Genomic DNA, 57,671 nt, shown 5'->3' with positions numbered 1-57,671 from the left:
TTTCTCACTGATGACTAGTGCGTGCTCCGCCACTGAAATGGCATGCGCTTGCCCGGAACGTCCGAGATACTTCTGTGCGATTGGATGTGTATAAATCTGCTCCAATGTTACTTTTCTCATTTTATTATCTCCTTTCTCTGAAAAAGTATATTGTTCAAGATATTAACACGTTAAGCAAAAGACTGCAAGTGAAAAAAATCACGGATTTCATGTATATGGAGTAACCGTTTCTACTCAAACTAAAACATCCTGTCTTCCTGCGCCTTGAGCAAAAGGGGTCTGCGTTGCATTCAATGTATGCTATGCTAAAAATATTGTTACTATAAACTGCTACATATAAAAACATAAAGAAGGAAGAGACAGCATGAAGGAATATGTAAGCCTGTTACGTCAGGGAAGTAAATCAGCCGCATTGGCTGCGGTGGTCAATCTGGTCATTGCACTTGTCAAAGGGGGAGCTTTCTTGTTGACAGGGAATGTGGCGATGTTTGCAGAAACGATGCATAGTTTTGGGGATGCCGCTAACCAGATGTTCGTCTATGTTGGCTCAGCACTAAGTAAAAAAGCCCCAACGGATCGGTTTCCAGGGGGATTCGGGCGGGCTGTCAACCTTGTGCTGCTCGGCGCAGTCTTAATCGTAGGTATCCTCGCTTATGAAACCATCCGGGAGGGTATTACCCATCTGGCACATCCATCAGAATCAGGGGGGGTATGGATCAGTATTACGGTGCTTGCACTCGGCTGTATTCTTGAGGGATTCGTACTGCTCAAAGCGATGCGTGAGATTGCCCATGAGAGTGATTCAGGTGCAAAAGGGCTCTCGGTCATTCCGATGAGCTTCGTGCATGTAAAACGGGCAAAACCAGCTACAAAACTAGTTTTCATGGAAGACTTAGTTGCTACTAGCGGCGGCTTGGTTGCCATTATTGCGATCTTGATTGCGGCTTATACACCGTTTTACCAGGCAGAAGGTATTGCTTCAATTATAATTGGTGCCATGATGTTTTTAGTGGTGGGACGTGTATTCCTTGATAATGCAGCTGGTGTCATTGGGGAAGCCGATGAAGAGATGGCAGATAAGATCGGGAACATTTTATTTGCAGATAAGGATGTACGAGATGTCCAGGAAATGACTGTTGTAAAAGAAGGGGAATCCTTCCATGTGGAAGCTACACTGGAAATTGACCCGACTATTACTGTGGCGGATGCTGATGATATCAGGGATCGGCTGGAAGCTCAAATCTTGGAGCATAGAGGCGTCACAGATGTCACCATCGAATTTGATGAGGACGATAAAACTCAAGCATGGAAAAGCAAAGAATAAGGAAGCCGCATATGCGGCTTCCTTATTTTATTAGGATGACATGTAATCCCCGCCGTTTACGTGGATGAATTGTCCGGTAATGTAGGCAGCTTCATCCGAAGCGAGCAGAACATAGCTGCCGATGAGATCGACAGGCTGGCCAGGTCTGCCGAGCGGTGTCTGGGTACCGAAATTTCCTATTGTCTCTTGCGGCATGGTAGCCGGAATGAGCGGAGTCCAAATCGGCCCAGGTGCAACTCCATTCACTCGTATCCCTTTGCTAGCCAAGCCTTTTGCCAATGATCGAGTGAAGGCAACGATTGCTCCTTTTGTGGACGTATAATCGATCAATGTAGGGTTGCCGATATACGGAGTGATGGAAGATGTATTGATGATACAGTTCCCTTTTCCAAGATGCGGCAGAGCAGCACGAGTCAGATAAAAGTAGCTAAAGAAATTGGTCCGAAAAGTCCTTTCAAGCTGCTCTGGCGTGATATCCGTCAAATCGTTCTGTACTTCCTGGCGTGCAGCATTGTTGACCAAGATATCAAGCTTATTAAAATCCTGTATAACTTGTTCAATAAGATTTTCGCAAAAGGCAGCGTCGCTGATATCACCAGGATACAGTGTACATTTGACACCTTCCTGCTCAATCCGCTTCTTCGCGTATTCTGCATCCTCCTGTTCATCCAGATAGGATATAGCTACATCAGCGCCTTCTTTCGCATAAGCGATAGCTACAGCACGTCCGATACCACTGTCCCCTCCTGTAATAAGAATAACCTTGCCCTGCAGCTTCCCGCTGCCCTTCCAATGATCGAATTCTTCTATCGGGAGCGGATCCATCTCATTCTGGATGCCGGGCTGCTTGGATTGCTTTCTTCCAGGATTGCCATCTTTCATAAAATCATATAAATCCATGTTCTTTGCCTCCTTTTATTCTATAAAGGAAGTTATTGACAAAAACAGCATGTTCTAAAACGCTGGGCATGCGAATAAGTTCCTTTGGATGGGTTTTTTTCGGCAGGGATTTAGGCTAAAATAGACGAAAGAAGAATTGGAAAGGAGATGGTTGCGATGCGAGCTTATGAAAATTACATTGCAGAGCTTTTCACATTTAACGATCCATTCTTTCGTTCAACAGACCTTGATTTTGATATAGATGTCCAGCGTATGGAAAAGACGATGGAGGACATGGAAGCATATTTAAACAGCAAACCCGCGGAGAACTGATGCCGTGGGTTTTATTTTTCGTCTTTTATGATGCGATTGGTTTATACTATAAGAAGAGAGCATGATACATAAATAGATTACGTTCCGGCATGAGAGGGAAAAGAAAAGTATCATTATTATCGAGGAGGCAAAATTATGTCTAATCAATCCAGAATTATTTCAGAGCTGCAAGTAAAACCAACAATAGACGCTAAACAGGAGATTCGCAGCCGAATCGACTTCCTGAAAGATTATTTGCTTAAAACTGGTGCTAAAGGATTTGTTCTTGGTATTAGCGGCGGACAGGATTCTACATTGGCAGGACGCCTTGCACAATTGGCAATCGAAGAGTTAAAGAAGGAAGGCAAGGATGTGACCTTTGCTGCTGTTCGTCTGCCGCATGGCGAGCAAGCGGATGAGGAAGATGCTCAGCTGGCACTGGATTTCATTAATCCGATTGAATCTTATGTTTACAATATTAAATCTCCAGTTTCAGATGCGGCGAAAGCGTATGAAGATGCTACTGGCGACAAACTTGCTGATTACCACAAGGGTAACATCAAGGCGCGTATGCGCATGATTGCCCAATATGCAATTGGGGGTCAAGAAGGATTACTGGTCATCGGTACAGATCATGCTGCTGAAGCTATTACCGGTTTCTACACGAAGTATGGTGATGGCGGAGCAGACATTCTTCCGTTGAGCGGCCTTAACAAGCGTCAGGGTAAACAGCTTCTCATCGAACTGGGGGCACCAGAACGTCTGTATGAGAAAGCACCGACAGCTGACTTGCTTGATGAGAATCCTGGACAAGCCGACGAAACAGAACTCGGACTCTCATATGAGGATATCGATGATTATCTCGAAGGGAAAATTATCGAAGAGAAAACAGCTAAACTTTTGGAGGATCGTTACTTCAAAACAACGCATAAACGGCAGATGCCAGCCTCCATCCACGATGACTGGTGGAAGGAATTATAATAAAAATAACGAGACTCCAGCTGGGGTCTCGTTTATTTTTGTAATGGCTATACTTGAAAAAGGGAAATAGATGCGTAAGAATGGTACTAGCTTTAAGGAGGTATACAAACGATGTTCAAGGAATTTAAAGAGTTTGCGTTGCGCGGGAACGTCGTGGATTTGGCTGTAGCCGTGGTGATTGGATCCGCATTCAGTGCCATCACAACGTCTCTCGTTAACGATATCATCATGCCGATCATCGGTATTATAACAGGAGGGCATGACTTTAGCGGGCTGCAGTTCACATTTGGAAGTGCTGTTGTGAAGTATGGAGCATTCATTCAAACTGTCATTAATTTCTTTTTGATAGCAGCAGCACTATTCATGGTCGTCAAAGTCATGAACAGATTGAAGCGCAAGCAGCCGCAGACAGAAGAGGTTGTCCAGCAACTGACCGTGGAACAGGAGCTGCTCACAGAAATACGCGATTTATTAAAAAAGGAAGAAAAAATGAAGGATCAGACGTGAGTCTGGTTCTTTTTTGATTAATTTATAAGCAGTCCGGGAATGAAAAAAACAGAAGCCTTGTAATCTGCTATAATTTGGATTACGAGGAGTTGAGACAGCATGCACGTTTTACGCACACTCCATCCTTACAGCTGGACAATTATCATCGGTACGGTGTTCGGCAGGATGGCTACTAGTATGAGTATTCCTTTTTTAGCAATCTATCTGACGCAGGAAAAAGGGGCATCAGCAGGATTTACCGGCCTGATTATCGCGATCAGTTCCTTGGTAGGCATTCTGTCCAGCTTCTACGGCGGATACTTTTCTGATCGATTCGGCAGAAAGAAAATTATCAGTATCAGTATATTTGGCTGGTGCGGAGTATTTGTTGGGTTCGCCCTGGCGGATGCTATCTGGGTATTCTTTGTTATGAATGCACTGAATGGATTATGCCGTTCTTTGTTCGAACCAACGTCCAAAGCTCTTTTGTCAGATGTGACCGAACAGAAGAACCGTTTACTTGTTTTCAATATGCGCTATACCGCAATCAACATAGGTGTCGTATTCGGACCTCTTTTAGGTCTGTACCTTGGTTCCGCTTCTTCTACAGCTCCATTTCTGATTGCAGCTTTGGTTTATTTCGCCTACGGACTTGTGCTTATTTTTCAGTTTTTACGTGTCAAAGTGGAAGAAACAGCTGCAGCAGGAGCAAATAGAATTAGTGTCCGTGAAGCTTTTAATGTGACACGAAAGGATACACTATTTATGTTCCTGTTGATCGGAGTCACCATTAGTGTGTTTGGGTATTCACATTTCAGTGCTACCTTACCTCAGTTTTTTGCAGCTACGCCTAGTATTGAGGATGGGGCAAAGTTATTCAGTATGATGCTCACGTTGAATGCTTTGACGGTTCTAATTGTACAATATCCAATCGTTGCTATTGCGAAAAAGTATTCACTCGTATTGTCTTTGATGCTCGGAAATGTACTGATTGCCCTCAGTTTGTTAAGTATGGCCTTTTTGCATGAGATCATCTGGATTGCGGCTGCGGTCATTCTGTTCACGATTGGAGAAGTGCTGTTATTTTCTATGTCGGATATGTTCATTGATGAAATTGCCAATCCTGATATGAAGGGGACGTATTTCGGGGCAATGGGCTTTACGGGCTTTGGAAGTGTAGCAGGGCCGCTGATTGGAGGAATGCTGCTGGATCATTTTGGTGCTGTTCATCCGATTCCGATATTCACTATCATAGCCTTCCTTGTCATTATTGGTGCCCCATTCTTATTCCAGGTTTGGGTAATGCTAAAAAGGAAGGAGCAAAACCTGAAACCTGTATTAAAGAAGGAGCATGTTAGATGACAAGTTATCCGCTGCTACCGCAGTCATTTTACCAGCAGCCTACACTAGAGCTGGCTCAAAGCTTATTGGGATGCCTGCTTGTACACGAAACATCGGAAGGAATCACCTCCGGCTATATCGTAGAGACTGAAGCGTACCGCGGAGCACTCGATCGTGCTGCGCATAGCTTCAATAACCGGCGAACAAAACGGACGGAAATCATGTTCCAAACTCCCGGTCATATTTATACGTATACAATGCATCGTCAAGTGCTGCTAAATGTAGTAAGTGCAGATGCTGAGATACCTGAGGCTGTCCTCATACGTGCGCTTGAACCGAAGGATGGAATACCGCTTATGGAAACACGCAGACCTGATCGGAAGCCGAGGGAGCTGACCAATGGCCCTGGAAAGCTATGTCAGGCAATGGGTATAATTCAGTCACATTATGGCGGTCATTTCACGAAATCACCATTGTATATAGCACCAGGTTATACACCAGAGCAAGTGGAAATAGGGCCGAGAATCGGAATTCCGAATGCACAGGAAGCCAAGGATTTTCCGTGGCGTTTCTGGGTGCATGGGAACAGGTATGTTTCCAGGTGAGTCCCTTTTTAAAAAGGCTATAATCATGTAAAATGAATACATCATGTCCGGCACTAGCCGGCAATGTAAAAAAGGAGAGATAGGCAGTGGGTAAAGTACTAGTCTTCGGACATAAAAACCCGGATACAGATGCGGTTACATCCGCAATTGCATACGCGCATTTGAAAAATAAACTAGGTGTGGAAGCAGAAGCAGTCCGCCTGGGAGAATTAAATGAAGAAACGGCATTCGCTTTGAAAACTTTCGGTTTGGAAGCACCTCGTGTAATTGAGGCGATTGATGGAGATGCTGAGCAAGTCATCTTAGTCGATCACAACGAAAAACAGCAAAGTGTTTCAGATATCGATACAGTTTCTGTAATTGAAGTTGTCGATCACCATCGTATTGCCAATTTCGAAACAGCTGATCCGCTTTATTACCGTGCGGAGCCAGTTGGTTGTACAGCAACCATCATCAAGAAAATTTACAAAGAGCATGATGTTGAGATTCCAAAAGAAATCGCAGGTGCTATGCTGAGTGCAATCATCTCTGATTCTCTATTGTTCAAATCTCCTACATGTACAGAACAGGACATTAAGGCAGCGAAAGAACTTGCAGAAATCGCTGATGTCGATGTGGATACATACGGCTTGGATATGCTGAAAGCTGGAGCGGATGTTAGCAAGAAAACTCCTGAGGAATTGATCACACTTGATGCGAAAGAATTCCAGATGGGTAATGCAACAGTAGAAATCGCACAAGTCAACGTTGTAGATGAACAGGATGTTCTTGTACGTCAGGCTGAAGTGGAAGCAGCGATGAAGCAGAAGATTACAGATAAAGGTTTGAAGCTCTATCTCTTCGCTATCACGAATATCCTGACAAATGACTCCACTGCTATCGCAATCGGAGCAGATACAGAAGCTGTCGAAAAAGCGTTCCAAGTGAAGCTTACCAATAATACAGCTACCCTAAAAGGTGTTGTATCTCGTAAGAAACAAATTGTACCAGTTCTGACAGAAGTCATGAATGGCTAATGTCTTTTGAGCAGTCACAATATGTGACTGCTCATTTTATTTGCTGTAAGCATGGCCATAATGCTAAAGTGAATATACACGCCCCTATAGGAAACAACCCCGTAATAGCTTCTTCCATTTAAGAACTCTGTTTTTTCTGTACTAGCAAGGATACTTTTCTTATCAATAAGGGAATAGGAATGCAAACTGCTTACTTACTTTTCAGAATAAAAGGGAGGTTTTTCAGGATGAAATATACAGCTATACCAGGAATCGAGCGCCCGCTATCACAATTAATCCTGGGAACAACAAAATTCTTCGAAGACAAAAAAGATGATGTATTCGCTGTTCTGGATGCCTTCTTACAGGCAGGCGGCAATACGATTGATACAGGTCCGAAATATGCAAAATACCAAGCCGAGAAACTTATTGGTCAGTGGATGCAGGAGCGTGGTAACCGTGAGGATGTGGTTCTTATCTCCAAAGGCGGTCATTACCACATTGATAAGGATGGCACGCATCATCCGGAAATGAAGCGGGTGGACCCTGCTGAAATTACAAAAGATCTGCAGGATAGCTTGGAAAACCTGCAGACAGATTTCATCGATATCTATCTCATACATCGGGATGATCGAAGTGTACCTGTTCAGCTGCTGATGGATATGCTGAACGAGCATCAGCAGGCCGGAAAAATCGGCGTATATGGCGTATCCAATTGGCAGTCTGATCGCATTGAGGAGGCAAATGCCTATGCAGATGCCAAAGGGTATGACCGGCTGTTCGTGAATAGTCCGAACCTGAGCCTTGCGCAGTTGAACGAGGTGCGCTGGGCGGAGACAGTAGCTTTGAATAATGACTATCTCGCCTGGCATCGCCGCACAGGTATGCCGGTCATTTCCTGGGCCTCTCAGGCAGGCGGTTTCTTTACCGGTACTTATGATAGGAATCGTGTGACAGATGAAGAAATTGCTCGTGTTTATTACAATGATGATAACTGGGAACGCTTTGACCGTGCAACAGAAATTGCCAGCAGAAAAGGTGTGACGGCAAATCAGATTGCTGTTGCGTATGTACTGCATCAAGAGTTTCCGACATGTGCCATTGTCGGATGTAAAAATGTACAGCGATTAGAAGAAGCGCTGCCTGCAATTGATATTGATCTGACAGAAGAAGAAGTGAAGTGGCTGAATCTAGAGCTTGCGGATGCCGCAGTAAAGTAGGTTATTTCTCTCTTACGATTTTTTGATTTATCGTATACAATAGAACATAATGCAAAGTATACGAAACGTAAGGAGAGGAGTTACAGCGTGCGGACAATGAGCAGACAGCATATACCCGTGCGGGCGAAGAATATCGTCCTGATCGGATTCATGGGTGTCGGGAAAACGACCATCGGCAAGATGGTTGCCGATAAACTTTACAGGGATTTCATCGACGTCGATATCGAAATTGAAAGCCGTTATAACAAGACGATACCAGAAATATTCGCGCAGCATGGTGAAGGGTATTTTCGGGAGATTGAACGGAATACGGTTATTGATATCTGTGACAATAAACAATGTAATATCGTTTCTCTCGGCGGTGGTGCTTTTAAACAAGAAGCCATCCGGGAAAAATGTCTCGACAGCTGTCTAGTGCTCTTCCTTGATTTAAGCTGGGACCGCTGGAAGGAACGTATGGATCTGCTGATCGAAAACCGCCCTGTACTGCATAATAAGTCGGTCGAGGAGGTTCAAGAGATCTTCGACGAACGACAGGCGATTTATGCAGAACATAATGCGCGGGTCACAACCGATAATCTGAATCCTGAGGAAGTTGCGGATTATATCGTTGAAATATTGAAGTTGGGCTGGGAACTCCATCAGCCGCTATCCTGATTAAACATTTGATCAAAGGGCTATTGCAATTAACTAGTTGTAATAGCTCTTTTTAACCGGAAAAATTGTCCTAATTGTCAAACAATTACTGGTTCTATCTGCTTATTTTCGCTATAAAGGGTTTCCTGTAGGGGAAAGCAGGGTACAGAAACGTACGATTTCAAAGGAGGATGAACGTCTTGCATCACAAAGATACAATCCATGTTGTTTCCAGTGCGGATGATAACTATGCCCACCACCTTGGTGTGATGCTGGCATCCCTGCTTACAAATGTCGATAAGAACAGACGAGTCATGCTATACGTAATCGACGGAGGCATTACAAAGCCAAATAAAAGAATGCTCATGAAGACGACGATGCAATTCGGTGTCCCGATCCGTTTTCTATCCATAGATACAGAATCCTATAAGAATGCAACAGAAAGCAGATATATTAATAAAACAGCTTACTATCGTATCTCCATTCCGGAAGTCATAACAGATCCGAGTGTGGAACGAGTCATCTATATCGACTGCGATACACTTGTGCTGACGGATATCGCCCAGCTGAACGATATCGAGTTGGATGGGAACCTGATGGCGGCAGTAGAGGATGCTGGTCAGCTTCAGCGTTTGGAGAAGATGAATATTACCACTGAAGGCAAGTACTTTAATTCCGGTATGATGGTTATTGACATGGAAGGCTGGCGCAAACAAAACATCTCGAACAGAGTACTGCAATTCATTGATGAAAATAATGATCCGGAGTTCCTTTACTTACATGATCAGGATGCTTTGAATGCAATCCTTTGGGATAAGTGGAAGCCGATTCATCCGAAATGGAATGCGCAGTCCTTCATCATTCTAAAGACGAAAACGCCTAGAGAATTAGCAGAGCGGAAACGTTATAAGGAAGCATGCCAATCACCTGCCATCGTTCATTTCACTGGTGCGAATAAACCATGGAACTCAGATGTTGGGCATCCATTTGCTCCGCTGTATTTTGAATTCCTGCAGCAGACACCGTGGAAAGTACTTCCTGAAAAAAAGGAACAGGAAGTGTACGCAGACTAAGACACAGTTATTATGGCTGTGTCTTTTTTATTTGCTATAATACAGGAAACAGTGAAAAGGACGGATTCGAGATGGGGCAAGAAAAAAAGAAGTTAATGGGGAGTACGCGCAGAAAGTGGTTATTGAATAAGCTGCAGGCAGCAGACGGCCCACTTAAGGGGAGTGAACTGGCAGAGGAGGCAAATGTCAGCAGGCAAGTAATCGTAGGTGATGTTACGCTGCTGAAGGCTGAGCAGCACCCGATCATCGCTACTAGTGAGGGATATGTACTGCAGCAGCATCCTGTCTATTCAGTGGAAAGGATCGTAGCTTGTCAGCATGCACCTGAACGGACAGAGGAAGAGCTGAAATTACTTGTAGACTTGGGTGTGACAGTGAAGGATGTCCGGGTGGAGCATCCGGTTTATGGACAGATAACAGCTTCTATCATGGTATCCAGCCGAAGGGAAGTAAAAAAATTCATCGAAAGGATAGGAAACAGCAAAGCAGGTTATTTATCCGAATTGACGGATGGTATCCATCTTCATACATTGGCAGCCAATGATGAATCGATAATGGAGGAAGCAATCGAGTTGTTGAGCCATTATGGCTTCTTAGTACCAGAGTGGGATTGATCATACGGTCAATCCCACTTTTCTTTCGCTGATAGCCCAGAGTTGCTTGGCTAGTTCGGCATCATCTGCCTGTCCCTTCACGTTCTGGATTTGCCGTTTATAGAAGTACCCTCCCGATACATGCTGCACTTCAGAGCTTTCCGCTAGATACAGAGCAGTATCTGCCCCGTCAGCAGGTGATTGGAAAAATGGGCGGAGTAACTGATGAATCTTTTTGCCGAATCCGGTCTGTCTGTCCACGCCCAGACTCGTACTCACCGCTCCAGGATGTACTGCATTCACCGTGGCATTGGAATGATGCAGTCGCAGAGAAAGCTCTTTGGTGAATAAGAGATTAGCGAGCTTGCTGTGACCGTAATTCTGCCAAGGTGTAAAGGATTCAGATCCGCCTAGATCATCCAGATTTATTTTTCCTATTTTGTAAGCACCGGAAGATACAACGACTACACGCCCTTGAGGTGCCGCTTTGATCTGTTCTAACAGCAAATTGGTCAAGAGGAAGTGTCCAAGATGATTCACACCCATCATCATCTCCAAACCATCAGCAGTGAATTGTTTTTTTGTTGTCACGACGCCGGCATTGTTGATGAGTACGTCAATAGCGGGATGTTGTGCTTTCAATGCTTCTGCACAAGCGTGAATACTAGAGAATGATGCCAAGTCGCATTCGTATAAATGTATGTTCTCCGAGCCGCTCTGCTGTTTAGCTTCCTTCAGTGCTTGCGTGCCGCGTTCTTCAGAACGACAAAGCATACATACTTCGTATCCTCTTCTGGCTAACGATACAGCTGTGGCAAAGCCCATACCGGAATTAGCGCCGGTGATTACGACTGTTTTCTGCATATTGTTCACCACTCTCCTAATTATTCTGGACGTTTCAGTGTGAATAACTCTCCAAGCTTACTGTAATCATTACCTGCCAAGCGGCTGATTGGCTGGATGGCTTCTGCATCCAGATAGCCGGTGCTGTCATCATAGACTTCCGGTGACAGATGATACCCAACCACCTTTGCGAGCAATAGGTCTGCTGTAACAGCCCCTTCATCATCTTTTATCTCGATATGATCATACAGGGTGCATTCCATTCTGATGGAAGCTTCAGCAATTCCGGGAACCGAGACATATGTGCTTGGTGCGAGTGTCAAGCTGGTGTGATCAAGCTCACTTTCTTCAGAAGGCAACGTTACTGCGGTTTTGTTCATTTCCTCTACGATTGACTCTGTGCTGATGTGGACAACAAGCTCGCCTGAGCGGATAGCATGACGGGCTGTATCCTTTTGGTTGCCTCCTGCGCGCTGGATTGAAATGCTGATTAGAGGTGGCGTTGCACTTACAATTGAAAAATAGCTGAATGGAGCAGCGTTGACTACTTCTGATTCTGCTGACTTGGTCGTGACGAAAGCTACTGGCCTTGGGATGATGCTCCCTGTGAGTATTTTGTAATGTGTTTTTGCTGAAAGATCAGTTGCATTGAATGTGAACAAGTTTATTACTCCTCTCTGTCAGGCTATCATAGGAACCTTACATGAACTTAACAGTTCTATTACCGTTTAAAGATATTCTTAAGCACAGATGTAAAGGAGTGCTTCGATTTTTCGGTTATTTCTGTTGCTTTCTCTTTCTCTTTCCCTTCGGGTAGGAAGATGTCCGGTTTATCGATCGCATAATCGACATGTAGGACGAGTGCAATATCCACATCGGCACCTTGATTCGTAACAGATGTGTATGGAATGCGGTAAGATGAAGCAAGTGTCTTGTAAGGCTTGAAGAAACGCATCGTAACTTCTCCGGAAAATCGCAAGCATGCATCAGGGTAGCTTTTCATAGCCTCCTCCAGCTGTTTTAATCCTTTTTGCTGGACGACTTCTCCTTCAGTCAATGCGAGTATCGTTCTTTCCCGCAATGTTCCCAGGTACTCCTTCCTTTCAGTTGCCTTCGTTTCTTTTATTCCATATATTCCTTCGTTTAAATAATCATCTATATCTTTTTTCAATGGTCTTCATCTCCGATTCGGTATTTCCAATTCATGGAGTTAGCTTTACAATAAAAGTAAAACAGGGGGCGAATACATAATGGCTACACTGCAATTCGAAAATCTCAGTAAAACTTCTCACAATACGATGCTCCTGCCTCCAATCGATATTGAACTGAAAGCTGGTGAATGCTATGTCATTCGCTGCAATAAAGTGATTGGAAGTCAGCTGCTTAACATAATCATGAAACAAGAAAATCCATCTACCGGTAGTGTACTACTATTTGGTGAAAATATCGAAAACCTACATTCTGTGAATGATCGTATTGGCTTCTTTTATCTAGATGATGCAACGTATACAAGGATGAAGGTAAATGAGTATTTGACCTTCTTTCAGAAGCTTTACGGCAGCAAGGTTGAAGTGGAAGAGGTAATTCAGCAAATCGGCCTGCGAGAGTGTCAAAGTACAAAAATCAGCAAACTGACTTATTCACAGGAGCGACGGGTGCAAATTGGCAGACTAATAGTGCAAGATCAGCCTATATTCATAATGGAAGAGCCGGAACAGAATGTTGATCTTGAAACCAGCTTGATCATTCACCGCATCATTGGTGAGTTGAAGGAGAGGGGTAAAACTATCCTTCTTACTACTATAGACTTGGAAAATGCATTAGCGCTCACCAATTATGTCTATTCTTTGTCGGATAAAGGCTGTAAAAGGATTGCTGTTGAAGAGGAGAATGAAGAAATGGCAGCTGCCGAAGAAACTATTCAGCCGGTCAAGCTGGAGAAGATCCCAGCAAAAATCGATGATAAAATCATTCTTTTCAATCCTTTTGATATTAACTTTATCGAGAGTAGTGAAGGAGTGGCGCAGCTTCATCTACATGATGGGGTCTACCCATGTACATATACGCTCCAGGAATTGGAGGAGCGGCTGAGGGCTTTTGGCTTCTTTCGCTGTCATCGCTCCTATCTTGTAAATTTGCAGCAGGTGAAGGAAGTGGTAACTTGGACACGAAACAGCTTCAGTTTAATTCTCGATGATCATTCACGCAGTTCGGTTCCGTTGTCTAAAAATCGTTTTGAAGAATTAAAAGGTATGCTCGGTCTGTAGCCTGCTCCATTCAGCCTGGAATATTGCAGTATTCAGCCTATTATTTGCTCCATTCAGTGTTTTAGAATTCCGTTAAGCCTGATTTTACAGCGTTTCGCTTAAAAAATTAGTAAGCTTTGATTATCAACCGTTACGAACGGAAAGGAGCATCACAACATGGACTACGCATTACAAGTGAAGGATTTATCCAAGGTATTCGGACAGCAGCGGGCATTACAGCAAGTCTCATTTAATGTAAAAAAAGGAGAGGTTTTCGGCTTCCTGGGACCGAGCGGATCTGGAAAGACAACCACAGTCAAAATTCTCACAGGTCAGCTTCTTCAGACGGCAGGAGAAGTGAATATACTAGGTAAACCGGCATCTAAAATGAAAGATGCTGACTTAGGCAGAATAGGTATTCTGACAGACAATAGTGGGTTATATGATCGGATGACTGTTCAGCAGAATCTGGATTTCTATGCGAAGTTATATAAAGCTGCTGCAGGAAGAGTGGAAGAAGTTTTGCAGCTGGTAGGCTTGGCAGAAGATAAGAAAAAACCAGTGAAAAAACTGTCAAAAGGAATGAAGCAGCGTGTGCTTCTTGCTCGGGCTGTCCTGCACAAACCAGAAGTGCTTTTCCTCGATGAACCGACTTCTGCTTTGGATCCCGGAAATGTTCAAAAGATGCATGATCTTCTGCGGGATTTAAACCGCGAAGGAACGACGATTTTCCTGACCACGCACAATATGGAGGAAGCCGCACAGCTTTGTGATCGCGTTGCGTTCCTGCATGAAGGACAAATACGAGAAATGGATGCGCCGAACCAATTGCAGCGCAAATATGCGAAAAATACCATTCATCTAGAACTGAAAAATGGTCAAAACGAAACTATCGAGAATAATCCGACTGGAGCAGAACGACTGTATCAATACATGCAGGCAGAGGAAGTCCTTGCTGTGCATTCCGATCAGCCGACACTAGGAGATATATTTATTGAAGTGACAGGGAGGAAATTAGCATGAATGCTGCACGAATATCCGCAATGCTTGTGAAAGAATACCATGATGCAAAATCGAATGTTCAGGTTTTATCTGTTGTAATTGTACCTATATTCTTGGCAATTCTTTATAGTCGAATGGATGGTGAACTGGACTTTGCGGCGTCCTTTGTCTTCATTATGGCGGTTACATTTGTCACAATGTATGTGCAGGCGTTGCTGCTGGCAGAAGAAAAGGAAAAAAACACGCTGCAGGTCTTATTGCTTTCACCTGCTAGTTCTGCTGATATAATGGTCGGTAAAAGCATCATTTCTGTTATCTTAACGGTTATTGTACTAGTTGTATCCATGCTGATTATTGACGTTAATGTGGAAAATCCTATCATGCTCTCTGTCATCCTGCTAGTCGCGCTTATTCTTTTTGTTGCTTTGGGTACTTTAGTCGGTTTGCTTAGTGAAAACTTGGTTCAAACTACTGTGTATTTATTGCCATTAAGCTTCGTAATAGGATTTGGTCCGATGATTCAAATGTATTTTTCGGAGGGTATAGTAGGGGACGTTTTAGGCTATACGCCAGGAAGCTTCATGATGGAAGCGTGTTTGGCAGCAATTAACGGCGAGGCGTTCTCCGCTTATCGAGAAGACATCATCTGGCTTGTTGGATGGACGGTAGCTGCTTTAGTTGTAACCTTTATTACCTTCAAAAAGAAAAGTCTATCCAAATAAGAAAGCCGCCCATAACGGGCGGCTTTTCATTTATCCTACACTGCTGCGTTTGCGCAGATCTTGTTCGATTTGTTCCAAGCTCTTCCCGCGTGTCTCAGTCGTAAAGAACTTGACGAATAGAAGGGCAAGGATGCCGATGGCGGCGAAAATATAGAATAGGTAGCTGATACCGATCGCATTGAGCAAGATCGGAAATAGCAAGGACACAATCAAGTTAGCGCCATGCAGAGCAAATGTAGCTACACCTGTTCCGATTCCTCGAACTGCTGTCGGGAATAGCTCTGGAAGCATAATCCAAACAACTGGTCCCCAAGTTGTCGAGAACGAGACGATGAAAGTACCAAGGCAAATGATGATCGCCCATGTTGCAGCTGTAGAATCAGGTGCCAGCAAGTTAACGGTAGATAGAACTACCAAGCTGATAACCATTCCGATGTTACCTGCCATTAGCAATGTTTTACGGTTGATTTTATCTACAAAACGGATGGCGATGATTGTCATCAATACATTGACTGCGCCGATACCGACAGTACCAAGAATGGCAGCGGAGTCTGCGAATCCAGCGTTCTCCAATGTGATTGGCGTGTAATAAATAATGGTGTTGATTCCGATGAACTGTTGGAAGAAAGCAATACCTATTCCAGCAATTAATGCAGGCCGTACCCAACTGGAAAACAGCTCTTTCATGCCGCCTTCATCTTCTTTTTCTGCTTTCTTAACTTCGGAGACTTCTTCATCAATTGAAGCATTTTCTCCTCGTACACGTTTTAGAATAGTGCGTGCTTGATCTTCTTTTCCTGCCGTTAGGAGCCAGCGTGGGCTTTCCGGCATGAAGAACATACCGACGATTAAGATGATTGCTGGGATAACAGCCAGTCCAAGCATCCAGCGCCATGCGCCTGTATCTGACAGAGCATAGTTAACAAGGTATGAAGACAAAATACCAATTGTAATTAATAGTTGGTTTAATGAAGCGAGAGAGCCGCGCTTTTCTTTTGGAGCAAGCTCTGATAAATAAAGTGGTACGATTGTCGTGGAACATCCAACTGCTAAACCAAGAATGACACGAGCAACAACCATCATTGTTACATTGGCAGCAAGTCCAGCAGACAATGCACCTATAAGGAATAAGATACCGGCTACTATTATCGTTTTTTTACGTCCGATTTTATCTGTAACACGGCCAGTGATGGCAGCGCTGATGATAGCCCCTACTAATAGTGAGCTTACGACGAGCCCTTCCGTGAAGGAATTTAGTCCAAGATCTTCATCGATGTATAGTAGTGCACCGGAGATGACTCCAGTATCATATCCATACAGCAAGCCGCCAAGTGCACCAAAAAAATACAATAAGCCATTGGATTGCTTTTTCTGCATATATTGCTACCTCCTAAGTTGTGCGATAACTATGTTATAATTATGTAAGCCTTTTCCTCTTTCGGTATAAGATGAAACCTTTCCATCTGCTCTCGATTGAAAAGTCCCACAATAAACCATTATAATTTAATAGTACCAGAATTGACTACCTAAAAATGTTATTAGGAGGATTTTGCTTGGCTAAAAAAATGATAGCAATAGACCTGGATGGAACATTACTGAATACTGAAAGTCAAATCCCCGAAGAAAATAAAGAAGCTATCAAGCGTGCTATTGATGCGGATATGCTTGTTTCAATTAGTACTGGACGTGCAACATTCGATGTGAAGTCCCTTGTTGGAGATGATTTGGATATCCCTATCATCGCTTCTAACGGCGGTACGATTCATGATGTTGGATATAAATTACTTAATACAATCACATTTGAAAAAGAGCTAGCAAAGGAGATAGCGACGTTCCTCATTGAACGGGATATCTACTTTGAAGTGTATACAGAAACAGAGCTGCTTTCTCCTTATAATGGGGAAGAAAAGCTACAGGCGGAATTGGACAAAGTAATATCTGCCAACCCGGATGAAAGTCTGGAGAAGCTTTGGATTGGTGCCATGTCTCAATTCAAACAATCCGGTATTCGTTTCGTACCGAATATCGACCATATTTTCACCGATGAAAATACGATATTCAAAATTCTTGTTTTTAGTTTCGATCTGCAGAATCTAGCTAAGGTGTATAAAGCTATCATCCAGAATACGAAGATCGCGGTTACTTCTTCTGGGGAGCATATTCTTGAGATCTTGCCCGAGAAATCTGGTAAAGGCTATGCAGTAACGATGCTTGCTGAAAAATATGGAATTCAGAAGGAAGATATCTACGCAGTTGGAGACAGCCCGAATGATATTAGTATGTTTGAGGTTGCTGGTAACGGCGTTGCGATGAAGAATGCAATGACGGAGTTAATGGAAATTGCTACGCATGTAACAAAAACAAATGATGAACTGGGCGTAGCATATTTTATTGATAAGCTGATTGCTGGAGAGCAAGAAGAACTGCGCCGAGTCGAAGAGGGCGTGTAAGGAAAACCCGATGCAGTACTGCATCGGGTTTTTACGTTCCCTGCTAATTTGTTTAGAATTATCCAATAAAGGGGTGCGTAAGCTGCTTGTTACATGTAGAATAGAGTGATAATCATTCTCAAAGAAAGAAGTGTGGGTCTTGTTAAGAGAGTTTTTCGCTTTTTATAAGCCGTATAAACGGCTGTTCATGCTGGACTTCGGCAGTGCTGTTTTTGTAGCTATATTGGAGTTAGCTTTCCCAATTGGCGTTAATATGATGGTCGACCAATTGCTTCCGACGGAAAACTGGAGCTGGATTGTGACGGCGTGTATTTTGTTGTTTATTGTCTATGGCTTGAGTACAGTCACACAATACATAGTCACCTATTGGGGGCATAAGCTTGGGATCAATATCGAGCGGGATATGCGTAAACAGCTATTTGAGCATATTCAGAAGCTGAGCTTTCGTTTCTTTGATAATACAAAGGTAGGGAATTTGATATCCCGGTTGACGAACGATTTGTTCATGATCGGAGAGATGGCTCACCACGGTCCGGAAGATCTGTTCATCGCTCTTATGACCATTGCTGGAGCGCTGACAATCATGTTCTTCATCAATTGGCCGCTTGCACTGATGACAATGCTCGTCGTTCCAATTCTGTTCTGGATTGTTCTTTATTGTAACAAGAAAATGACGGAAGCCTCCAGAAGGATGAACGAAGATACAGCAGATTTCAGTTCTCGAATTGAAAATACTGTTGGCGGTATCCGCGTTGTTCAGGCTTTTACGAACGAAGCGCATGAAGAAGCGCGATTCAAGGTCAACAATGAACGTTACCGTCTAACAAAATTATTGTCTTATAAGATCATGGCTTTGAATTTGTCTGTCACGTATATGTTGATGCGATTCATAGCTGTATTCCAGTTAATTGCCGGAGCGTGGTTCATTATCCAAGGAAGAATGTCTTACGGAGATCTGGTAGCTTTTATTCTCCTGACAAATGTATTTTTCCAGCCGATTCAGAAAATCGGCGCAATCATCGAGCTTTATCCGAAAGGAATTGCAGGATTCCAACGCTACATGGACATCATGCGGCTTGATCCGGATATAAAGGATGCGCCAAATTCCAAGCAGATTAATGGTCTCACAGGGAATATCCGATATGATAACGTCTCGTTCGGTTATAAAGAGGGCAGTTCGATTCTAAAAGATATCAGTTTCTCCATAAATGCAGGGGAGACGGTTGCTTTTGTTGGTCCCTCGGGAGCTGGTAAATCTACGATATGCAGTCTGCTCCCGCGCTTTTATGAGCGGAATGCAGGAGAAATCACCATAGATGGTATTCTAACTGATGAGATGACATTGGCATCATTACGAAGTCAAATTGGAATTGTGCAGCAGGATGTTTATTTATTTGGCGGCACTATCAGGGAAAATATCGCATATGGGAAACTTGGTGCAACGGATGCAGAGATAGAAGAAGCAGCCAGAAGAGCGCAGCTGACTGATTTTCTTGCAGAATTGCCGAAAGGATTGGATACTGTCATTGGGGAACGTGGCGTGATGATTTCCGGTGGTCAAAAACAGCGTATATCAATAGCACGTGTATTCCTGAAGAATCCGCCAATTCTCATACTGGATGAAGCGACATCCGCATTGGATACAGAAACTGAAGTTAAGATACAGGAAGCACTAGATGAGTTGTCGGCAGGGCGTACGACATTAGTAATTGCACATCGTCTGGCTACAATCAAACATGCAGATAAGATCATTATGGTTACCAAACAAGGTATTACAGAAGAAGGAAAACATAGTGAACTTTTGGAAAAAGAAGGTGCTTATCGCCGTCTTTATGATGCACAGTTCGCTCATTGATTCAACACAGGAAGTTTTCTTCCATAAGGGAGAAGGACTTCCTTTTTTTTTGTAAGAAATGAAAGCGTTTTCTATTTGTGTATGTTAGAATATTTTACAATGAAATTAGAATTATTAGATTTTTTTGACGATAATCTATTGCAGATTTGTTTGTCTTTAGGTAACATCACAGGGTAGGAAAGCTTACATGACTTTTGCGTACATAGGAGGAAATGCTAATGAGCACTATTTCGATTGATAGTCTTATAAGAAATAAAGCGGAAAAACTATGCACGGTAAGTGAACGGATTTGGGAGTTCGCGGAACTGCGTTTTCAAGAGAAACGGTCTGCAGCACTTCTTGCAGATGTACTGGAAGAGGAAGGGTTTGACGTCCAGCGTGGCATTGCAGGTATCGAAACCGCGTTCGTAGCAAACTTTGGTTCAGGCAAACCAGTCATCTCTTTTTTGGGAGAATTCGATGCGCTATCTGATTTGAGTCAGGAAGCAGGTGTAATCGAACAACAAGCGATTGTCTCAGGAGGAGCAGGTCACGGCTGCGGGCATAATCTGCTCGGCACAAGTGCGTTGGGAGCTGCGTTGGCGGTAAAAGAATATATGCAGGAAAATGGATTGAGCGGTACTGTTCGTTACTACGGCTGCCCAGGAGAAGAAGGTGGATCAGGTAAAACCTTCATGGCTAAAGAAGGCGTTTTTGATGACGCAGATGCGGCTATTACATGGCATCCATTTACGCACAGCGGGGTGCAAAGAGCCGAGACGCTGGCCAACTACCAAGTGTATTTCAAATTCAAGGGTAAAAGTGCACACGCAGCAGGCGGACCGCATTTAGGGCGCAGTGCGCTGGATGCTGTTGAACTGATGAATATCGGAACTAATTTCCTGCGGGAGCATGTTGTGCAAGATGCGCGTCTGCATTATGCGATTACGAATGCCGGTGGTGTTTCTCCGAACGTTGTGCAGCCGGAAGCGGAAGTGCTCTACCTAGTTAGGGCCCCGGAAACCGAGCAGGTTGAGAGCATCTACCAGCGTGTTGTAAAGATTGCCAAAGGAGCAGCGCTAATGACGGAAACGGAGCTGGAGATAACGTTTGATAAGGCTTGTTCCGGATTCATTCGTAACACAATCCTCGAACAAGTTATGCAGGAGCAGGTGGAGCGTGTGCAAGTACCTGAGTATTCAGCAGAAGAACTTGATTTTGCAAGAGGTATCCAAACGACGCTGAGCAAAGAAGATATCTCTTCCGATAAGCGAACCATTCTCCAGTTGATTGGAAAGGATGCCGCACTGTGGGAAGAGGAGATGGAGACGTCACCAATTCTTACAACACCAATTCCGTACCATGATACAGAGAACTTCCAATACGGTTCTACAGATGTAGGAGATGTGAGCAGAATCACACCTACTATCCAATTCCATGCAGCTTGCTTTGCAATTGGTACCCCACTGCATACATGGCAGGTAGTATCACAGGGTAAAACGCCTCTAGCTCAAAAGGGGATGCTGTATGCAAGTGAAGTAATGGCTGCTACTGCACTTACACTATTTGATAAACCTGAACAACTGGAAGCTGCGAAACATGAACTGAAAAAGCGTCTAGGTCCAGATGGATATACAAGTCCTATTCCGGATGGCGTCAAGCCAACCATATTAGCCTAACTAACAGATCGGGGGTAAAGAGATGGAAAATCAAACACAGAATGGCGGCTCGCAGAAGCCTAAAAAAGAAGAGGGGAAGGCCCTTCGATTCCTCTCTGCAATAGAACGGGCTGGGAACAAGCTGCCTGATCCATTTATGCTTTTCATTTACTTGGCAATCTTCATTGCCATTGTTTCCTGGATTATGAGTATGCTTGGCGTATCTGTCACCACACCTGAAAATGAGGTTGTGGAAGTAAACAACATGATATCAGCAGAAGGGTTGACTTTCGCTTTATCCTCCATGCTGGACAACTTCACGGGATTTGCTCCGCTTGGTCTTGTGCTGGTCATGATGTTCGGTATTGGTCTCGCACAGCATGTTGGATTCTTTGAAGTAGTCATGCGCGGGATGGTAATGAACATTCCTAAGAATTTGGTTACTTATATGATCATTTTCGTCGGATTGCTAGGAAACTTGGCTTCGGATGCTTCAATGGTAATCATACCGCCGCTTGCTGCCATGATATATTATTCTATCGGTAAGCATCCAATAGCTGGGCTTCTCACAGCCTTTGTGGCGGTATCAGCTGGATTCACGGCTAATGTCTTAATTGCTGGAACAGACGTCTTGCTGTCAGGTATCTCGACACAAGTCATCCAAGGGCAGTTTCCGGATGCACGTGCAGTTTCACCGCTTGATAACTGGTACTTCATGAGTGCTTCCACTATCATGCTTGTCTTTGTAGTTTCTATTATTTCCAAGAAACTGATTGAACCGCGACTTGGTGAATTCAATCCTGAATTTGCAGATAAGAGCATCCTGACTGCTCAGATAGAGAAGCTGCGACCAGAACAAAAACGCGGAGTTCGTAATGCGTTAATAGCGGCCGGAGTTTATTTGATTCTTGTGTCCTTGCTTATTGTACCTTCTAATGGTATTTTACGCGGAGAAGATGGAGGGATCATTCAATCTCCATTTATGAGTAATATAGTTCCACTAATACTATTCCTTTTCATCATCCTAGCGGTTGCGTATGGTTTTACTGCTGGCACACTCAAAAAAATCTCTGACATTCCAGAAAAAATGGGTATAGCGATGAAGGAAATGTCAGGATTTATCGTGCTGGTCTTTGCTGCGGCGCAGTTCATCGCATATTTTGAATGGACTAATATTAGTACAATTATTTCGGTGAACGGCAGTTTAGCTTTAGAAAACATGAATATGACAGGTGTAGGGGCGATGGTAGGTTTTACTGTCATCTCTTCCATCGTCAACTTGTTCATCACAAGCGGTTCAGCGCTTTGGGCACTGCTAGCACCGGTATTCCTTCCAATGTTTTACCAGTTAGGTTACGATCCGGCTTATACGCAGGTAGCATTCCGTATCGGGGATTCTGCGTTTAATATTCTGTCTCCAATGAATCCATATGTCGTTATGCTGCTCGGATTTATGAAACGATATGATAAACGATCTGGTCTTGGGACACTTATGTCGCTGATGCTTCCATTTGCCGTCTTAATATTGGTTGCTTGGATTGTTATGTTTGTTGTTTGGAGTTTGCTTGGTCTGCAGGTTGGTCCAGGTGTCGATATTCGCTTATAAGAAATGGGGGCGCGCAAATGCGCGTCCTTTTTTATTGACGTATTCTTTGGGATACGATACATTAATTACTGAAAGTAACCCAATAATTATAAGTAACTAATAGGTGGTTGCTTATTAGGGAATGCTATCAAACGGTACTACAATTTTTGGAGGGATTTATAATGACTCAAGATTTTTTCAAAGCTTTAGAAAACAGAAGATCCATTTATGCACTAGCAAAAGAATCTCCGATTTCTGATGAACGTATTCAGGAAATTGTGGAGTTTGCAGTAAAATACACACCATCCGCATTCAACTCTCAAAGCACACGTGTAATCGTGCTTCTTGGAGACAAGCATGACCGTTTTTGGGATATTACAGAAGATCAGCTTCGTGCAGTTGTTCCGGCGGATAACTTTGCGCCGACAGAAGAAAAAATCGCATCTTTCCGTAATGGATATGGTACGGTCCTATTCTTTGAAGATGAAACAGTTGTAAAAGGTCTTCAAGAGCAATTCGCGCTTTATGCGGATAACTTCCCGATCTGGTCTGAGCAAACTTCTGGTATGCATCAGCTTGTAGTCTGGACAGCATTGGAAATGGAAGGTCTTGGTGCGAGCCTGCAGCACTACAACCCATTAGTGGATGAGGCAATCCAAAAAGAATGGGATATCCCTTCCAACTGGAAGCTTCGCGGTCAGATGCCTTTCGGTAAACCTGCGATGCCTGCTGGTGATAAAGAATTCCAGCCACTTGAAGAGCGCGTTAAAATCATTAAATAAGAAAAGGTGCTATTGCCCGTATGGACAATAGCACCTTTTTTCAGATATAATTATTTGAAAATTCTGTTACAGTTATATTACATACGTTTCCTCTATTGAAAGCCGGGGTATATACTAGCTACCAACATCATTAATACGAAAGGAAGGAAGTAAAGTGAGTGCATATCCATATAAGAAGTTGCAGCATGCCGGCGACCTGTCAGATGATGAACGAGATGAGATTCTGACTACCTTGGAGCGATACATGGATTACTTGCGAGATGAATTGTCGAAATCAGATGACCTTCCTGCTGTTAAATAAAAAAAGGAGTATCCCTGGATGAGGGATACTCCTTTTGTTTTTACATTAATGCCGTTATCAAGAATGGCAACGTGATGATTGACAGGATTGCACTGATTACGAAGGCAGATGCAACCTCTGTTTCCAAGCTCTTGAAGCGAATTGCAATCATAGTTGCAACTGCAGAACCTGGGAAGGAGACAAGCAATACTGCTTGAACGAAATCATTATGTCCCAAGCCAAGTGCAAGTGCAATACCGACCATAACAAGCGGCTGAACAACTGCTTTTAGAATGGCAATTGAAAATGCAGAGAAGCTAAGTTTGATTTTGTTGATACCGATTGTAACACCGACTGCGAATAGTGCAACACCAGAAACAACATCACCAATTTGGTCAAGTGATTTCTCGCCTAGTTCCGGAAGGTGGAAGTTAAAGACAAGCACAAGAATCAGACCAATGATTGGTACGCATGCAAGTGGTTCAGTAAGACCATGACCGATAGATTTCATTGTTACTTTGAAAAGACTCTCTTTGTTTTCATCAGATCCTGTATCTTTATTACGTGATCCAACAGTACCAAGGATAGTAGATAGTGGATCAAGTACAGCATTTACGATAATACCCATAAGGGCAATTGGAATTGCAATTGCTTCTGCACCGAAGATACTTCCCATAACAGGAATACCCATAAAGGCAAAAGTAGGCTGTGTTGAATTTAGTGAGAACATCGTTGAAGTAACGAAGTCATATTTAGTAGTCCATTTTGTAATAAGAAGTAAAACAATGAAAAAGCCGATAACACCAATTAGCAAAGCTCCAAGGAACGATGCTTTATCAAAGATCGTTTCGCGGGAAGTTGTTGTAATCCCAACGAATAAGTGTGCTGGTAGTGCGATTTTTGTTACAAGTGTATTAATCCCTTTAGATGTTTCTTTGTTGAAAATGCCGCGATTCCCAGCGATGAATCCAAGAAGGATAACGAAGAAAATCGGGACTAGTATGATGAAAATTTCACCAAAACTCATGTTCTTTCCACTCCCTACAGTAGTTATAATGCTCATGTTGTCAAAATTAATACAGGTGCCTCCTTTTGGAAGGAGTCACCTGCACCATTAGAAATTCTTTAAAGGCTTAGCCTCTGATGGATTTGTATTCTGGTTTCCAAACAGATTTAGCTAGAAGGTCTTTGATTTCTTCAGGTTTTGCATCAGATACGCCATCTTCGATTGCAGCTTTTGCAACTGCTTCAGCTACAGCGTTAGAAACTGGTTGAAGCTCATCGATTGCTGGAAGCAAAGAGCCACCTTGTGTGTTGCTGTTAACCATGTCTGCAATTGCATTAGCTGCTGCTGCAAACATAGAAGCTGTGATCAAGTTCGCTTTAACAGCGATGGATCCAAGTCCAAGACCTGGGAACGCGAATGCGTTATTTGCTTGACCAATGTGGTAAGTTGTTCCTTTGTATTCAACAGGGTCGAACGGGCTGCCTGTTGCGATTAGTGCTTTACCATCTGTCCACTCAAGCAAGTCTTTTGGAATTGCTTCAGCAAGTGGTGTTGGGTTGGACATAGGCATGATAACTGGGTGCTCTACGTGTTTCGCCATCTCTTTGATGATTTCTGCACTGAAAGCACCAGCTTGGCCAGATGTACCGATTAAGATAGTCGGTTTCACTTGGCGGATAACTTCAGCAAGACCGATGATGCCATCTTCTTTGTTCCAGTCTTTCACTTCATCAGCAGAACGAAGGTAAGGTTTTTGGAATTCAGCAATGCCATCCATGTCATCAGTCAAAAGACCGCGTTGGTCGATTGCCCAGAAGTTTTTCAATGCGTCTTCTTTAGAGATACCGTCAAGTACCATAGTAGCCGCGATTTGGTCTGCGTTACCGATACCTGCAGAACCAGGTCCGAAGACAACTACACGCTGTTCTGAGATTGGTGTACCAGTAACTTTGGAAGCACTCATAACAGCTGCAAGTGTGATGGCACCAGTACCTTGGATATCATCGTTAAAAGTAAGGATCTTGTCGCCATACTTATCAATGATGTTACGTGCGTTACGGTTACCAAAATCTTCCCAGTGAAGAAGTACGTTAGGGAACTTCTCTACTGTTTTGCTGATGAATGCATCGATGAATTGATCGTATTTCTCGCCACGTACACGTTTATGACGGTTACCGACGTAAAGTGGATCGTTAAGCAATGCTTCGTTATCTGTACCAGCATCGATTACTACTGGAAGTACACGGTTAGGGTCGATACCAGCCGCAGCTGTGTAAACAGCCAATTTACCAATAGCAATATTTAGACCGCCAACACCCCAGTCACCAATTCCAAGAATGCTCTCAGAGTCAGTTACTACGATCAAGTCGATTTCATCTGTGTTAAGTAATGTATTTTCGTAAGCTTGTTCGATGTTGTCCGGATTGTTGATATCAAGATAAACACCGCCTGGGCGTTGGTACTCATGGCTGTATTCCTGGATTGCTTGTCCTACAGTTGGAGTATAAACGACCGGAAGCATTTCGCTAAGATGATCAGTCAATAGACGATAGTAAAGAACGACGTTACGGTTGTAAAGCTGGTTCAACGTGTTGTTTTTCAACAAGTTGTTAGGCTGTGCATTGAACTGCTCGTAAGCACGCTTCACTTGCTCATCTAATGTTAAAACGGTCGCTGGTAATACCCCTTCAAGACCGAGCTCTGCTCTTTCTTCTTTTGTAAAAGCGACACCTTTATTAAGAAAAGGATTTGAAATTAAGTTTTTACCTCTTAGAGAAGTGGACATAGATCCATCTTCATTATTACGATATGTGTTCATATCTGATTCCACCTTTTCGAATAATTACTTACCTTTTGTAACTGCCACAACCAATTCTATCACTAATCAATTGTTAATCAATTTTAACAAAGTATTTAAAATAACTATTGCTTTTACTGAGTTTGTGTGATATTTCACATACTAATTAACCGTCTGGGAAACCGCGGTATCAAAGTATTTTACTGATGTGAAGTAAAATGGTTTTTTACTTTTTTATTGTTTTTTTTATTTATAAAAATATACATTCCGCAGTTAATTCTATTATATTTAATTATTCTGACTGTTCGGCTTTTTAATTCAGACCCTTCATGTTAAGCTTATTTTTATAAGATAGAAGGGAGAGTTAGGTATGGACATTGTGAAAGAATTGAGCAAATTAATTCATCCAGGGAGGATATCAACAGCAACAGCAGTCATTGGCCAGCATAACCATGATGCATCCTATCACCCTGCGGCTGATCCGGATGTCGTCATCTTTCCGGAAAATACACAAGAAGTCAGCACGGTTCTCTCGTTTGCAAACGGCCATGGAATACCAGTTACTCCTTTTGGGAAAGGCTCCAGCTTAGAAGGTCATGCAATTCCATATTACGGAGGTATCTCTCTTGATTTGGGATTGATGAATGAGCTTAAGACAATTGGTGATAAGGACGGTAATGTCGTTGTCGGAGCGGGTCTAACACAGTTCCAATTGAATGATGCCCTAAGAAAGCATGGATTATTCTTCAGTGTAGATCCTGGGGCGGAAGCAACGCTTGGCGGGATGGCGGGCACGAATGCTAGCGGATCTTATACCGTCAAGTATGGTACGATGCGGGACAACATATTGGATATGGAGGTAGTTTTGCCGAGCGGAGAAATTATACATACTGGTTCGAAAGCCGTGAAGTCTTCTTCCGGACTGCATCTATCTGGTTTATTTGCAGGTTCAGAAGGTACTCTTGGTGTCATTACAGAACTCACTCTCCGTGTGTATCCAATTCCGGAGGCAAGTGTAGCAGCTCGTGCTGTATTCGATGACTTTGAAGAAGCCATTAATGCTGTGGTGAGACTTCGTACAGCAGGATTAGATTTGGCTAGGATTGAGTTTGTTGATGCGGCCTCGGTTGCACATGTCAATCGATTCGCTAATACATCTTACATCGAACAGCCGACAATCTTTTTCGAATTGAATGGTGAGGTTGAGCATCTTCAGCATCAAATCAAACGGATGGAGGAGTTATTGAAGCCATTTCATGTGGCTGAATTCCTTACAGAAACCAATCAAGCATCACAGGAACGTTTATGGGATGCAAGGCATAATCTTGCTTATTATTACATACAAGCTGCACCAACAAAACGGATGCTCGTCACAGACGTATGTCTGCCGATATCAGAGCTTGCGGAGGCAATCCTGCATGCAAGGCAAGCAGTAGATGAAAGCGGCTTGGAGGCAGGCATTGTAGGACATGTAGGTGACGGCAATTTCCATATTATTGCGATGGCAGATTTTGAGGATGCAAAAGAAGTAACCGCAGCTAAGCAGCTCCATAAAGAAATAGTGGACTATGCACTTGCTCATGACGGTACATGCACAGGTGAGCATGGTGTGGGAGTAGGGAAGAAGAGCTATCAGTTAAAAGAACACGGTACAGCTTATAATGTGATGCGAACCATTAAACAGGCAATCGATCCACGCGGAATAATGAATCCTGGTAAATTAATTGATTAAATAGAAAAAGAGCGTATTCCCCCTCAAGAATACGCTCTTTTTTATTTATCCTTTTTTGCTGAATAGGTCTGAGATTGCATGCACCACTTCAATGCCTTGATATGCAAAGATGGATAGTGCGCTAACTGAAAGTGCTATGACCATGATCGCTCTTGCCACAAACATTTTCGTCCCCTCCTTTGGATTGCTAAAACAACCTAATGCAAAAGGAGTTCTATTCAGCGGTAACTCGATTGATAGAAGACGGCCAGCAGGAAATGCCGGACCGCCTGCTTAGTCTGCATCATGCGTGCTTGCATCATACTTGTGACGAGCAGCACAGGCAGAAAAGTCAGGACTGCTGTTTGTGAAATGATCGGGAACCAGTGTTTCTCATCATCCGGCAAATCAGCCTTGTGGATGACGACGTGCTGTGCTTGAATATCATTTGTTCCCATTTGATACATTGGATGCAGTACCATTACTTGCACCATGATAGACAGCACAAGTCCGATAAACAAAAGAGCAGCTTTACGTTGCATTTCCTCCCCACCTCCTATCCATTTTGATTTCTTTACTATATACCCATTCTGTAAGAATGTAAATGGTTATTTATCAATATTCTTACTATTCGGAAATTAAACCATATAAAAAAACCTGTCCTATCCAAAGGGCAGGTTGTTTGAAAGAAATATTATTTTGTTGGGGCTGGTTCATCCGGTGTAACCCATTTTTCCGCCCATTCTCTTATGGAAGTAATCACAGGGTGCAATGCACGACCCTTTTCAGTCAGTTCATATTCAATACGGACAGGTGTGTCCGGATATACTGTTCTTGTTGCAATGCCTGCTGCTTCTAACTCTTTAAGACGTTCGGAGAGCAAACGCCCGCTGATCGGCAAGGACGATTCCAATTCAGAAAATCGCTGTGATCCTTCTAAGAGGCGGAAAATGATAAGGCCAGTCCAACGTTTGCTTAAAAGCTCCATTCCTGACTCAAAGCGCGGACATAATTCTTCGGATTTCATCTAACATCACCTCTGTAAAAAACACTGTATAGTTCATCTATTGTTTTTCATTATATATGAGGTTACGAAAAGTAACAAGTATATTGTTCCTATAAGCAGAGAATTCTATACTAACGTTCTGGCTAAATATTAAGAAAAATTCTATAATTATAAGGAAAGTATGATGTAGGAGGAGATAAGATGGATCATCATTATTACATAGATTATGCATGTAAATTAGCAGTAGCAAATGTGAACAACGGCAAGGGCGGTCCATTTGGTGCTGTCATCGTAAAGAATGGAGAAATCGTTGGCGAAGGAACGAACTTGGTAACAAGCTTGCATGATCCAACGGCACATGCGGAAATACAGGCTATACGTAACGCAACGAGCAATCTAGGTCACTTCGAGCTGGAGGATTGTATCATTTATTCCAGCTGTGAGCCATGTCCGATGTGCCTAGGAGCGATTTATTGGGCTCGCCCGAAAGCATTGTACTTTGCTTATACGAAAAAGGATGCGGCAGAAATTGGATTCGATGATGCCTTCATCTATCAGGAAATTGAAAAACCATATGAGGAACGAAAAATTCATACGGTGCAGCTTCGTGATAATCAAACGGCAGATCCGATGAAAGCATGGACAGACAAAGAAGATAAAGTGGAATATTAAAGAAAAAGGCGATTCCTTTATACAAGGGTCGCCTTCTTTTTATGTGTTGCATTGAAAGTGTTGAGATAGGTTAAGAAATCTGACACTTGCAGCGGCTTGCTGAACATGTAACCTTGTGCATAATCACATTCTAAGTTTTGCACCCAAGTCAGTTGTTCTTGGCTTTCTACTCCTTCTGCGACAATAGAAAGCTGTAGTTTTTTCGCTAATGTTACGATAGAAGAGACAATGGCCTGGTCTTGAAAATCCTCAGGTAAATTCGCAATGAAAGCACGATCAATCTTTAGTGTGTCAACGGGCAATTGTTTTAAGTAGTTGAGGCTGTTGAAGCCTTTGCCGAAGTCATCCAGCGCGATACGAATTCCTAGTTTCTTCAGCTCCATTATTGTGTGTGCAGCACCTTCTACGTCTTGAATTGCGGTTTCCTCTGTTATTTCGATTTCCAGCTTTGTTACATCTACCTCAGGATATATCTCCATTTGTTTGCGAATGAAGCTTAAGAAGCGATTGTTATAAAATTGCTGGGTGCTGATGTTAACCGCAACATGAAGATCCCGGAACGCTTCTTTATTCATTTCGGCAAAAACAAGTTCAATCATCTTCTTATCGAGTGCGATGATGTCTCCATTCTTTTCTGCCAGAGGGATGAACTGTCCGGGCGGAATAATGCCGTGCGTAGGATGAACCCAGCGGCAAAGAGCTTCGACGCCATATACTTGGTCGCCGGAGCTTGCCATCTTTGGCTGAAAATAAACTTGTATTTCTCCATTGCCAATGGCGCTACATAATTCTGATTCCAGCAAAAGCGGCTGTGAGTCATGCAAGCTGTCATTGGCAAAGAACTTGTAATTTGATCTGCCGCTTTCTTTTGCCAAATACATGGCGATATCAGCAAATCGCATTACTTCCTTGCTTGTTGTCCCATTATCTGGGATCAAAGCAATACCAATGCTTGTGCTGACGGTCACTTTCCGGCCTTCAATGAAAAATGGCTCTTCTATGCTTTGTATGATTGCTTGTGCCAACATTGTTGCATCTTCCTTTTTTGCATCCGGATAAAGCAACGTGAATTCATCTCCGCCGAGTCGAGCAAGCATACTTCGTTCTGGAAGCATCCGTGAAAGGCGCAACGTCACAAGCTGAAGCAGCTTGTCGCCGAATTTATGACCGAGCGTATCGTTGACTGCTTTAAAACGATCCAGATCCATGAAGAACAGAGCTACGGGTTCACTTGTACGCTCTTCCAAATAGCCAAGCAACTGCTGCTCAAAGTAACGGCGATTCGGAATATTCGTCAACTCATCATGGTTTGCGATATATTGTAATCGGTCTGCTTGTTCGGCAAGCTTTTGATCTGTCGAAGTGGAGACAAAAGCCAATACCTGTGTCAGCAGGATGACTAGCATTACGCTAATAGCAAGGTTGATATTATTCGGTGTGAACACCGGTTCCGGCAAAATGGAGCCGCTATTCACATGAACAACAGCCGCTTTCATTGCTGTATAGTGCATGCCGCAAATGGCAGTACCCATTGTAATCGCACTGGCAAACTTAAACAGATGCAGTGTTTGGCCAGTCTGGTTTTGGAAGTAGTGAAACAATAGCAGCGCGACGCAGGATGCTATAATAGCAATTATGATAGATAAGTAGTAATACGGCCCGCCATGATGCATCATGCCGTCCAAGCGCATGGCCATCATGCCTATGTAATGCATACTTACAATTGCTGCTCCCATAGAGATACTTCCTGCAAAGAGACGGAATGCAGTCATTCTTATAGTAGCAAGATAAAAAGCAATGGATGTACCGGCAAAAGAGAAGATCACGGATAAGATGACAAGACCGGGATCATAAGTGACTTCCACGGGCAGCTTATAGGCCAGCATGGATATGAAATGCATCGACCAGATGCCGAGTGCCATCAAGAGTGAACTGGAGATAAACCAAAAGAATTTCCGCCAGCCTGTCGTACGGTTTATCCTAGAGCACATATCCAGGGCGATATAGGATGAAAGAATGGCAATAAATATAGAAACGACAACAAAGGTGACGTTATACGTACCAGTGACTTCCTGCATGGAAAACCTCCGAGTTGTTATATAGTCAAATAGTCATAGGGATATTGTATACCCAAGGTTTGAAAAAGCAAACTAATATCAGTGAAATTATAGTAAATAATTCTTAAGCAACAGGGAGGATTTGTCATTGCGAAATGATTTTATATACGATGTGATCATCGTGGGCGGAGGAACAACCGGACTGTATGCGTCCTTTTATACAAAGCTACGGAAGATGACGACTTTATTAATCGAAGCTACCTCGGATTTCGGCGGGAAAGTGGCGCAGTTTTATCCGGAAAAGCACATTTATGATGTGGGTGCTTTTCCGGTTGCAACTGGAGAAGAAATGGTCGATAAACTGCTTGAACAAAGCAAGAAGGCAGAACCGGAGATTATAACAGGTGAGTTTGTCGAGGAGATAAGAAAGCAGGAAAATGGAATATTTGAAATCAATACATCTGCCGGTAAGCTGTATATGGCTCGGACAATTATTCTCACTAGCGGAATGGGAACCTACCAGATGAAACCGCTGCGGCTTGAGGAAGCACCTTTATATGAAGGAAAGAATCTGCATTATTATTTGAAGTCACCTGAGAAATTCCGTGATAAGCGTGTCACGGTTTATGCAATGAACCGGACAGGCATTGATTGGGCAAGGGCACTTGAGAAGACGGCGAAGGAAGTGACATTAATTAATCAACGGGATTATTTCCTGTATACGCCGCCTCAAGTAATCGAAGCGCTTGAGGAGACATCAATACGCATAATATACAATCATAAAGTGACCAAGCTAATGGGAAACAGCCAAGGATTGCACACATTATTGGTGGAACAGGATGGTCTGCAGATGATGTATGAAACAGATGCGCTGTTATATTATGAAAATGTAAATCTTACGCAGACGCCATTTGCCAGCTGGGGAATCGAAACAGATAAAAACAAGGTTATCGTGGATCATAGTATGGCAACTAATGTGTCGGGAATCTACGCAGCAGGAGATGCCGTGCATTATGCCAATAAAAATATGCTGATTGCAACAGGGTTCGCGGAGGCAATCACTGCAGTAAATAGTGCGAAGCTGTATCTGGATCCTTCAGCAAGTGCGCAAGTTTATAGTACAATTGAGTACCAAAAAAATAGAGGCTGATAGCAGCCTCTATTTTTGTATTATTTCACGTTCGAGCATACGGGCTACGCCATCTTTCTCGTTCGTTTCGGTTGTATAGTCACAATGCTGTTTTACCTCTTCGGTTGCATTGCCCATCGCTACCTTCGTGCCTGCAATCTCCAGCATCGGCAAGTCATTCATGCTGTCTCCGATTGCAATGATATCATCTTGCTTCACGTCTAATTTCTTTGCTAGTTTTTTTAATGCGTTTCCTTTTGAGGCTTTGCCATCAACAATTTCTAAATTAAAATCGGCTGAAGAAAATAGATTCAGTCCTTTCTTGCTTAATGTATCGGTCGCAACACGTCGTCTTTCTTCATCAAAGCTTACAATCGTTATCTTATAAATTTCCTTTTCTGATTGGAAGACATCGATATAGTCCTCTATCTCTTGGAGATTCGCCTGACCAAGCTGGCGCTCGCGAGCTCTTTTCATTTCACTTCTGTCCGCGCTCCGGACGATATCCATTTCATCCTGAAGCAGCTGTTTTGCTTTACTCGTTATGAATATTTCATTATCCGTGACAATTTCATAATAATAATTCTCTTCATTTAGCCAAGTGATTATTTCTTTTGCGTAAATTGTCTCCATAGGCAAAGCAACTGTCAGATTCCCTTTTGGATCATAAGTGGTGGCTCCATTTGCTCCGATAATCCAAGTTGAAAGCTGCTCATTTTGAAAGAGACGCTGCACATCGAAGTTTGCTCTTCCTGTTGCTATAACGATTTCAGCTCCTTTTTGCTGCGCTTTTTTTACAGTGTTGGCATGCAGGGAGGATATAGTGTAATACTGATTAAGAAATGTTCCATCTAGGTCTATTGCTACTAATTTGCGCATTTGTTTTTGCTCCTTTACTCCTTTTTTACACATATTCCCTCTTTCGGATAGGATCTAAACTGACGAAATTAGGGTAGTAAAGTATAATAAGGAGTCAAGCCGCTCACAATTTTAACAATACATATAGAATGGTTCATACCTAATGGAGGGAAAAGAATGGCTGGGAAATTACTATCCGTAATTGTGCCTTCGTTTAATGAAGCGGAAAATGTTAAGCTCTTTTATGAAGAACTTGCCAAAGAATTACAATATTCACCTTATGACTATGAAGTTATTTATGTGGATGATGGCAGTTCTGATACCACCCTATTGGAACTAAAAGAATTGGCAGATATGCATTACAACGTGCAGTATGTGTCCTTCACGAGAAATTTCGGAAAAGAGGCGGCAATATTGGCCGGCTTCCAACATGCCAAGGGAGATTGTGCTGTCGTTATCGATGCAGATTTGCAGCATCCGGTTGCGCTGCTGCATGAATTGCTGGCAGGTTTTGAAGAAGGTTATGATCAGGTTATCGCACGAAGAAACAGAAAAGGTGAAAGCCTTCCACGCAAAGTGCTTTCGACAATGTACTATAAGATCATTAATCGGTTTATCGATGTTCGTATCCAAAATGGAGTCGGGGATTTTCGCTTGCTTAGCCGCCGGGCTATCGATGCCCTGTTAATACTGAGTGAAGGCAATCGCTTTTCTAAAGGATTGTTCTCTTGGATAGGCTTTGAGCAGAAGACAGTCTATTATGACAATGTATCCCGTCAGAATGGGGAATCAAAATGGTCGTTCGGCAATTTAATCAATTATGGAATTGAAGGGATCGTTTCTTTTAATACAAGGCCATTGCGTGTTTGCTTATATGCTGGCTTCATTGTGTTGTTCCTCTCGCTGGCATATATTCTGTATACATTCGTTGAAGTGCTTGTCCGAGGAGTTATCACACCTGGTTATTTCACCTTGATTACCGCCATCCTTTTCTTGGGGGGCGTACAGCTTGTGAGTCTAGGTGTAATTGGAGAGTATATAGGAAGAATCTATAACGAAACAAAACGCAGACCGCATTACCTAGTAAAAGATACGAATATCGAGGCAAAGAAACATTATGAAAAAAATATGGAAGCTTGAGTTTACGCGTTTTATCATTGTCGGTGTGCTGAACACCATCTGCTATTACCTGATATATCTGCTCTTCTATCAGCTTGCGGATGTTTATTACCTCGTATCTCATTGGATTGGGATCATTATCAGTATGATTTTTTCGTTTTTCTTGAATAGTTATTTCACGTACGGTGTACGGCCGACGTGGCGGAAGTTTTTCCAATTCCCGCTGACGCAGGCTGTCAATATAGCCGTATCATCTGTTTTGGTGTACATATTCGTTGAAGGCTTCGGCTGGAGCGGAACAGTGGCGCCGATCGCGGCTGTTTTCTTCACCGTGCCAATCACGTTTGTTATCACAAGTAAAATTATGAAGAATGGACGTGAGGATGTAACACATGAAGCGTAGTTGGAAAGTGGTGCTGCTCGTTTTAGCAGCACTCACATTTGCTGTTTTGGTACATTTGCATTTCATCCGGGAATACTTTGACGGCCGTTTCATGCTGGGACCAAATGATGGAATGGCGCAAATGCTGCCATTTAAGCAGCATTTGTATGAACAATATACGCAGGGGAATTTTTTCTATTCATTCTCCTTTGGGCTTGGCGGCGGTATTTACAGTCAGCTGGCTTATTATTTCTCGACGAGCATCGTTTATCTGGTCACATTGCTTGTGATAAAGCTCCTGGACATTGCCAATGTGATTGGAAGTCCTGATGTCGTCACGTGGGCAAAAGCCATCCTGCCAGTTAGTATCATCAGGCTTACAGCGGCGCTTTTACTGGCTGTGGGGGTGTTCCGATACTTACGGATACCTCTTCTACCTGCTTTTATAGGGTCGTGCTTTTATGCCGGCAGTGCCATTTATTTTAGGCATGTCGTGTATTGGGAATTTTTCGCTAACGCTTTTCTTTGGCTGCCGCTTCTAGTACTGGGAGTGGAGAAAATTATCCGGGAGCGGAAACCTTACTGGTTCATTGCCGCAGTGGCCATATCCGTTTTCGATAATTTCTATTTTTCATACATAAGCTTTGTTTTTATTGGAATATATGTGATAGCTCGGTGGTTCATCAAGTTATCAGAAGATGAGTTGCCTATCAAATCCCAATTGCTTTATTTTATCCCGGCAGTATTGCTTGGGTTCGGGATCGGTTCCATTTCATTCATTCCTTCTGTTTATGCTTTTTTGAATAATTACCGACCGGCATTCGACGATCCTATACCTTTTTATGGGAACGATGATAACATCTTATTCACAAGCAGAACCTTACTTCTGCCGGTATTGTTTGTCTTTTTAATGTGTGTAGCAGGACTTTATAAAAACAAGCTGTTCCGCTTGTTTGCAATATTAAGCATCTTGTTCATTTTCTTCCAGGGAAGCCCTCGTATAGCGAGTATCTTCAATGGTTTTTCAGCTCCGCAATACCGATTTGAGTACTTAACCATGTTCGTTGTTGCAGGAACTATCGCTGTGGGAATTACGCAATTGTACAAGGTGAAGAATTGGCATCTGCTGGCTTCGATAGGGATTACAGTTCTTTTATATAGTCTTTATCTGCACCATGATTTGACACTTGATTGGGCAGATGACTGGGCGAAGTATGTCTGGACAGGAGTAGCGCTTGTGCTGCTGGCATTCCTTATCTATATGTTAAAAAGGGAAGCATGGATGTTAGGAATCTGTTTGGTGGTTGTTTTTGCAACGTATATACCGCTGATCAATTCCCATCAGGAAAAGCAACTCTCGGATGCTGGGAATGTAGATAATTCCACGCTCCAGCTCCTGACAAGTGACAAATATGCAAGCAATGAACAGCAGGAACTGATACATGATGTGCTTGCGTCAGACGATAGCTTTACCAGACTCGAATGGAAAACAGATGACAGTAATAATACAAATATGGTCCAAGGTTTTCCAGGAATCAGTATTTATTCTAGCATTCTGAATAAGGAGCTGCTGTTTTTCTATTATCATGATTTGAACATTGATATGAAACGGGAAAGCGTCAGCCGCTATTCAGGCTTTGGGAACAGAGCAAACCTATACAGTATGCTTAACGGAAAGTATATAATGTTCGATAAACAAGAGGCAATTGCTGCACCATATGGGTTTAGACCGTACATGGAAAGCAGTGATTATATTGTTTACCGGAATGACAACTTACTGCCATTTGCGAGAGTTACTGCTAATGTATTTCAGGAGAATGAATTGGAAAGTCATACACCGCTTGAACGGGAGCATGCAATGCTGGATGGTATTGTTCTTGCAGACGGTGAATCCACTCAAGAGGTCGAATCACTTCCGAATCTGATGGATAAAGTGTCAGTGGAAGCGGCAGGGGGTACTTATCAAGATGGGCAGCTCCAAGTAGAACAAATAGAAGGCGGTCTGGATCTGCAACTTGATGAGGACTTGCCGCAGACTGGAGATTATTACATCAGTTTCTATCTAAAAAACAATGATGTGAGCGCACCATTGTATGATTTGACTGTCAATGAGTTCGAAACAGACAGAAAATCGCAACAGTCGATTTATCGTACGAAAATAGATGAATTGACAATTCGAGTGCAAGCAGCTGATACAATCCGGATACGCCTGCCGGAAGGAAGCTATACCATCGAAGATTTCCGTCTGCAGCATGAAGATTATCAAAAGCTCGATTCTGCTGCAGCTCAAGCGGAGGAGATTCCGTTTACTATCAGCCGCAGTCAAGTTACAGTAGACTATAATAATCAACTGGAAGACAGCTATCTAAAAATACCAGTACCTTATGAAAAAGGCTGGCAAGTGTCAGTCAATGGTGAGGGGCAAGAACTTCTGAAAGCAGATTATGCGTTCCTTGGCGTAAAGCTGCAGAGCGGAGATAACCACATTGTCTTCACTTACCGGCCACCATATTGGAATTTGCTGCTTGTTCTGTGTATTGGAAGTCTGATCGTTTCACTAGCATGGGGATTCTTCTTACGAAAACGTCATATGGCGGGTGAGAAAGGTGACAAAGAAGCGTAATAGAAAACAGCAATCACTATTTACAGCGTTTGGAACAGTACTTTTATTCGGTTTGGGTCTCTTCTTTCTGTTGTTCATTCTTTCCGTTGTGGTAGAGAATGACGGCAATGAGCAACAGGAAGGCAGAGTACTGTCTGAGAATGTATTGGCTTATCGGGATACGATAGAACAGGAATTGGCTAAATCGGGTCAAGAGTCTCTGGCACCACTTGTTCTCTCTGTGATGATGCAGGAATCCGGCGGCAGGGGAGATGACCCGATGCAAGCCTCTGAAAGCAAATGCGGAGAAATAGGCTGTATCGAGGATCCAGAAGAATCGGTTGCCTACGGAATCGCCCATTTCCTCCGTATGCTAGAAGAAGCGGATGGAGAGGAAGATGTAGCCATCCAGTCTTATAATTTTGGTGCCGGCTTTATCGGTTTTGTTAACGAAAACGGTGGTGCATTCAGTGAAGATCTGGCGGTTCAATTTTCTCAGGAGCAATATAAGAAGGTCAAAAATCCAGAGATTTATCGCTGTATACGCCCAGAATCAGAAGAACTGGATGCGTGCTACGGAGATATTCAATACGTAGAAGCGGTCTATAGTTATTTGCCGGCTGCTCAAGAAGCTTTTAAAGACAAATAACCCCCACTGCTTAAGCAGATGGGGGTTTAAAATTAGAGAATACATTGAAATCACGCCACGCCTCCTCGATTGTTCGGAGGCGTTTTTTTACGTCGGCAGCCTTTTCTTTTCCAATCAAAGCGATAAATGCGTGAATCAAGCTGATTGGAGCAGTCAAGGAATGCGTCAGCGATGGAGATTTACTAGATGCCATGAATGAATAATCAGCCGCTGTAAGCAATGGCGATGACAGCCCATCTGTAATCGCAATTGCTTTAGCACCACGGTCCTTGGCCATTTGGAACAGTCGCAGCGTGTGATTGGAATAACGCACGAAGCTTAAAGCGATAAGCGCATCGTCTTCCCGTATCGTAGAGATTTGGTCTATTGCTCTGTCAGATGGTTCAACAATTTCTACATTTTCGAAAATAAAAGAAAGATGATAATGCAATAGATCTGCTACACTGACTGCACTGCGATTCGCTAAAATGAAAATTCGTTTAGAGTTAATCACCGTATCAGCTGCTGCATGGAAGGCCTGCATATCGATTGCCTCCATCGTTTCCTGGATGTTCGCTTGATCACGCAGAAAGATGGCATACAGGTCCTGGTCCTCTGACTGGGCTTCTTCTGTAGGGTGCTTGAACCGTTCGGTCGCATTCAACTGCTCCTGCATAGCGTTCTGCAAGGCAAGCTGCATCTCCGGAAAGCCGCGATAACCCATAAAAGCAGCAAAACGAACAATCGTTGCATCACTCACATCTGCTGCATTCGCCAGCCCTTCTACATTGAGGAAAGGTGCCTGATTCGGATGTTCGATAATGAAATTGGCAATTTTCTTCTGGGACTTCGACATCTGCTCCCGCTGACTGGAAATACGATGGTATATGTCCGGCATGACGGAAAAGACCCCTTTCACTTTTCAGAGTTTACGCAAATATACGTCTTCAACCTCGTGATTGTTTCCCTTACGGAGAATGAGATCGGAACGGCCTTTCGTCGGCAGTATGTTCTCATGTAAGTTCTTTGCGTTGATTTCCTCCCAGATCGTATCCGCTGATTCCAATGCTTCGTCAATAGAAACTTCTGCGTAATGACGGAAGTAGGATTTGGGATCCTGGAAGGCTGTTGCGCGCAGCATGAGGAAACGTTCTTTATACCACTTTTCAATATTTGTTTCGTCAGCATCGATATAGATTGAGAAATCGAAGAAGTCGCTGACAAAGAATTGGTATTCTTTCTTCACTTGCAGTACATTCACGCCCTCAACAATCAGAATATCTGGATTGGAAACCAATTCTGTTTGCTCAGGCAGTACGTCGTAGGTGAGATGAGAATATTGCGGCCCCATAATATTTGTGTTTCCAGCTTTCACCTGTCCCATAAAATCGATTAATGCTTTTATATCGTAACTCTCCGGAAACCCTTTGCGCTGCATCATTTGCTTTTCCTTAAGAACAGCATTTGGATACAAGAATCCGTCAGTCGTTACAAGCTCTGTTTTCTTATCAGATAATGCACGGGAAAGCAGTAATTGAAGCAATCGGGCGATAGTACTTTTTCCAACTGCTACACTTCCGGCGATGCCGATGATGAAAGGAACTTTTTTCTCGCTGGTACCAAGGAAATTACCTGCTTTTGCATGAAGCATTTCTGCTGCCTCCAGATAGTAGGAGATAAGCTTGGTCAGCGGCATATAAGCAGTTTCCACCTCGGATAAAGAAATTCTAGTATTTATTCCCCGGATTTCTTCTAGCTCTGTTTGTGTCAGGGGCGGTGTCTTCGTTTCCGAAAGAGCAGCCCACGCCTCCCGGGGGAAATGATAGTAAGGTTTGTATGTATGCATGATTACCCTCAACTTTTGTCTGCGGATTTGAGAAATTAGTGCAAAGTAAAAACGTTTACAAATACTTTTCCATTTTACTACGACAAAATTTAATAATCCAGAGCTGAATCTTGGGGTATAGAAGAGTAGGTATTTCTTGCATAACTTGTATATACAAGTTATGCTATCATTGTATTCGCTTACATTACAAAACTAGGGTGAGGTGGCAGAGGTGGATCTAAGACAGCAAGCAGAAGAAATACTGGCAGCGCTTGGAGGAAAAGAGAATATCCAGGCTGCGACACATTGTGTCACACGGCTGCGGCTGGCGTTAGCGGATGAGGGTAAAGTCGATAAAGAGGCACTGCAGAACATCGATGTTGTAAAAGGTTCTTTTTCGGCAAATAACCAGTATCAGGTTGTTATCGGCCAAGGTACAGTCGATAAAGTATATAAGGAGTTTATCCAAGTTGCTGAAGTAGGAGAATCTACAAAGGATGAAGTGAAGGAAACGGTAAGTAAGAAAGGTAATCCGCTGCAGCGAGCATTAAAAACGCTTGGCGACATTTTCATTCCAATTTTGCCGGCAATTGTAACTGCGGGTTTATTACTAGGTATTCATAACATCTTAAATAATCCAGGTATTTTCTTCGATAGTGCATCAATCATTGAGGTTTATCCACAGTGGGCAGGCATTGCTGATATGATTTATGTAATCGCTAACACGGCCTTCGCCTTCCTGCCTGCATTGATAGGCTGGTCGGCAGTTAAAAAATTCGGCGGCAGTCCGCTTCTTGGGATGGTACTCGGTTTAGCTTTGATTCATCCGTCCCTATTGAATCCGACTGATTATGCTAGTGCTGCTCTGGAAGGAAATGCGCCGGTATGGAATTTGTTTGGATTGGAGATTCAGCGTATCGGATATCAAGGGCAAGTGCTGCCGGTGCTTTTCGCAGCATGGGTTTTAGCTAAAATAGAAATAATCCTTCGACGCAAAGTACCTGACAGTTTTCAGCTGCTCGTTGTCGCTCCTGTCGCGCTCCTGCTTACTGGTATTGTAAGCTTCATCGTGATCGGACCAATTATGTTCATCGTTGGGAATGCCATTACAGATGGATTTGTAGCTGTATTCGATACAGTCGCTCCAGTTGGTGGTTTGCTGTATGGCGCTTTGTATGGGGCTTTGGTTGTTACCGGACTTCACCATACATTCCTTGCGCTGGATCTACAGCTAATTGCTAATACGGGCGCAACATTCCTATGGCCAATACTGGCACTGTCTAATATATCCCAAGGTTCTGCGACGCTTGGTGTTATGCTGGCAACGAAGGATGAGAAACTGCGTGGTTTATCTCTGACCGCTTGGATTAGTGCTTGGCTTGGGGTAACAGAACCGGCTGTGTTCGGCGTCAATCTGCGATTCCGCTATCCATTCTTCCTTGCTCTCGGGGCTTCGGCTGTTGCGGGAACATTTATAGCCTGGAGAAGCGTGGAGGCAAGTTCTGTAGGAATCGGCGGCGTACCCGGTATCTTTTCTATCCTGCCGGGAAGCTGGGGAGCATTTGCAATCGGTATGGTGATAGTCATTGTTGTACCTTTCGTGACAACTTATCTAGTAGCTAAAAGAAAAAAGAATGTGTAACAAAGGAAAGGAGATTATAAATGCGTGAACCATGGTGGAAGAGAAGTACTGTATATCAAATCTACCCAAAAAGCTTTCATGATACGAAAGGCGATGGAATGGGGGATTTGCAGGGCATAATCGAAAAGCTCGATTATTTGAAGGAGCTTGGTGTTGATATGGTGTGGCTGACACCGATATACCGATCGCCGCAGCGAGATAATGGATATGATATCAGTAATTATTACGAGATCGAGCCTGCTTACGGCACAATGGAAGACGTGGAACGATTAATCGGGGAATTGCATAATCGTGACATGAAGCTGATGATGGATATTGTCATCAACCATACCTCAACAGATCACGAATGGTTCCGCCAGGCGAAATCCTCAAAGGATAACCCTTACCGTGATTATTACATTTGGCGAGATCCGCAAGATGGTGCTGAGCCGAACAACTGGGTATCCAAGTTTGGCGGCAGTGCCTGGGGTTTGGAGGAGCATACGAATCAGTATTATTTACATCTGTTCGACCAGACACAGGCGGATCTTAACTGGGAGAATGAGAAGGTACGGAAAGATTTGTACAAGATGATGAATTTCTGGGCGGAAAAAGGGCTTGATGGGTTCCGTCTGGATGTTATCAACCTTGTTTCAAAAATTCAAAGCCTTCCAAATGATCAGGATGCTCCAGATGGTCAATATGGGAAAGAGTACTATACAGACGGACCTCGAATCCACGAGTTCATGCATGAAATGAATCAAGAAGTTTTCACACCAAATAGCTTAGTAACAGTTGGGGAGATGTCGTCCACAAGCTTGGCTGCCTGCCAGCAGTATACAAAACCAGATGCCCAGGAGTTGAGCATGACATTCAATTTCCATCATCTAAAAGTTGACTATGATAACGGCATAAAATGGACAGATGGCAAGCTGGAATTCATTAAGCTGAAGCAGATTTTATCCGACTGGCAAATCGGTATGCATGAAGTAGGCGGATGGAACGCTCTCTTCTGGTGCAATCATGATCAGCCGCGTATTGTCAGCAGGTTCGGAGATGACGGTCAATATTGGAAAGAATCAGCGAAGATGCTGGCATCCGTTCTGCACATGATGCAAGGAACTCCTTATATTTATCAAGGAGAAGAGATAGGAATGACCGACCCGAAATTCTCTAGCATTGAAGATTATAAAGATGTAGAAACCCACATTGCCTTCCAAGCGCTAAAAGAGGATGGTATGGACAGTGAACAGGCTTTGCGAATTATCGGGCGCCGCTCCAGAGATAACTCTCGAACTCCGATGCAGTGGAATGAAGAGCAAAATGCGGGCTTTACTAATGCGAAGCCGTGGCTTGCGGTCGCATCGAATTATGCAGATATTAATGTGAAAAAGGCGTTGCAGGATGATGATTCGATTTTCTATCATTATCAAAAGCTGATTCGTTTACGGAAGGAATATGCTATCATAACCCATGGAGACTATGAACCGATATGTATGGATGATGAACGTCTCTTCTGTTATGAACGGAAGTGGAGTGGTGAGAAATTGCTTGTCGTTGCGAATTTCTTCGGAGAGACAGCAGAGTTCTCCTACCCGAAAGAACACATGGCAAAAGCAGAAATTCTGCTTTCCAATTATGAAGATAGTCCGTCTGATTACAGAAAGATACGGCTTCGTCCGTTCGAAGCGGTCATTTACCATAGTAAAGCGTAAAGGCCTGATGTGGATGGAGAAGAAATTTCAAGCAATCTATGACTTGTTAGCAAAAGAAATCCAGACAGAAAAAATCAAAGCGGGAAAGCTGCTACCTTCTGAAAATGAGCTGACGGAGAGATTCGCGACGTCCAGGGAAACGGTTCGCAAAGCCTTGCAATTACTGTCCCAGAATGGGTACATTCAAAAGCTGCAAGGAAAAGGCTCGGTCGTGCTTGAACAGGATAAACTACCTTTGCCGGTCAGCGGACTTACGAGCTTCAAGGAGCTGTCCCGCTCAATGTCGCATAAGGTGGAGACATGTGTAACTTCACTTTCTTGTAAGAAAGCGCACGGTTTTATACAACAGGTGCTGCAATGCGAGGAAGGTGCGCCTGTATGGGAGCTGCATCGCTTGCGTAAACTGGATGGGGAAGCAGTTATCTATGATAAGGATTTTCTATTGGAGGAACTTGCTCCTGGTTTGACAGAAGAAATTGCTGGCGACTCGATCTATGATTATCTCGAACAAGAGCTAGGATTGTCCATCAGTTATGCAAAAAAGGAAGTTGTCGTCGAAGAAGCCCAAGTGGAAGATAAAGCGATTATGGATTTGGGGAGTTATCAACAGCTTGTCGTCGTGCGCAGTGCTGTTTATCTTGAGGATACAACTTTATTTCAATATACTGAGTCGAAGCATCGGCCGGACAAGTTTCGATTTGTCGATTTTGCTCGAAGAACAAAATGAGAAATAAACAAAAATGTGCATAGCTTAGAGGCTATGCACATTTTATTGTGGGTAAAGAGAAGCTTGTACACAGAAAGATTCTGTTTGTTCACATAATTTGTGTGTAACATAAGTTATACACAGAAAAATTTGACGAATGCTGGTGCACTGTACTTTATCCACAAGTGGATAACGATTAAGGGCGGATTCGCTTGCCTAAAATAACTAAATCCCGCTCGATTCCATCCAGTTCGGCTACATTTGGCATATCAGCCCACCGCTTAAATCCGAAGCGTTCAAAGAGCTTGATGCTAGGTTCGTTATGGCCGAAAACAAAACCTAAAACGGTCTTGAAATCCAATATCTCAGCCTGGTCAAGGACGAACTGCAGCATACTTCTTCCAAGTCCTTTGCCTCTGGCATCTTGATGAATATAGATGCTGACTTCCACAGTTTTATGATAAGCAGCTCGGCCATAAAACGGCTCCAAGCTGATCCAACCCAGTATATTCCCGTCTTCTTCCACGACCCAAAGCGGTCGCTGTTCCGTATGGTGCTGGAACCAATTCAGTCTGCTTTCCACTGATATCTCTTCCAGATCTGCAGTTACCATTCTGCCGGCAATCGTGGAATTATAGATGGAAACAATTGCAGGAAGATCGTGAATTTCTGCAATGCGGTAGTGCATGTCCATTCCCCCATGTTTTTTGGCTTATTATACTAAACGATTGGATAGAAGCATAGTCTAGTTGAATTTGGGGTACAAGATAAGTAGATGAACAGGCAGATGAGAGGGTGTGGATAGATGTATTCTGTAACATTCGGTAAATTGCTGCAATTCGCTGCTATCGGCTTAGTGATTGGCTTTATCATTGGCATGGTCGCCATGCTCGGATTTGATTTAAACTTTATGGCTATGATTCTAAGTGTACTGCTAAGTATCATTGGAGCATTTGCGGCAGGTATGTACGCGGAGCTGTATCATATAAGGCAAGCAGTAAATGAACAGACAGAAAAGACATTGAAAAAAAGAGTGTAATAAGAAGTTTCAGCTGTTATTATTAGCAGCTGAAATTTTTTTGATGAGATTTATTTCACATGTATGAAATATTAATGTATACTAATACTAGTAAAAAGCAGTAATTGGGGGTCTGTAAGTGGAAAGCAGAGATATGGTTGATTTTATCGAATTAGTGCGTAATGTCAATAAAGCGTTACGTAAGGAATGGGATTTTCAGATTTCCGGACCGCAGCTCGTATTGCTGAGGTTGTTGAAAAATAATGGTCCGATGCGCATGTCTGATTTAGCTGAAGAAGTAGGAATCAGCTTTAGCGGGGCAACGAATTTAGGGAACCGCATGATTAAGGAAGGCTATTTGGAGCGTATTCATTCAGAGAAGGACCGTCGGGTGGTCATGCTTGCGATCACGGAAAAAGGGTCTGATTTTTATGTGAGTTTTTCTGGAGCAAGGGACAAAGCTTTTGGTTCTTTCCTGGATAAATTGACGGAAGAAGAAAAAAATGAGTTCATCCGGCTAAGCCGTAAGATGCTCGCTGATTAATAGGAAGGGGATGAGTGTATGTCGGACATTCGTAATGAGACGATACCCGATGGACACGAAATTGAACAAGCGGAAAATGAAATTAAGGAAGATGCACATAGTATAAAACGGATTTTCCGGCAACCGAAGGCAGCATGGGCGGTTGCTTTTGCATGTGTTGTTGCATTTATGGGGATTGGTCTTGTTGACCCGATACTTCCATCCATCGCAGCGCAGATGGATGCAACGCCAAGTCAAGTTGAGTTATTATTCACGAGTTATCTGCTCGTTACCGGAATCATGATGCTGATCACAGGTTGGTTATCCAGCCGAATCGGTCCGAAAATGACATTGCTCATTGGTTTGGTCATTATTATTTTATTCTCGACTTTAGGAGGGCTAGCTGGCAGTGTGGATGAACTAGTCGGACTCCGTGCAGGCTGGGGACTAGGTAATGCATTATTTATCTCTACAGCACTTGCCGTGATCGTCAGTGTTGCCAGTGGTGGTTCAGCAGTAGCCATCATGCTTTATGAAGCAGCTCTTGGATTAGGGATGTCAGTCGGACCGCTTTTGGGCGGGTTGCTCGGGTCTATCCACTGGCGCGCACCATTCTTTGGCGTCACAGTATTAATGCTGATTGGATTGCTTGCGGTGTGGATATTACTCACAGATATGCCTAAACCGACAAAGAAAATCCCGCTCTCTGCACCATTCCAGGCATTACGTCACCCGGGACTCTTGACGATAGGGCTGACAGCTTTATTTTATAACTTCGGTTTCTTTACCTTACTGACATATTCACCATTTGTTTTAAATCTTGGTGAATTCGGTATCGGATTCGTCTTCTTTGTCTGGGGTGTTATGCTGGCAATCGGGTCGATCTTTATTGCACCGTCTTTCGAAACAAAGATGGGTACGAAAAAATCACTTAGTTTGGTAATGATCGGTATCATTATTACTTTGGCATTGATGGGGATTGGCGCAGATTGGCCAGTATTCCTGATAGTGATGATTGCATTAATGGGATTATTGCTTGGTATTAACAATACTGTCATGACGACGGCTGTTATGGAAGTATCGCCGGTTGAGCGTTCTACAGCATCAGCTGCATATAGTTTCCTGCGCTTCACGGGTGGTTCGATTTCACCATGGCTCGCTGGGAAAGTTTCAGAGCATATATCAATTGGAGCTCCATACTATGTCGCGGCAGCGGCAGTACTCGTCGGATTGCTGTTATTCACTGCTAGAAGAGGTGCGATGGATCGTTTGAGTTAAGGGAAAAGCTATGATCATTTGATCATGGCTTTTTTGATTGTATATTGGTATGTGAATCGATAAATATGAGTTACTCTTTTGATAACTTAGATTAATGGGAAATACAACATTTTTAAAGGTGGGAGGAGTTCGGGCACTGCTTGCAGAAAAGAAAAAGGATGAAGTTAATTGAGGTGATGCATATGCATAGGGTTTATTACTGGTCTTTAATCACAAGTCAGTGGACTTTCGAAAGGGACCTTTCAGGCGCCTTCAATAACTAGCTTAAAACAGGTAATTTCCGAATATATAAAAAAGCAGAACCACAAGTAGTTCTGCTTTTTCCTTATACGTCGACTGTATAAACGTCGCTTTTGTTCACATTCTTCAAATAGATTTTGTCAGGTTTGATTTCCAGTACTACGTAATCTGGATCATCCGGGCCGTCAAGCCAAGCACTGAAGCTATCCTTCCAGAGCTGCTGTTTCAGTTCCGGAGACTCGCTGACTTTTGCTTCAGCCTCAATTTCAACATATTCGTCTCCGACGCCATCGCCGTTATATCCTAGCAGGATATGGACGTTGTGATTGCTCTCGATATCGTCCACCTTGTGTGAGTTGCCGCTTGTTGCGCAATATAATGTATACCCTTCGTTGAAGAAGGCCATATAGCGAGTATAAGGCTTACCACCCTGAACGGTAGCAAGTGTGCCGATTTTCTGATTTTCCAGAATCTGTTCTACGTGTTTTTTGACTTCTGCTTGTTCCATTATGATCTCCTCCTTCTGATTTTCTACAGGTAGTATCCCTTTTTTGGCAGCTTATTAAACCCCAAAACAGGGAAGTGTATAAGGAGTGGAAGAAAGACTTGTCTAAAAGCTAATTAATGGAGGGAATCGTATGACTAAGATGCAGGAAGAGAAAAAACCCCAAACAAAGTGCCAAACAGAATTTGGCCAATTGAGGCATGTCGTCGTATGTCCGCCAGCATATATGGAAATACGCAAAATCATCAATGAAACACAAAAGCATTATCTGAATCATAATATCGATCAGCATTTAGCCATGAAGCAACATGCCGACTTTGTAAATGCTTTAAGGGACCACGGTGTGGATGTGATGTCGTTGCCGGCACATGAGGAATTTAATGAACAAGTGTACACCCGGGATATTGGTTTTTGTATAGGTGATACATTATTCGCTTCGAATATGGAAGATGATATCCGTAAAGGGGAAACCAAGATATTGCGGGAATGGCTTGAAGAACAGGAACTTACATACAAGGATATTACAGAGGGAACGATCGAAGGCGGTGATGTTGTCGTTGACGGTCAGCGTGTATGGATTGGCCTGAGTAAACGGACAGACGAAAAGGCCGTGCAACAAGTACAGCAGCAGCTGCCTGACTATGAAGTGATTCCAGTTAGGATTCGCGAAGATATCCTTCACTTAGACTGTGTCTTCAACTTGGTTCGGGATGACCTGGCGATTCTTTACCCCGGTGCTTTTGACCAAGCTGATCTGAAAAGGTTCCGTAAACTGTATAAGACAATCGAGATCTCGGAGGAAGAACAATTCTTTATGGGAACGAATATCCTTTCTTTTGCGCCGGATAAGCTATTGAGCCTGCCTTCCAATAAGCGGGTAAATGAAGCATTGCGTAAGGAAGGAGTGACAGTCATCGAAGTGAACTTCTCGGAGATCATCAAATCCGGTGGTTCTTTCAGGTGCTGCTCTCTGCCGCTGCAGCGGCAATGAGTGAAGTGAATAAAAAATATATATCCTAAGGTTTGGCAGGCATGAGCGGATTACTTTACTTCTGTCCCAATCCTTTAGCATAATAAAATGTGGAGGCGATCAGATTGGATAATTTTACGTTTTATAACCCAACAAAATTGATTTTCGGTAAGGATCAATTAGATAAATTGAAAGAAGAAATTCCTGCATATGGCAAGAAGGTATTGCTTGTCTATGGCGGCGGTAGCATTAAGCGCAGCGGCTTATATGAAAAAGTATTGAAAGAACTTGAAGAAATCGGAGCCGAAGTATTCGAGCTTTCTGGTGTAGAACCAAACCCGCGTGTTTCTACTGCGCGTAAAGGTGTAGAAATCTGCAAAACAGAAGGTATCGATGTATTGCTTGCAGTTGGCGGCGGAAGTGTAATCGACTGTACAAAAGCAATTGCAGCTGGTGCCAAATACGATGGAGATGTATGGGATATCGTAACAAAGAAAGCATTCGCAGACGATGCTCTTCCATTTGGTACTGTACTTACTCTTGCAGCGACTGGTTCTGAAATGAACTCTGGTTCTGTTATCACGAACTGGGAAACAAATGAAAAGTATGGCTGGGGAAGTGCGCATACATTCCCGAAATTCTCTATTCTGGATCCACAAAACACATTCACTGTACCGCGTGATCAGACAATCTACGGTATCGTCGATATGATGTCCCACGTATTGGAGCATTATTTCCATACAACAACGAATACAGAATTGCAGGATCGTTTCTGTGAATCCTTGCTGCGTACTGTGATGGAAATAGGTCCGAAGCTATTAGAAGATCTGGAAAACTACGACAATCGTGCTGCTATTCTTTACAGCGGAACGATGGCATTGAACGGTGTTTTGAACATGGGCTATCGCGGCGACTGGGCAACACATAACCTTGAGCACGCCGTATCTGCAGTTCATGATATCCCGCATGGCGGCGGTCTGGCGATTCTATTCCCTAACTGGATGAAGCATGTACTCAATGATGAGACTGCACCACGCTTCAAGCAGCTTGCTGTCCGTGTCTTCGGTATCGATCCGACAGGCAAAACGGATAAAGAAGCAGCACTCGAAGGAATTGATGCATTGCGCGCATTCTGGAATAGCATTGATGCACCAGCTACACTTCGTGACTACGATATTTCCGAAGATAGCTTGGAATTGATGGCTGAAAAAGCATACGCGAACGGCGAGTTCGGTGGATATCGCACATTGAATAAAGAAGATTCACTTGAGATCTACAAAGCATCTTTCTAATAATCAGCAAAAGAGCCCGCGCATAAATTTGCGCAGGCTCTTTTTTTAGGAGCTTACCATGGTCCCGCCGTTCACATGAATGATTTGACCAGTTACATAAGAAGAGTCTTCAGAAGCAAGGTAAACATAGGCTGGAGCAAGCTCATAAGGCTGGCCTGCGCGTTTCATCGGTACATCCTGCCCAAAGGTGGCAACGTCCTCTGCTGAGAAACTGGAAGGGATGAGCGGTGTCCAAATAGGACCCGGTGCGACACCATTCACCCTGATCCCTTGTGTTGCAAGATTCTGGGATAGAGCTCTCGTGAAGCCGACAATGGCACCTTTTGTGCAAACATAATCAATCAGATCAGGTCTTCCTTCATATGCAGTCACGGACGTTGTATTAACAATCGTGCTTCCTCTTTTTAAATGCGCTAGTGCAGCTTTTGTCAGATAGAAGAAAGCAAAAATATTTGTGTGGAAGGTTGCATCCCACTGGGCGGTAGAAATGTCAGTCAGCGAATCCTGAGGAAATTGGACACCATGGTTATTTACTAGAATATCCAATCTCCCATAAGTCTTGATTGTATGAGCAATAACAGCCTGGCAATGTGCTTCGCTCCGCAAATCGCCGACAATCAATGTGCAGCGCTGCCCAAGCTGTTCTATCCTGTTCTTCGTCCGTCTAGCATCTTCGTTTTCATATTCATAATAGTAAGCAATAACAATATCGGCACCTTCCTTGGCGAAAGCAATGGCTGCAGCTGCGCCAATTCCGCTGTCTCCTCCGGTTATGATCGCTATTTTTCCTTTTAGCTTTCCTGAACCTTTGTACGTATCTGTCTCGATAATTGGCTTTGGTCGCATCAGTCCTTCTATTCCAGGCTGCTGGTCTTGATGCTGAGGCGGAAAGTAAAAGTTTGTGCCGGGTTGGACCGGCCGGTTTTTGCTATAAGGTTGCTGCGTCAATTCCTGTCCTCCTATCCATTCGTGGCTCCAAATGAAATATATGCAAAAGATGCCTTTGATTTGCCAAAAAAGAGGATTTTTCCGTTAGGAAACAGAACTGAAAGGGAAAAGGATTTAGAATGTGATTATATACGAGTTGGAAAGGGGTCTTATTCATGGAAAAAGTATTTATCAGTCCAAGCCGGTATGTTCAAGGAAAAGATGTACTTCAGAAAGCTGGGGAGTATGTTAAAAAAATCGGGGATAATGCACTTGTTCTTGCGGATGACTTTGTATGGGACTTGGCAGGTAATACAGTGCTTGAGAATCTGGAGCAGAGCGGTATCCAAACGAAAAGAATCGTATTCGGCGGAGAAGCATCAACAGAGGAAATCAAGCGTATTGCTGCTGATGGTAAGGAAAGTAATGTTGTCATCGGTATCGGAGGCGGAAAGACACTTGATACTGCCAAAGCAGTAGCAGACGAGCTGCACGTTGGCGTTGTGATCCTGCCGACAACAGCATCAACTGATGCACCGACGAGCGGATTGAGCGTTATCTACTCTGAGGAAGGAACTTTTGAAAGTTATAAGTTCTACGACAAAAATCCGGACCTTGTCCTTGTCGACACAAAAATAATCGCGCAGGCACCACCACGTTTCCTAGCTTCCGGAATTGCTGATGCAATGGCTACTTGGGTGGAAGCACGTGCTTCTATTGAAGGACGCGGCACAAACATGGCTGGCGGACTAGCTACTATTGCTGGCCAAGCAATTGCTGAAAAAGCGGAAGAAGTTCTCTTCGAGTATGGGTTGCTTGCTTATGAGGCTAACAAACGACAAATCGTTACACCTGCATTGGAAGCGGTTGTCGAAGCAAATACACTGCTTAGCGGACTAGGATTCGAAAGTGGCGGACTTGGAGCGGCACATGCCATCCATAATGGCTTCACCGCACTGCATGGTGAAATCCATAGCCTAACCCATGGTGAAAAGGTAGCATTTGGTACGCTCACACAGCTTGCGCTGGAGGATCGTACACTTGATGAAATCAACACGTATATTGATTTCTATCTTGCTCTTGGCCTCCCAGTAACACTAGAAGACATCAAACTTAAAGATGTTTCAGATGAAGACTTGCTGAAGGTGGCTGAACTTGCGGTGCAGGAAGGTGAATCAATCCATAACCTGCCTGGTACAATCACAGCAGATCAAGTCGTGGATGCGATTAAAGCTGCCGATCAATATGCAAAAGCATACAAAGAATTAGTTGGCTACGAAAACTAAATAACCTAATTAACACGGATAAAAAGCTGGAACAGGAAAAAATGTTCCAGCTTTTTTCTTTTGCCCATTGACGTGTATTTCCGTACTAGTGTACTATGTAATTAATACAGCAATACATCAGGAGGGTTTAATTCATGAAAGCTTGGCTAGCATTAGTAAAGAAGGAATTCCGTGTCGGATTGCCGATAATGCTTTTAGCAATCGTACTATTCCTTGTCGGCTTGGTTGTGGTCACCGTGAGCACCTATAGATTCGGGTATGCTTGGGATGCTGTCGGGATCATCGGTTTAGCCTGGGGTGGCGGACACTTCTTCTTCATGGCTATTTACATGCTCTACAGTCTCGGGGTGGAGAGGAAAAGATTGCATCTCTGGCTTCACAATCCGATGCACGCTTCAGGGCTTCTCGCAGCGAAGTTAGTGACTGGTACGGTTTACATGATCATCTCTTTGCTAATTGTAAGTATTGCAGCGTATGTAGGAGGACTGAACTTTGTCGCATTTTCAGATGGCACATGGTTCAAGATCGGTATGATTGCCTTCGTACATGTAATTGCGCTTTCGATTGATTTTTCTGTTTACGTCATTCTTGCATATGTTGTTTTTCTCTTGTTAGGACGTTACATGTCGTCATTCCTTAGCGGAACAGTGGTCTTCATTGGCTGGTGGGTGTTCGTTTATCTATATTTCGGTCTCTTTAGTCAATCACAATTCTACACCGCCATTTCAGAGTGGGGAAGAATAGACTTGGGCTTCGTTGCCAATTCCTTGCATTTTGACATCAGTATCACGGAAGCACTGATTAATATGCAAGGTGAAGAAATGTCTATCTATGTTGGTTATTACATTGTTGAACTGATTACCATTCTTATCATCTATTTCATCGCATCCTGGTTATTAGACAAAAAAGTAGAGGTGTAGAGCATGACCGATACATTTCAATCATCGCAGCCGATATATCTGCAGCTGGCAGATCGGCTGAATAGACAAATTGTCAGCGGCGAATTGAAGCCTGGCGACAAGCTGCCTTCCGTTCGGGAAACGGCAGTCTCATCGAAAGTAAATCCGAATACGGTACAGCGGACGTACCGCGAACTGGAGGCATCGGGAATCGTGGAATCACGCAGAGGACAAGGAACATTCGTTACGGAAAATGAGGATATTCTCCTTTCTATACGTGAGAAGCTGAAACAAGAACAAATACAGAATTTTATCCAAGTCATGCACGATATGGGTTATCAAAATGAAGAAATCAAAGAAGGGCTTCAGACTTATTTGGAAGGAGGAGCGCGTCATGATTGAATTCAAGAATGTGACAAAACGATATATGACGAAAACAGCATTGAGGGACGTAGATCTAAAGCTTGATAAAGGCAAAATCATCGGTCTAGTCGGACTAAACGGAGCGGGTAAATCAACGATGATGAAGCTCATCGCAGGGCTGATTAATCCATCTAAAGGGTCTGTAGAACTGGATGGGGAGAAAGTGACGCGCCGGATAGCATCGAAAGTCAGTTATCTATCCGAGTTGGATGAGTATTACTCCTTCTATTCTGTCCAGCAGACAATTGATTTCTTTGCAACGCAATTTCCTGACTTCAATAAAGAGAAGGCAGAAGAAATACGTGCTTATATGAACTTGGATGCCAATACAAAAGTGAAGCATCTGTCGAAAGGGAATCGCGGCAGGTTGAAAATCATCCTAACTCTGTCCAGGGAAGTGCCTGTCCTGTTGATGGATGAGCCGCTTTCCGGGTTGGATCCACTTGTGCGGGACTCCATTGTAAAAGGTCTAATCACCTTTGTAGACACGGAAAGGCAGTTGGTTCTCCTTTCCACGCATCAAATCATGGAAGTTGAAATGATCCTTGATGAAGTAATTGCTATCAAAGATGGTGAGCTAGTGGATCACAGGAATGTAGAAGAACTGCGCTACGATGAGCAGAAGGGCATATTGGAATGGATGAGCTCGATTTATGAGTAAGGAAGCATTGCAACTCTTATTACAAGCAAAGGAGCGAAAAAGTATGCAAAAACAGCCAGCAGTTGAAATCAAGCAGGTTACCAAAGTGATACGCGGACGAAAAATCATTGACCGTGTCAATTTTTCCATCTATCCCGGTGAGGTGTTCGGCTTTTTAGGGCCGAACGGCGCCGGTAAAACAACAACAATCCGAATGATTGTCGGACTGATGGGCATAACGGATGGAGATATTCTAATCAAAGGCAATAGTATCAAAACGTCTCATGGTGCGGCTATGAAACACATCGGTGCTATTGTCGAGAATCCGGAGATGTATAAGTATCTTTCCGGATATCTGAATCTTGTGCATTTTGCGAGAATGAGTGATGGCGTAGATAAGGAGAGAATTAATGAAGTTATCGAGCTAGTCGGCTTGAAGAATCGGATCAACGATAAGGTTAAAACATATTCCCTTGGAATGAGACAGCGTCTTGGAATCGCGCAAGCGTTGCTGCATCGTCCAGATGTACTAATTCTGGATGAGCCGACTAATGGCTTGGATCCAGCTGGTATTAGAGAGATGCGTCACTATATTCGAAACCTTGCAGAAAAAGAGGGCCTTGCCGTTATCGTATCTAGCCATTTGCTGAGCGAGATGGAATTGATGTGTGACCGAATCGGAGTTCTTCAGCAAGGTAAGATGCTTGGTGTGCAGCAAGTCCATGAGATGTCGAGTGAACAGACACAAATGGTCAGCTTCCAGGTTGAACCATTGGAACAAGCGGCAATTGTACTCCGAGATATGGGCAGCAAGAAACCAGAGATCAAGGATAAACAAATCATCATTGAGCTGACACGTGACGAAATACCAGCAGCAGCTGCCAAGTTAGCCAAGGAAGCAATCAGCATCTATGGAATCCAGGCAGAAACGAAAACACTAGAAGATACATTCTTGGAATTGACTGGAGGGAAGGAAATTGTCTAAATTCATTGGTTTGATACGTAATGAACATATGAAAACATTCCGTCGTCTGTCGACGTGGATTATGTTTGGGATTGCGGCAGCCTTACTGATTACAATCGCTGCATTCACAGCATATTATGCTGAAGACAGCAGTGGAGACTGGCGCGCAGATACAGAACAGCAAATGCAAGATTTACAGAAGCAAGTGGAGAATGGTGATGTGGAAGCCGCAGCTGTCCAACAGGACTTAACTACAATGCAATACCAGCTGGATCAAGATATTGCACCAGTTCAAAGTGATTCACTTGCTTCTTATATGGAAAGCGTTATGTACTACTGTGCACCGTTTCTAATCCTTTTCATCGCTATCATTGCAGGTGGCCTTGTTTCTACTGAATTCGGCACAGGGACAATCAAACTATTACTTACTAAAACACCTTCCCGTTTCAGTGTGTTAACTTCCAAGTATGTAAGTATGTTCATCACGACAGTTATCTTCTTTATATTCTTTATTGGATTTTCCTTTATTGTCGGAGGTATCTTCTTCGGATTCAATGGATTCGATGCGAAAAGCGTAATTTTTGACAATGGAGAAACTGTAACCAATAATTTACTAGCTTCAACTATGAGAGATTACGGGCTGAACTTTGTCCAAACATTAATTTATGCGACAATTGCTTTTGCTCTATCTACCATATTCCGTAACACAGCCTTGGCAATTGGATTTTCCATCTTCATTTCAATGTTCTTCCCGACCATCAGTTTCATACTTTCCAGATATGATTGGTCGAAGTATATCTTATTCAATAATGTAGATCTTACAGTATATAACCCGGGTAATGTTCCGGCTGTGGATGGCATGACACTGGGCTTTTCTATTGTGGTAATGGCAATTTATTTTGTCATAATTACGGTTATCACCTGGTTCAGTTTCATGAAACGAGACGTTACAGCCTAAGCAATTCGTTTGCTTTATGTTTAAAATAACGGTAAAAAGGAATTAGTAATACTGTATGCAGCTTTTTCAAACTAACAAACGAAATAGGAGTGAATTAACATGAGTGACGTATTATTCACATCTCACGCTAAAGCAACTGGCGGACGTGAAGGCCATGTAAAATCTGATGATGGTTTGATCGATCTTGATCTTGTCCAACCGGGCAGCAAAAAAGATAGCGTAGGTTCCAACCCGGAACAACTATTCGCAGCAGGTTATTCCGCTTGCTTCGATGGTGCTTTCAACCACGTAGCAAGAGCTGAGCGCAAACGCGTTGAGACAGAAACTTCTGTTGATGTCAGCCTAGTAAAAGATGGCGATGGATTCAAAATCGCAGCTGCTATCACTGTAGATGTAAAAGGTGTTTCCCAGGAAGAAGCGGAAGATCTATTAGAGAAAACACATCAGTTCTGCCCTTACTCCAAAGCAACTCGCGGCAACATCGATGTAGACTTGAAAGTGAACGTTGTAGAATAATAACTAAAAAACCACTTCCCGATGTAGGAAGTGGTTTTTCTATGCTCATTTTTTCCGCTGGAATAAAAACTTTGCCAGCAATGTTTGGCAAATTACGAACAAACCGCCGACCGCCCAGTACAGTGGTAATACAGCTGGTGAACTGAAGGAAATAAAGCCGATCATGAGCGGAGAAATGATACCGATCATGCGGGCTTGCTGTCTTCTAGCTGGATCTACGCCGATTTGGGACACACGATATTGCAGCCAATAGACTGCCATCGCAACAACCATGAGGGCGATATCCGGTGTTCCAAGATTAAACCAGAGAAAATCATGCGTCGCGATTTCAGGTGTATTTCGTATAGCTGAATAGAAGCCGATTAAGAAAGGCATCTGAATCAACAGCGGCAGACAGCCCATCGCGGAAAATGGATTCATTCCGTGTTTTCGATAAAGTTCCATCATTTCCTGCTGCTGTTTCTGTTTGGACTCAACATCGGTTTTGTTTTTATATTTTGCCTGTAAAGCATCAAGCTCTGGCTTGAATAGCTTCATTTTCTCCTGCGTC

60 protein-coding genes (2 of these 60 cut by a window edge) are annotated in these 57,671 nt (G+C 43.3%); 42 read left to right on the top strand and 18 right to left on the bottom strand.

Translation table 11 applies throughout. The features are described 5' to 3' along the window. A protein-coding gene (locus CHH58_RS15075; RefSeq protein WP_095262752.1) for an HD domain-containing protein crosses the window boundary here: on the bottom strand, positions 1–120 show its beginning. Its footprint begins 411 nt before the window's first position; only the first 120 of its 531 coding nucleotides appear in the window; it begins with the start codon at positions 118–120; its stop codon lies off the left edge, out of view. A gap of 244 nt (positions 121–364) precedes the next feature. On the opposite strand from CHH58_RS15075, the gene CHH58_RS15070 reads away from it, so the two are divergent. Beyond that, entirely contained in the window at positions 365–1,324 is a 960-nt protein-coding gene (locus tag CHH58_RS15070) for a cation diffusion facilitator family transporter (protein WP_095262751.1), read from the top strand. A gap of 30 nt (positions 1,325–1,354) precedes the next feature. Here CHH58_RS15070 and CHH58_RS15065 read toward each other — a convergent pair whose 3' ends face one another. Next, positions 1,355–2,224 (bottom strand): SDR family oxidoreductase, encoded by an 870-nt coding sequence (locus CHH58_RS15065; RefSeq protein WP_095233458.1) that lies wholly within the window; start codon positions 2,222–2,224, stop codon positions 1,355–1,357. A 156-nt stretch (positions 2,225–2,380) separates the two neighbouring features. Between CHH58_RS15065 and CHH58_RS18495 the strand changes: the two genes are divergently transcribed. The 10 genes from CHH58_RS18495 to CHH58_RS15020 all read left to right on the top strand — a co-directional run bounded on the left by CHH58_RS18495 (position 2,381) and on the right by CHH58_RS15020 (position 10,466). Then, on the top strand, positions 2,381–2,536 hold the full coding sequence (locus CHH58_RS18495) for a hypothetical protein (RefSeq protein WP_170937652.1): 156 nt from the start codon (positions 2,381–2,383) through the stop codon (positions 2,534–2,536). 135 nt (positions 2,537–2,671) lie between these two features. Next, the gene (gene nadE / locus CHH58_RS15060; RefSeq protein WP_095228628.1) at positions 2,672–3,496 is read left to right on the top strand and encodes an ammonia-dependent NAD(+) synthetase; all 825 of its coding nucleotides are present in this window, start codon (positions 2,672–2,674) and stop codon (positions 3,494–3,496) included. A 111-nt stretch (positions 3,497–3,607) separates the two neighbouring features. Beyond that, on the top strand, positions 3,608–4,003 hold the full coding sequence (gene mscL / locus CHH58_RS15055; protein WP_095228630.1) for a large conductance mechanosensitive channel protein MscL: 396 nt from the start codon (positions 3,608–3,610) through the stop codon (positions 4,001–4,003). Between the two features lie 99 nt (positions 4,004–4,102). Continuing rightward, positions 4,103–5,344, top strand: a complete 1,242-nt coding sequence (locus tag CHH58_RS15050) for an MDR family MFS transporter (protein WP_095234318.1) — start codon at positions 4,103–4,105, stop codon at positions 5,342–5,344. Further along, complete coding sequence (locus CHH58_RS15045; RefSeq protein ID WP_095228634.1) at positions 5,341–5,928, top strand: DNA-3-methyladenine glycosylase; 588 nt, start codon at positions 5,341–5,343, stop codon at positions 5,926–5,928. Before CHH58_RS15050 ends, CHH58_RS15045 begins: the two co-directional genes overlap by 4 nt. An 86-nt stretch (positions 5,929–6,014) precedes the next feature. Beyond that, positions 6,015–6,944: a manganese-dependent inorganic pyrophosphatase gene (locus CHH58_RS15040; RefSeq protein WP_095262750.1), complete on the top strand. Its 930-nt coding sequence runs from the start codon at positions 6,015–6,017 to the stop codon at positions 6,942–6,944. A 227-nt stretch (positions 6,945–7,171) separates the two neighbouring features. Next, complete coding sequence (locus CHH58_RS15035) at positions 7,172–8,143, top strand: aldo/keto reductase (RefSeq protein WP_095233462.1); 972 nt, start codon at positions 7,172–7,174, stop codon at positions 8,141–8,143. Positions 8,144–8,239: 96 nt separating this feature from the next. Beyond that, positions 8,240–8,800 (top strand): shikimate kinase, encoded by a 561-nt coding sequence (locus tag CHH58_RS15030; protein WP_095228672.1) that lies wholly within the window; start codon positions 8,240–8,242, stop codon positions 8,798–8,800. A 179-nt stretch (positions 8,801–8,979) separates the two neighbouring features. Then, positions 8,980–9,852: a glycosyltransferase family 8 protein gene (locus CHH58_RS15025; protein ID WP_095228638.1), complete on the top strand. Its 873-nt coding sequence runs from the start codon at positions 8,980–8,982 to the stop codon at positions 9,850–9,852. Positions 9,853–9,923: 71 nt separating this feature from the next. Continuing rightward, complete coding sequence (locus tag CHH58_RS15020) at positions 9,924–10,466, top strand: transcription repressor NadR (RefSeq protein WP_095262749.1); 543 nt, start codon at positions 9,924–9,926, stop codon at positions 10,464–10,466. Here the strand turns inward: CHH58_RS15020 and CHH58_RS15015 are convergent, their stop codons facing one another. Genes CHH58_RS15015 through CHH58_RS15005 form a run of 3 tightly spaced genes read right to left on the bottom strand, consistent with a single transcriptional unit; the run spans position 10,467 to position 12,459 of the window. Continuing rightward, positions 10,467–11,309, bottom strand: a complete 843-nt coding sequence (locus CHH58_RS15015) for an SDR family oxidoreductase (protein ID WP_095228642.1) — start codon at positions 11,307–11,309, stop codon at positions 10,467–10,469. 20 nt (positions 11,310–11,329) lie between these two features. Continuing rightward, on the bottom strand, positions 11,330–11,950 hold the full coding sequence (locus CHH58_RS15010; protein WP_095228644.1) for a flavin reductase family protein: 621 nt from the start codon (positions 11,948–11,950) through the stop codon (positions 11,330–11,332). Positions 11,951–12,009: 59 nt separating this feature from the next. Beyond that, complete coding sequence (locus CHH58_RS15005; protein WP_095228646.1) at positions 12,010–12,459, bottom strand: YueI family protein; 450 nt, start codon at positions 12,457–12,459, stop codon at positions 12,010–12,012. Positions 12,460–12,538: 79 nt separating this feature from the next. Here CHH58_RS15005 and CHH58_RS15000 point away from each other — a divergent pair, with 79 nt between their 5' ends. The 3 genes from CHH58_RS15000 (at position 12,539) to CHH58_RS14990 (ending at position 15,258) form a co-directional block, all read left to right on the top strand. Beyond that, positions 12,539–13,555: a LytTR family transcriptional regulator DNA-binding domain-containing protein gene (locus CHH58_RS15000; protein ID WP_095262748.1), complete on the top strand. Its 1,017-nt coding sequence runs from the start codon at positions 12,539–12,541 to the stop codon at positions 13,553–13,555. 156 nt (positions 13,556–13,711) lie between these two features. Beyond that, positions 13,712–14,557: an ABC transporter ATP-binding protein gene (locus CHH58_RS14995; protein WP_095228650.1), complete on the top strand. Its 846-nt coding sequence runs from the start codon at positions 13,712–13,714 to the stop codon at positions 14,555–14,557. Next, the gene (locus CHH58_RS14990) at positions 14,554–15,258 is read left to right on the top strand and encodes an ABC transporter permease (protein ID WP_095228652.1); all 705 of its coding nucleotides are present in this window, start codon (positions 14,554–14,556) and stop codon (positions 15,256–15,258) included. Before CHH58_RS14995 ends, CHH58_RS14990 begins: the two co-directional genes overlap by 4 nt. A 30-nt stretch (positions 15,259–15,288) precedes the next feature. Here the strand turns inward: CHH58_RS14990 and CHH58_RS14985 are convergent, their stop codons facing one another. Beyond that, a complete protein-coding gene (locus tag CHH58_RS14985) occupies positions 15,289–16,635 on the bottom strand; it encodes a sugar porter family MFS transporter (RefSeq protein WP_095228654.1) in 1,347 nt (448 codons plus the stop codon). A 188-nt stretch (positions 16,636–16,823) separates the two neighbouring features. On the opposite strand from CHH58_RS14985, the gene CHH58_RS14980 reads away from it, so the two are divergent. The 6 genes from CHH58_RS14980 (at position 16,824) to CHH58_RS18490 (ending at position 23,868) form a co-directional block, all read left to right on the top strand. After that, entirely contained in the window at positions 16,824–17,708 is an 885-nt protein-coding gene (locus CHH58_RS14980) for a Cof-type HAD-IIB family hydrolase (protein WP_249275153.1), read from the top strand. 139 nt (positions 17,709–17,847) lie between these two features. Then, positions 17,848–19,563, top strand: a complete 1,716-nt coding sequence (locus CHH58_RS14975; RefSeq protein ID WP_095228658.1) for an ABC transporter ATP-binding protein — start codon at positions 17,848–17,850, stop codon at positions 19,561–19,563. A gap of 218 nt (positions 19,564–19,781) precedes the next feature. Continuing rightward, entirely contained in the window at positions 19,782–21,221 is a 1,440-nt protein-coding gene (locus tag CHH58_RS14970) for a M20 family metallopeptidase (protein WP_095228660.1), read from the top strand. A 22-nt stretch (positions 21,222–21,243) separates the two neighbouring features. Further along, positions 21,244–22,806, top strand: a complete 1,563-nt coding sequence (locus CHH58_RS14965) for an AbgT family transporter (protein WP_095233468.1) — start codon at positions 21,244–21,246, stop codon at positions 22,804–22,806. Positions 22,807–22,967: 161 nt separating this feature from the next. Continuing rightward, positions 22,968–23,567 carry a nitroreductase family protein gene (locus CHH58_RS14960; protein ID WP_095228664.1) on the top strand — a complete coding sequence of 200 codons (600 nt, stop codon included), beginning with the start codon at positions 22,968–22,970 and terminating at the stop codon, positions 23,565–23,567. Positions 23,568–23,721: 154 nt separating this feature from the next. After that, positions 23,722–23,868 carry a hypothetical protein gene (locus CHH58_RS18490; protein WP_170937651.1) on the top strand — a complete coding sequence of 49 codons (147 nt, stop codon included), beginning with the start codon at positions 23,722–23,724 and terminating at the stop codon, positions 23,866–23,868. 40 nt (positions 23,869–23,908) lie between these two features. On the opposite strand, the gene CHH58_RS14955 is transcribed toward CHH58_RS18490, so the two are convergent. Then, positions 23,909–24,874, bottom strand: coding sequence for an AEC family transporter (locus CHH58_RS14955; protein ID WP_095228674.1), 966 nt, complete (start codon positions 24,872–24,874; stop codon positions 23,909–23,911). 106 nt (positions 24,875–24,980) lie between these two features. Continuing rightward, on the bottom strand, positions 24,981–26,672 hold the full coding sequence (locus tag CHH58_RS14950) for an NAD-dependent malic enzyme (RefSeq protein ID WP_095228666.1): 1,692 nt from the start codon (positions 26,670–26,672) through the stop codon (positions 24,981–24,983). A gap of 349 nt (positions 26,673–27,021) precedes the next feature. Here CHH58_RS14950 and CHH58_RS14945 point away from each other — a divergent pair, with 349 nt between their 5' ends. Beyond that, on the top strand, positions 27,022–28,383 hold the full coding sequence (locus CHH58_RS14945; protein WP_095261398.1) for an FAD-binding oxidoreductase: 1,362 nt from the start codon (positions 27,022–27,024) through the stop codon (positions 28,381–28,383). 218 nt (positions 28,384–28,601) lie between these two features. On the opposite strand, the gene CHH58_RS14940 is transcribed toward CHH58_RS14945, so the two are convergent. Continuing rightward, positions 28,602–28,904, bottom strand: a complete 303-nt coding sequence (locus CHH58_RS14940; RefSeq protein WP_095228679.1) for a hypothetical protein — start codon at positions 28,902–28,904, stop codon at positions 28,602–28,604. Positions 28,905–29,056: 152 nt separating this feature from the next. Continuing rightward, complete coding sequence (locus CHH58_RS14935) at positions 29,057–29,389, bottom strand: winged helix-turn-helix transcriptional regulator (protein ID WP_095220005.1); 333 nt, start codon at positions 29,387–29,389, stop codon at positions 29,057–29,059. Positions 29,390–29,569: 180 nt separating this feature from the next. On the opposite strand from CHH58_RS14935, the gene CHH58_RS14930 reads away from it, so the two are divergent. Continuing rightward, entirely contained in the window at positions 29,570–30,040 is a 471-nt protein-coding gene (locus tag CHH58_RS14930; protein ID WP_095228681.1) for a nucleoside deaminase, read from the top strand. A 17-nt stretch (positions 30,041–30,057) separates the two neighbouring features. Here the strand turns inward: CHH58_RS14930 and CHH58_RS14925 are convergent, their stop codons facing one another. Further along, positions 30,058–32,118 (bottom strand): bifunctional diguanylate cyclase/phosphodiesterase, encoded by a 2,061-nt coding sequence (locus CHH58_RS14925; protein ID WP_095228683.1) that lies wholly within the window; start codon positions 32,116–32,118, stop codon positions 30,058–30,060. Positions 32,119–32,245: 127 nt separating this feature from the next. Between CHH58_RS14925 and CHH58_RS14920 the strand changes: the two genes are divergently transcribed. After that, entirely contained in the window at positions 32,246–33,247 is a 1,002-nt protein-coding gene (locus CHH58_RS14920; RefSeq protein WP_170937650.1) for an NAD(P)/FAD-dependent oxidoreductase, read from the top strand. Positions 33,248–33,256: 9 nt separating this feature from the next. On the opposite strand, the gene CHH58_RS14915 is transcribed toward CHH58_RS14920, so the two are convergent. After that, positions 33,257–34,105, bottom strand: a complete 849-nt coding sequence (locus CHH58_RS14915) for a Cof-type HAD-IIB family hydrolase (protein ID WP_170937649.1) — start codon at positions 34,103–34,105, stop codon at positions 33,257–33,259. Between the two features lie 156 nt (positions 34,106–34,261). On the opposite strand from CHH58_RS14915, the gene CHH58_RS14910 reads away from it, so the two are divergent. Genes CHH58_RS14910 through CHH58_RS14895 form a run of 4 tightly spaced genes read left to right on the top strand, consistent with a single transcriptional unit; the run spans position 34,262 to position 38,836 of the window. Continuing rightward, complete coding sequence (locus CHH58_RS14910; protein ID WP_095228689.1) at positions 34,262–35,224, top strand: glycosyltransferase family 2 protein; 963 nt, start codon at positions 34,262–34,264, stop codon at positions 35,222–35,224. After that, positions 35,202–35,606 (top strand): GtrA family protein, encoded by a 405-nt coding sequence (locus CHH58_RS14905; protein WP_095228691.1) that lies wholly within the window; start codon positions 35,202–35,204, stop codon positions 35,604–35,606. The genes CHH58_RS14910 and CHH58_RS14905 overlap by 23 nt, the downstream gene beginning before the upstream one ends. Next, on the top strand, positions 35,596–38,208 hold the full coding sequence (locus tag CHH58_RS14900; protein ID WP_095261396.1) for a YfhO family protein: 2,613 nt from the start codon (positions 35,596–35,598) through the stop codon (positions 38,206–38,208). The genes CHH58_RS14905 and CHH58_RS14900 overlap by 11 nt, the downstream gene beginning before the upstream one ends. Continuing rightward, a complete protein-coding gene (locus CHH58_RS14895) occupies positions 38,192–38,836 on the top strand; it encodes a lysozyme family protein (RefSeq protein ID WP_170937648.1) in 645 nt (214 codons plus the stop codon). Before CHH58_RS14900 ends, CHH58_RS14895 begins: the two co-directional genes overlap by 17 nt. Positions 38,837–38,846: 10 nt before the next feature. Here the strand turns inward: CHH58_RS14895 and CHH58_RS14890 are convergent, their stop codons facing one another. After that, positions 38,847–39,713, bottom strand: a complete 867-nt coding sequence (locus CHH58_RS14890) for a MurR/RpiR family transcriptional regulator (RefSeq protein WP_095228697.1) — start codon at positions 39,711–39,713, stop codon at positions 38,847–38,849. 24 nt (positions 39,714–39,737) lie between these two features. Further along, positions 39,738–40,661 (bottom strand): type I pantothenate kinase, encoded by a 924-nt coding sequence (gene coaA, locus CHH58_RS14885; protein WP_095233475.1) that lies wholly within the window; start codon positions 40,659–40,661, stop codon positions 39,738–39,740. A gap of 211 nt (positions 40,662–40,872) precedes the next feature. On the opposite strand from coaA, the gene treP reads away from it, so the two are divergent. Genes treP through treR form a run of 3 tightly spaced genes read left to right on the top strand, consistent with a single transcriptional unit; the run spans position 40,873 to position 44,703 of the window. Then, complete coding sequence (treP, locus tag CHH58_RS14880; RefSeq protein WP_095233476.1) at positions 40,873–42,282, top strand: PTS system trehalose-specific EIIBC component; 1,410 nt, start codon at positions 40,873–40,875, stop codon at positions 42,280–42,282. A 20-nt stretch (positions 42,283–42,302) separates the two neighbouring features. Further along, positions 42,303–43,976: an alpha,alpha-phosphotrehalase gene (gene treC, locus CHH58_RS14875; protein ID WP_095262747.1), complete on the top strand. Its 1,674-nt coding sequence runs from the start codon at positions 42,303–42,305 to the stop codon at positions 43,974–43,976. A gap of 13 nt (positions 43,977–43,989) precedes the next feature. After that, positions 43,990–44,703 (top strand): trehalose operon repressor, encoded by a 714-nt coding sequence (treR, locus tag CHH58_RS14870; RefSeq protein ID WP_095262746.1) that lies wholly within the window; start codon positions 43,990–43,992, stop codon positions 44,701–44,703. A gap of 175 nt (positions 44,704–44,878) precedes the next feature. Here treR and CHH58_RS14865 read toward each other — a convergent pair whose 3' ends face one another. Further along, a complete protein-coding gene (locus tag CHH58_RS14865; RefSeq protein ID WP_095228707.1) occupies positions 44,879–45,376 on the bottom strand; it encodes a GNAT family N-acetyltransferase in 498 nt (165 codons plus the stop codon). A gap of 111 nt (positions 45,377–45,487) precedes the next feature. Between CHH58_RS14865 and CHH58_RS14860 the strand changes: the two genes are divergently transcribed. The 3 genes from CHH58_RS14860 (at position 45,488) to CHH58_RS14850 (ending at position 47,501) form a co-directional block, all read left to right on the top strand. Next, positions 45,488–45,721 carry a hypothetical protein gene (locus tag CHH58_RS14860; RefSeq protein WP_095233479.1) on the top strand — a complete coding sequence of 78 codons (234 nt, stop codon included), beginning with the start codon at positions 45,488–45,490 and terminating at the stop codon, positions 45,719–45,721. Positions 45,722–45,839: 118 nt separating this feature from the next. Further along, positions 45,840–46,244, top strand: coding sequence for a MarR family winged helix-turn-helix transcriptional regulator (locus tag CHH58_RS14855; RefSeq protein WP_095228711.1), 405 nt, complete (start codon positions 45,840–45,842; stop codon positions 46,242–46,244). An 81-nt stretch (positions 46,245–46,325) separates the two neighbouring features. Continuing rightward, on the top strand, positions 46,326–47,501 hold the full coding sequence (locus CHH58_RS14850) for an MFS transporter (RefSeq protein ID WP_430980848.1): 1,176 nt from the start codon (positions 46,326–46,328) through the stop codon (positions 47,499–47,501). Between the two features lie 325 nt (positions 47,502–47,826). On the opposite strand, the gene CHH58_RS14845 is transcribed toward CHH58_RS14850, so the two are convergent. After that, positions 47,827–48,249 (bottom strand): pyridoxamine 5'-phosphate oxidase family protein, encoded by a 423-nt coding sequence (locus CHH58_RS14845; protein ID WP_038557916.1) that lies wholly within the window; start codon positions 48,247–48,249, stop codon positions 47,827–47,829. 130 nt (positions 48,250–48,379) lie between these two features. On the opposite strand from CHH58_RS14845, the gene CHH58_RS14840 reads away from it, so the two are divergent. Together CHH58_RS14840 and CHH58_RS14835 are read left to right on the top strand one after the other, a co-directional pair. After that, the gene (locus CHH58_RS14840) at positions 48,380–49,237 is read left to right on the top strand and encodes a dimethylarginine dimethylaminohydrolase family protein (RefSeq protein ID WP_095262744.1); all 858 of its coding nucleotides are present in this window, start codon (positions 48,380–48,382) and stop codon (positions 49,235–49,237) included. 104 nt (positions 49,238–49,341) lie between these two features. Continuing rightward, positions 49,342–50,508 carry an iron-containing alcohol dehydrogenase gene (locus CHH58_RS14835; RefSeq protein ID WP_095233481.1) on the top strand — a complete coding sequence of 389 codons (1,167 nt, stop codon included), beginning with the start codon at positions 49,342–49,344 and terminating at the stop codon, positions 50,506–50,508. A gap of 45 nt (positions 50,509–50,553) precedes the next feature. Here the strand turns inward: CHH58_RS14835 and CHH58_RS14830 are convergent, their stop codons facing one another. Next, on the bottom strand, positions 50,554–51,456 hold the full coding sequence (locus CHH58_RS14830; RefSeq protein WP_170937647.1) for an SDR family oxidoreductase: 903 nt from the start codon (positions 51,454–51,456) through the stop codon (positions 50,554–50,556). 155 nt (positions 51,457–51,611) lie between these two features. Here CHH58_RS14830 and CHH58_RS14825 point away from each other — a divergent pair, with 155 nt between their 5' ends. From CHH58_RS14825 to CHH58_RS14795, 7 genes are all read left to right on the top strand, one after another. Next, entirely contained in the window at positions 51,612–52,721 is a 1,110-nt protein-coding gene (locus CHH58_RS14825) for a glycerol dehydrogenase (protein WP_095228721.1), read from the top strand. A gap of 134 nt (positions 52,722–52,855) precedes the next feature. Next, positions 52,856–53,641 carry a hypothetical protein gene (locus CHH58_RS14820; RefSeq protein ID WP_095228723.1) on the top strand — a complete coding sequence of 262 codons (786 nt, stop codon included), beginning with the start codon at positions 52,856–52,858 and terminating at the stop codon, positions 53,639–53,641. Between the two features lie 3 nt (positions 53,642–53,644). Further along, positions 53,645–54,022, top strand: coding sequence for a GntR family transcriptional regulator (locus CHH58_RS14815; protein WP_038557939.1), 378 nt, complete (start codon positions 53,645–53,647; stop codon positions 54,020–54,022). After that, positions 54,015–54,704 (top strand): ABC transporter ATP-binding protein, encoded by a 690-nt coding sequence (locus tag CHH58_RS14810; RefSeq protein WP_095262743.1) that lies wholly within the window; start codon positions 54,015–54,017, stop codon positions 54,702–54,704. Before CHH58_RS14815 ends, CHH58_RS14810 begins: the two co-directional genes overlap by 8 nt. A 43-nt stretch (positions 54,705–54,747) precedes the next feature. Next, the gene (locus tag CHH58_RS14805) at positions 54,748–55,668 is read left to right on the top strand and encodes an ABC transporter ATP-binding protein (RefSeq protein WP_095233543.1); all 921 of its coding nucleotides are present in this window, start codon (positions 54,748–54,750) and stop codon (positions 55,666–55,668) included. After that, the gene (locus CHH58_RS14800; RefSeq protein ID WP_095228727.1) at positions 55,661–56,605 is read left to right on the top strand and encodes an ABC transporter permease; all 945 of its coding nucleotides are present in this window, start codon (positions 55,661–55,663) and stop codon (positions 56,603–56,605) included. The genes CHH58_RS14805 and CHH58_RS14800 overlap by 8 nt, the downstream gene beginning before the upstream one ends. Positions 56,606–56,704: 99 nt before the next feature. Next, on the top strand, positions 56,705–57,121 hold the full coding sequence (locus tag CHH58_RS14795; RefSeq protein WP_095228729.1) for an organic hydroperoxide resistance protein: 417 nt from the start codon (positions 56,705–56,707) through the stop codon (positions 57,119–57,121). A 45-nt stretch (positions 57,122–57,166) separates the two neighbouring features. On the opposite strand, the gene yidC is transcribed toward CHH58_RS14795, so the two are convergent. After that, positions 57,167–57,671, bottom strand: partial view of a membrane protein insertase YidC gene (gene yidC, locus CHH58_RS14790; protein WP_095228731.1) — the 3' portion only. The gene runs 278 nt beyond the window's last position; only the last 505 of its 783 coding nucleotides appear in the window; its start codon lies off the right edge, out of view; its stop codon occupies positions 57,167–57,169.

The organism is Terribacillus saccharophilus (genome assembly GCF_002272745.1).
Taxonomy (GTDB): Bacteria; Bacillota; Bacilli; order Bacillales; family Amphibacillaceae; genus Terribacillus; species Terribacillus saccharophilus_B.
The sequence above is the reverse complement of the archived record's forward strand: the minus strand, read 5'-3'. Positions and strand labels throughout refer to the sequence as shown.

What these genes read in the sequence shown, in the direction of transcription:
- CHH58_RS14840 (WP_095262744.1), top strand. Translation starts at nt 48,380, where the DNA reads ATGACTAAGATGCAGGAAGAGAAAAAACCCCAAACAAAGTGCCAAACA.
- CHH58_RS14965 (WP_095233468.1), top strand. Translation starts at nt 21,244, where the DNA reads ATGGAAAATCAAACACAGAATGGCGGCTCGCAGAAGCCTAAAAAAGAA.
- CHH58_RS15045 (WP_095228634.1), top strand. Translation starts at nt 5,341, where the DNA reads ATGACAAGTTATCCGCTGCTACCGCAGTCATTTTACCAGCAGCCTACA.
- CHH58_RS15015 (WP_095228642.1), bottom strand. Translation starts at nt 11,309, where the DNA reads ATGCAGAAAACAGTCGTAATCACCGGCGCTAATTCCGGTATGGGCTTT.
- CHH58_RS14960 (WP_095228664.1), top strand. Translation starts at nt 22,968, where the DNA reads ATGACTCAAGATTTTTTCAAAGCTTTAGAAAACAGAAGATCCATTTAT.
- CHH58_RS15065 (WP_095233458.1), bottom strand. Translation starts at nt 2,224, where the DNA reads ATGGATTTATATGATTTTATGAAAGATGGCAATCCTGGAAGAAAGCAA.
- CHH58_RS14825 (WP_095228721.1), top strand. Translation starts at nt 51,612, where the DNA reads ATGGAAAAAGTATTTATCAGTCCAAGCCGGTATGTTCAAGGAAAAGAT.
- CHH58_RS14945 (WP_095261398.1), top strand. Translation starts at nt 27,022, where the DNA reads ATGGACATTGTGAAAGAATTGAGCAAATTAATTCATCCAGGGAGGATA.
- CHH58_RS14970 (WP_095228660.1), top strand. Translation starts at nt 19,782, where the DNA reads ATGAGCACTATTTCGATTGATAGTCTTATAAGAAATAAAGCGGAAAAA.
- CHH58_RS15000 (WP_095262748.1), top strand. Translation starts at nt 12,539, where the DNA reads ATGGCTACACTGCAATTCGAAAATCTCAGTAAAACTTCTCACAATACG.
- CHH58_RS14845 (WP_038557916.1), bottom strand. Translation starts at nt 48,249, where the DNA reads ATGGAACAAGCAGAAGTCAAAAAACACGTAGAACAGATTCTGGAAAAT.
- CHH58_RS14900 (WP_095261396.1), top strand. Translation starts at nt 35,596, where the DNA reads ATGAAGCGTAGTTGGAAAGTGGTGCTGCTCGTTTTAGCAGCACTCACA.
- mscL (WP_095228630.1), top strand. Translation starts at nt 3,608, where the DNA reads ATGTTCAAGGAATTTAAAGAGTTTGCGTTGCGCGGGAACGTCGTGGAT.
- CHH58_RS15030 (WP_095228672.1), top strand. Translation starts at nt 8,240, where the DNA reads ATGAGCAGACAGCATATACCCGTGCGGGCGAAGAATATCGTCCTGATC.
- CHH58_RS14955 (WP_095228674.1), bottom strand. Translation starts at nt 24,874, where the DNA reads ATGAGTTTTGGTGAAATTTTCATCATACTAGTCCCGATTTTCTTCGTT.
- coaA (WP_095233475.1), bottom strand. Translation starts at nt 40,661, where the DNA reads ATGCATACATACAAACCTTACTATCATTTCCCCCGGGAGGCGTGGGCT.
- CHH58_RS15035 (WP_095233462.1), top strand. Translation starts at nt 7,172, where the DNA reads ATGAAATATACAGCTATACCAGGAATCGAGCGCCCGCTATCACAATTA.
- CHH58_RS14950 (WP_095228666.1), bottom strand. Translation starts at nt 26,672, where the DNA reads ATGAACACATATCGTAATAATGAAGATGGATCTATGTCCACTTCTCTA.
- treC (WP_095262747.1), top strand. Translation starts at nt 42,303, where the DNA reads ATGCGTGAACCATGGTGGAAGAGAAGTACTGTATATCAAATCTACCCA.
- CHH58_RS15020 (WP_095262749.1), top strand. Translation starts at nt 9,924, where the DNA reads ATGGGGCAAGAAAAAAAGAAGTTAATGGGGAGTACGCGCAGAAAGTGG.
- CHH58_RS14995 (WP_095228650.1), top strand. Translation starts at nt 13,712, where the DNA reads ATGGACTACGCATTACAAGTGAAGGATTTATCCAAGGTATTCGGACAG.
- CHH58_RS14815 (WP_038557939.1), top strand. Translation starts at nt 53,645, where the DNA reads ATGACCGATACATTTCAATCATCGCAGCCGATATATCTGCAGCTGGCA.
- CHH58_RS14905 (WP_095228691.1), top strand. Translation starts at nt 35,202, where the DNA reads ATGAAAAAAATATGGAAGCTTGAGTTTACGCGTTTTATCATTGTCGGT.
- CHH58_RS14810 (WP_095262743.1), top strand. Translation starts at nt 54,015, where the DNA reads ATGATTGAATTCAAGAATGTGACAAAACGATATATGACGAAAACAGCA.
- CHH58_RS14860 (WP_095233479.1), top strand. Translation starts at nt 45,488, where the DNA reads ATGTATTCTGTAACATTCGGTAAATTGCTGCAATTCGCTGCTATCGGC.
- CHH58_RS14890 (WP_095228697.1), bottom strand. Translation starts at nt 39,713, where the DNA reads ATGCCGGACATATACCATCGTATTTCCAGTCAGCGGGAGCAGATGTCG.
- treR (WP_095262746.1), top strand. Translation starts at nt 43,990, where the DNA reads ATGGAGAAGAAATTTCAAGCAATCTATGACTTGTTAGCAAAAGAAATC.
- CHH58_RS14820 (WP_095228723.1), top strand. Translation starts at nt 52,856, where the DNA reads ATGAAAGCTTGGCTAGCATTAGTAAAGAAGGAATTCCGTGTCGGATTG.
- CHH58_RS14940 (WP_095228679.1), bottom strand. Translation starts at nt 28,904, where the DNA reads ATGCAACGTAAAGCTGCTCTTTTGTTTATCGGACTTGTGCTGTCTATC.
- CHH58_RS14985 (WP_095228654.1), bottom strand. Translation starts at nt 16,635, where the DNA reads ATGCAGAAAAAGCAATCCAATGGCTTATTGTATTTTTTTGGTGCACTT.
- CHH58_RS14795 (WP_095228729.1), top strand. Translation starts at nt 56,705, where the DNA reads ATGAGTGACGTATTATTCACATCTCACGCTAAAGCAACTGGCGGACGT.
- CHH58_RS14910 (WP_095228689.1), top strand. Translation starts at nt 34,262, where the DNA reads ATGGCTGGGAAATTACTATCCGTAATTGTGCCTTCGTTTAATGAAGCG.
- CHH58_RS14990 (WP_095228652.1), top strand. Translation starts at nt 14,554, where the DNA reads ATGAATGCTGCACGAATATCCGCAATGCTTGTGAAAGAATACCATGAT.
- CHH58_RS14925 (WP_095228683.1), bottom strand. Translation starts at nt 32,118, where the DNA reads ATGCAGGAAGTCACTGGTACGTATAACGTCACCTTTGTTGTCGTTTCT.
- CHH58_RS15070 (WP_095262751.1), top strand. Translation starts at nt 365, where the DNA reads ATGAAGGAATATGTAAGCCTGTTACGTCAGGGAAGTAAATCAGCCGCA.
- CHH58_RS18495 (WP_170937652.1), top strand. Translation starts at nt 2,381, where the DNA reads ATGCGAGCTTATGAAAATTACATTGCAGAGCTTTTCACATTTAACGAT.
- CHH58_RS15050 (WP_095234318.1), top strand. Translation starts at nt 4,103, where the DNA reads ATGCACGTTTTACGCACACTCCATCCTTACAGCTGGACAATTATCATC.
- CHH58_RS14865 (WP_095228707.1), bottom strand. Translation starts at nt 45,376, where the DNA reads ATGGACATGCACTACCGCATTGCAGAAATTCACGATCTTCCTGCAATT.
- nadE (WP_095228628.1), top strand. Translation starts at nt 2,672, where the DNA reads ATGTCTAATCAATCCAGAATTATTTCAGAGCTGCAAGTAAAACCAACA.
- CHH58_RS14935 (WP_095220005.1), bottom strand. Translation starts at nt 29,389, where the DNA reads ATGAAATCCGAAGAATTATGTCCGCGCTTTGAGTCAGGAATGGAGCTT.
- CHH58_RS14980 (WP_249275153.1), top strand. Translation starts at nt 16,824, where the DNA reads ATGATAGCAATAGACCTGGATGGAACATTACTGAATACTGAAAGTCAA.
- CHH58_RS14930 (WP_095228681.1), top strand. Translation starts at nt 29,570, where the DNA reads ATGGATCATCATTATTACATAGATTATGCATGTAAATTAGCAGTAGCA.
- CHH58_RS14915 (WP_170937649.1), bottom strand. Translation starts at nt 34,105, where the DNA reads ATGCGCAAATTAGTAGCAATAGACCTAGATGGAACATTTCTTAATCAG.
- CHH58_RS14805 (WP_095233543.1), top strand. Translation starts at nt 54,748, where the DNA reads ATGCAAAAACAGCCAGCAGTTGAAATCAAGCAGGTTACCAAAGTGATA.